Consider the following 57,671-nt stretch of genomic DNA (forward strand, 5'->3'; position numbering starts at 1 on the left):
TTCGGCGGTGTAGAGAAGGTGTGGTGCGGCGCCGGTGAAGCCACAGTCCACTCCAGCCCTTCTGCACCGTCCCACGGCTTGGCCGACGCCTTCTCACCACCACGGACACACTTGATGACCACGGCCAGGAAGATCAGCTGAGAAAAGCCGAACAGGAAACCGCCGATACTGACAACCGCGTTAATATCGGCAAACTGCAGCGCATAATCCGGTATCCGGCGCGGCATCCCGGCCAGACCAAGGAAGTGCATCGGGAAGAACAGAATATTGACCGAGACAATCGAGCACCAGAAGTGCCATTTCGCCAGCCTTTCATCGAACATGTAGCCGGTCCACTTGGGCAGCCAGTAATAGGCCGCCGCCATAATCGAGAAGATCGCCCCCGACACCAGGACATAGTGGAAGTGCGCGACCACAAAGTAGGTATCATGATATTGGAAATCAGCCGGGGTAATGGCCAGCATCAGGCCCGAGAAACCACCGATGGTAAACAGCACGATAAAGGCGATGGCAAACATCATAGGTATCTCGAAGGTCAGCGACCCTCGCCACATGGTGGCCACCCAGTTAAAGACCTTGACCCCAGTCGGCACCGAGATCAGCATGGTGCAGTACATAAAGAACAACTCGGCCGCCACCGGCATCCCGGTGGTGAACATATGGTGTGCCCATACTAAAAAGCTCAGACCGGCTATCGAGGCCGTGGCATACACCATCGAACTGTAACCAAAAAGCTTCTTACGTGAAAATGCCGGGATAATAGCTGAAATGATACCGAAACTCGGCAAAATCATGATATAAACCTCGGGGTGGCCGAAGAACCAGAAGATGTGCTGGAACATCACAGGATCGCCGCCCCCGGCCGCATCAAAAAAGCTGGTACCGAAATACTTATCGGTCAGTACCATGGTCACCGCCCCGGCCAGCACCGGCATCACCGCAATCAGCAGGAAGGCCGTGATCAGCCAGGTCCAGACAAACAGCGGCATCTTCATATAGGTCATCCCCGGTGCCCGGAGGTTGACTATGGTGACGATGACGTTGATGGCCCCCATAATGGAGCTGATCCCCATGATGTGAATAGCAAACACGAACAAGCCGGTACTTTCCGGACTATACATCGTCGACAGCGGCGCATAGAAGGTCCAGCCGAAGTTAGGTCCGCCCCCTTCCATAAACAGCGAAGCCAGCAGCAACGAAAAGGCAAAGGGCAGAATCCAGAAGCTCCAGTTGTTCATTCGCGGCAATGCCATATCCGGCGCCCCAATCATCATCGGGATCATCCAATTGGCCAACCCGGTAAAGGCAGGCATAACCGCACCAAATACCATGATCAAGCCGTGAACTGTCGTCATCTGGTTAAAAAAGTTCGGATCGACCAACTGCAGCCCAGGCTGGAACAGCTCTGCGCGGATCACCATGGCCATCGCCCCGCCGATCAGAAACATCGCAAAGCTAAAGATCAGGTACAGCGAGCCAATATCTTTATGGTTGGTGGTGAACAGCCAGCGTTTCAGCCCACTCTGATGATGTTCGTGATGGATCTGTGTCTCTTCGACCTCGGTCTGTTCACGCAGCATATCCGTCATTCTCTCAATCTCCCTTAAAGCTCTTCACCATTGAGGACAGCCTGCACTTCTGCCGCCTGAACCGTCTCACCCGTATTGTTGTCCCAGGCATTACGCTCATAGGTAATGACTGCCGCCAGTTGCTTCAGGCTCAGCTGCGGCCCGAAGGCCTGCATGGCCGTGCCGCTCTTGCCATGGACAACAACACTGATATGCTCGAGCTTTTTCGCCGGATCGACAGATACGCCCTGACCGGCAAGGCCAGGGAAGGCACCGGGGATCCCGTTGCCGTTAACCTGGTGACACATCGCACAGCGGGTACCGTAGACTTGTTCACCCAGCTCCATCAGCTCGTCCATCGACATTTCCATTGCCAGCAACCGCTGCTCTTCTTCATACGCCTCCTGCTGGGCAACCTTGGTAGCCTGCAACCACTGGTCATACTCGTCCTGCGGCTTGGCAATCACCACAATCGGCATAAAACCATGGTCCTTGCCGCACAGCTCGGCACACTGGCCCCGATAGATGCCCGGTTTGTCTATCCGGGTCCAGGCCTCGTTGATAAAGCCCGGGTTGGCATCTTTCTTCACCGCAAAATCTGGCACCCACCAGGAGTGGATCACGTCCTGCGAGGTGATCAAAAAGCGCACTTTCTTGCCAATCGGCACCACCAACGGCCTGTCGACCTCGAGCAGGTAATTTTCCCGCTTTTCACGCTGATTCTCGATCTGTGCTGTTGTTGTTGCTAACAGCGAATAAAAATCAACATCTTCGCCAAAATAGCTATAGTGCCATTTCCACTGCGAACCGGTGACCTGAATGGTGAGATCGGATTCCGAGGTATCCTCCATCGCCAGCAGCGTACTGGTAGCCGGTACCGCCATCACAATCAGGATCGCGAAGGGAATGATGGTCCAGAGGATTTCAACCTTGGTACTTTCATGGAAGGAGGCGGCCACAGCCCCTTTGGATTTGCGGTGGTGAATAATGGCCCAGAACATCACACCAAATACCACCACACCAATGACAATGCAGATATAGAGAATGGTCATATGGAGATCAAACACACGCTGGCTCACCTCAGTGACACCCTGCGTCATGTTCAAGCGCATTGTTTCGGTTTCGGCTACCACGGGCAGCGACAGTGCCGCAACCAGTGATCCCCAAATCAAATGGCGATTCTTCACCCGGATCCCTCCTTTCCATCGTCCTGATTTACTTCAAGAGCAGGTCAATAAATGCACTGGTCCCTCTTCTGATGAGCAAAATAGTGCGAACCAAGTAACACTTTGTTTACATTTAACTTAGGACAAGATCGAAAAAAGGAGCAATAAATTACCCGGAAAAAAATCAAGTGCGCAAAAGAGGTATCACAGCCAAAAGACAGGCGTAGAGAGGGTGTTCGTAGGACAAAGCACGAATCTACAAGCGGAAATGCACCAATACCGGTGTCAGGCGATATTTTAAGCTAGGTATTTTTGCGATCCACCGCTGCCAGGACCGCCAACGAGTACAGTCGTGGTCTAGCGGACTGTGGCTGCTGATCAGTTCCGCCCAAGGCAGCCAGTTCAAGACCTGACGGACCGGATCCTTATAGCCATGACGATAGTCGCCAGCGCCCATCTTAGTCGCGATGGCCGAGCCACAACGATCGCCGGCAACCACCAGACAGACCTCAATCTGACTAAAGTGGCAACCTATACGTTGGACAAAGTGAACCAGCTCACTGCTATTGCACTGCAGCAAAGCCTGATCGCAGAGCAACATAACCGGCGCATTATTCATCGCAGGCAGTGACTTAAGCCAAGAGAGATCGGTCACCGAGCCGAGACGCATCGTGTAGCGTTCACTGCGGTGAAACAAGCGTTCACGCCATAACAGGTTTTCGTCGGTATCCAGCTCGAACCAGCGACAGCGGCCATTGTCGAGGCGATAAAAGCGGGTATCGAGGCCTGCCCCGACATTGATGATCCAGCCGTTGGGGTGGCGACGCAAAAACTGCTGCACCTGGCGATCACACTGAAGAGTCAAGGTGGCATGAAGCAACTGGCGCTCGGTGACATTGCCCGACAAACAATCAGGCTTGAGGTAGCACTGGCTACACGCAGCGGCAGCAACAGGATCATAGATCAGGCCGTCATCCTCCAGGCTCTCGCGGCTACGCAGCCAAAGAGGTTGAAGCAAGGCGGTAGGTATATGGTAACGGGAAGAGTTGGTCATTATCACCTCCATCTGATCATGTGGAGATGATAATGACTATCATTAACTATTGCAAAACATTCTACACAAATAATGAGCAGTTTTTCACATAGTGCAATAATCGTGAATATTATGCTATTGGCATAGATTGTGACCGGACAAAAAACTACATCCAGTCCGCATTGCGGATCACGCCAACAGCAATGCCTTCAATCGATAGCTGCTGATGGTTTAGGTCAACGACAATCGGGGCAAACTCTTCGTTTTCCGCATGCAGCAGTACCTGGGCACCCTTTTTCTCAAGACGCTTCACAGTCACGTCGTCCTCGACACGGGCGACAACAACCTGACCATTATGGACATCCTGGGTCTTATGCACGGCCAGCAGATCGCCATCCATAATACCGATATCTTTCATACTCATGCCATTCACTCGAAGCAGGAAGTCGGCGCGGGGCTTAAACAGCGCCGGATCCACCTCGTAATGTGTTTCGACATGCTCCTGAGCCAGAATAGGCTCACCGGCTGCCACCTGACCGATCAGCGGCAGGCCCTGCTCTGACACATCGTCATTATTGACTAGCAGGCGGATCCCGCGGGATGCCCCCGGAATAATCTCAATTACTTCTTTGCGTGCCAGTGCTTTAAGGTGCTCCTCGGCAGCATTGGCAGAACGGAAGCCAAGTTCACGGGCTATTTCAGCGCGTGTAGGCGGCATTCCAGAATCTTCAATTTTTGCTTTGATCAAATCAAAGACTTCTTGTTGGCGCGGCGTTAACGGCTTCATGACTCACCCTGTCTTTTTATACAGTTCACTGTGAGTATATCCAGTGTTAACAAAGTTGAAAAGACAATTGTTTACGAAAAGAGCAATTTTCCTTGATTCCGCTCCCTGCCCAGATAGCCAGACCATAGGTTAAAAGGGGCGGATAGCATCATTGTTTGCCGTCAAAACAGGTTGCCCGACAAATAGGCAAAAACTAACCCGTCGAGCTAGTATAAAATGTCATTCACAGTGATATTTAACTGCAAGTATGTGGTATATCGCTGCAAAACGACACGCATTTTCTGCTATCCTTGCGTCGCATTAAGAATTCGAGGCTAGTAAAAGATATGTCAAGTTGGCAGAAAATCTATCGAAAATTATTGAATTTGCCGCTTTCTCTGCTGGTTAAAACCCATTCAATACCTTCTGATCCGGTCGCTGATCTGGAACTCGATTTAGAACGACCGATTATCTATATTCTACCGTTTCGCTCAAATACCGATCTGATGACGCTGCGCAGCAGCACCGAAGAGCTGGGACTGCCCGATCCACTGTCACCGCTGGAAATCGACGGCAAGCCATACCGACGCTATGTCTACATTTCCGATGGCCCGAGCGTATTCGGCTCAGACGGCGAGCTCCCGCAAGAGTCCATCGATCTGTTTACCGCCCTGCTTGAGCAGCACAAGCAGGATACCGAGCTCGATCTTCAGGTCATTCCGGCGGCCATTCTCTGGGGCCGCAAGCCCGGCAAGGAAGAAAACCAGAAGCCGGTTCTGCGCCCGCTCAATGGCCCGGAAAAATTCTTCACCATTCTGGGTCGCGGCCGCGACTGTATGGTACGCCTGAGCACCCCGGTTTCGCTGCGCTACATGGCCGATCACCACGGAACCGATGACTCTATTGCCCACAAACTGGCACGGGTGGCCAAAATCCACTTTTCGCGCCAGCAGCTGGCTGCAGCCGGTCCGAAACTGCCGGATCGCCATGCGCTATTCAAACGTCTGCTGGCCTCCAAGGCCATTGAAAAAGTTGTGGCCGAAGAGGCCCAGAGCCGCGATGTCCCGGTAGAGAAGGTGCGCAAAGAAGCCATCGATATGATGGAAGAAATTGCGGCAGATTTCTCCTACTCACTGATCAAACGCGGTGATCGCTTCCTCGGCTGGCTGTGGAACAAGCTCTACCAGGGCCTGAATATCCACAATGCCCAGCGCGTCAGGAAGCTGGCCCAGGACGGCCACGAAATTGTCTATGTGCCCTGTCACCGCAGCCACATGGACTACCTGCTACTGTCCTACGTGCTGTACCGCGAAGGCCTGGTACCACCGCACATTGCAGCCGGTATCAACCTGAACTTCTTCCCGGCCGGACCGATCTTCCGCCGTGGCGGCGCCTTCTTTATTCGCCGCAGCTTCAAGGGTAACCGCCTGTATTCAACCGTGTTCCGCGAATACCTGGCTGAGCTGTTTGCCAAGGGCTATTCCGTTGAATACTTCAGTGAAGGCGGCCGCTCTCGCACCGGGCGTCTGCTACCGGCCAAAACCGGTATGCTGTCAATGACCATCCAGGCAATGCTGCGCGGCCTGAACCGTCCGGTTACTCTGGTTCCCGTCTATATCGGCTACGAACATGTAATGGAAGTGGCCACCTATGCCAAAGAACTGCGTGGCAAGCGCAAGGAAAAAGAGAATGTCGGACAGGTACTGCGTACTCTGCGCAAACTGCGCAACCTCGGCCAGGGCTATGTTAACTTCGGTGAGCCGATTTCTCTGAACCATTACCTCAACGAGAACGCACCTGAATGGCACCAGGACATCGATCCGATTGAGCCGCAGCGTCCACAATGGCTCAACCCGGTGGTCAACGACCTGGCCAACAAGATGATGACCCATATCAATGATGCCGCGGCAACCAATGCCCTGACCCTGTGTGCACTGGCGCTACTGGCAGCCCGCCAACGCGCCCTGAGCCGCGAGGAGCTGGAGCAGCAAATTGACTGCTACCTGCAGCTGCTGCGCAATGTGCCGTACTCCAAGCAATGCACCATGCCGGAGTCAGACGCAGCGACCCTGGTTGCGCATGCCGTCGAAATGGACAAGTTTATTGTCGAGCGTGACAGCCTTGGGGATATTATCTCCCTTGACCGTCAGCAATCGATTTTGATGACTTACTATCGCAACAATATTATTCATCTGTTCGCCCTGCCGTCACTGATCGCCCATATCGTTGTTCAGCATCAGCGCCTGAGCCTGCAAGCGCTCCGCCAGCAGGTCGAGCTGCTGTATCCGTTCCTCAAGGCCGAGCTCTTCCTGCGTCACGATAAGGAATCGCTGGGTGAAATCATCGACAGTCAGATAGCCGAACTAGTACGCCAGCGACTGGTACTGAGTGACGGTGAGTATATTGAGCTGAACAGTGCCCGTATCGGTCCGCTGCAGTTGCTGGCTCGTACCATCTCGGAAACCCTTCAGCGTTATGCTATCGCCCTTACGCTATTGCGTTCTGAGCCTCAGTTGATGAAAAGCGATTTGGAACAGCAAAGCCAGATGATGGCCCAGCGCCTGAGCCGACTTCACGGCATCAATGCACCGGAGTTCTTCGACAAAGGGGTATTCGCCACATTGGTCAAGACGCTGCGTAGCGAAGGCTATCTCAACGATGAATGCCATGCGGTGTCCCGTCCGGTTGAAACCCTGGCCGAGCTGCTTGCCGCCCTGGTTTCTCCGGAAGTCAAACTGACCATTCAGGCCGTAATGAACCGGGAAGACAAAGTGGAAGAGGTCGAGCCGAGCGCCTAACCCGCACCGGCCCCAACTTATCCCACAGACACAAAGCTGGCCTTGAAGGCCAGCTTTTTTTAGCTTTGCAGGCAACGGCCCAAGCCATCAACATTGTGCAGCCATTTTACCCGTCCAAAAGCCCGCCAACTTGTATGGCAGGGACAAATGTGCAGCTTGTACAGCTTTTTACCTACCATAGCACAATTGCTCGAAAAGCTGCCCAGCAGCCAAATCTCATAATAAGCGGCTGTTTTAAAAGAATATAAAACCAACCCATCAATCTAATGAATTGGGGGCCAGATAGCTTGTACAGCTTTTGGGTCATCTAAGGTCAGAAACCTTCTCACAAAATGCTCCCCTCAAAACCACCGGTGGTCCTCCAGGCACAAAAAAAGCGCCATCGGCGCTTTTTTCTTTATCATTAGCAAGGTTTATCAGCTAAAGCCAACACCGGCACCAATACCGATGCACACCAGCATGCCGACATAGTTATTGTTGAGGAAAGCCTTGAAGCACGGATCGCGTTCACGCTCGCGGATCAGCATCTGCTGATAGACAAACAAGCCCGCGGCCAATAACAAAAACCAATAATACAGCTGATGAAGCGCCATCACGGCACCAACCGCGATAAGCAAGACCAAGGCCCCGAGCTGCAGCAGCCCGACAATGATTTTATCAGAGCGGCCAAACAAAATAGCCGTCGACTTAATGCCCACCTTCAGGTCATCATCACGATCCACCATTGCATACTGGGTATCATAGGCAATGGTCCACAAAATATTGGCAGCAAACAACAGCCAGGCAACAGCAGGCAACTCACCGGCCTGTGCCGCGTAGGCCATCGGAATAGACCAGCCAAACGCCATCCCCAGTACCAACTGCGGCAAATGGGTATAGCGCTTCATAAACGGGTAGGCAGCAGCCAGCAGTAAACCGACCACCGATAACATAATGGTCAGCTTGTTCATGGTCAGCACCAGCAAAAAAGACACCAGAACCAGCAAACCAAACAGTCCGAGCGCTTCCCGCTCAGTGATCTTGCCAGAAGGCATCGGACGCTGGGCCGTCCGCTTAACGTGGCCATCAAAATTCCGATCCGCAAAGTCATTAATCACGCAGCCTGCCGCTCGCATAAAAATCACGCCGAGAACGAATACGATCAAAACCTGCGGGTTGGGAAACCCGTCAGCGGCCAGAAACAATGCCCATAGCGTCGGCCAAAGCAGTAGCAGGCTGCCGATTGGGCGGTCAAACCGTGCCAGTTGCCAATACGCTTTTGCTTTGCTCAGTTCCAACTCTGACTCTCCTTTGCATAAACCGGGGCCGCTTCCAGAAACAGCTCCGCGACCAGTAGCGGTTTTTCGTTAATCCACAGCCTCGAGCGCCGGGCCCACAGAGGGTCAGTGCAAGTACCGACGTTGGCAACAACCAGTGCATCCCGGCGGGCACTGCGATCAGTGAACACCCGAAGCCCTAACGGCATTTCGCCAAGCTGTTCCAAATCACTCTCCTGTCCGGTCAGCGTCGACGCCGGGATCAGCGTGCGGGCAAACACCCAGGGGATCCCGTCCCCCATCAGCACCACTTTACGCAGCAGGCAGTCAACATCACCGATCAATGCCCTTTCATCATCCGATAACTGTGACTTATGAATTCTTGTCTGTTCAATCAAAGACACCGTGAAATGCTCACAATGACGCTGAAAACGTCGTGACAATGAATCCGGTTCTAGCAACCAATGCCCAAACCCCGTCCCTTCCAAGGCTGTCTCTTCCGGTGCCTGCCACTGGGCACGATCCAGCAAGGGCTTATACAACTGCTTGAATTTCGACATCTTTCTAATATAAACCCCACCAAACTGTTATCTAACACTTGGTAGAATCAGGTTAATTTATTACCATAAGGAAACACTATTGTAGCAAGCTGTAACGGGTACGAATATCGTTACGATCGAAAGAAAGTAATTCATTGCCTGAAAAGGCTGTAAATCCATGAGTAAAATAATGAAACCGACAATCTTTGGCTTTACCCTATTTATTGCAGCCCTGCTGGCCCCATTTTATGCCTCGGCTGAAGATGCCGAAACGGCAACCCCTCAATATACATATTTTACTCTTGAGCCTGACATCACCACCAACTATGTCACCCAAGGGAAGAAAATCGGCTACCTGAGGCTGCAGGTTGACCTAATGGTGTCCGATCCGGACTTGATCGCCAAGCTGGAACACCATGCACCGCTGATCCGCGATGCCATTATCAACATTATCGGCCAGCAGCCCGAAGCCAGGATCAAATCCCTGGCCGGCAGAGAGGAAATTCGCCTGGCGTGCCTGAACAAAGTCAATGAATTACTGATCATGGAAACAAAACAACGGATCCTCACCGAATTGCTGTTTACCAAGTACCTGTACCAGTGATCTGTTAACCCGAATCCCAACCAAAAAAGGCGCTCATCGAGCGCCTTTCTGCTATTCGGATTAGTGGGTTATGCCGCGGCAACCGCATGCGATGGCCGCTTTGCCTGAATATAATCCGCCACGGCCAACTGCTGCTCGGTGCTCAGATACAAACCTAGCTTGCTGCGGCGCCACAATGCATCCTCGGCGACCTGGACAAATTCATGCTCCATCAGATAATCCAGCTCGCGGGCATACAGGCCTTCACCAAAGTGCTGCCCCATGTCGGCTTCTGAGGTTACCCCTTCAAGGAGCTTAGCTGCATTGCTACCATAGTTGGTCGCCAGTCGCTCCACGGTAAAGCGCGACAGCCACGGACACTGCATTTTCAGACGGGTTGCCAACTGCCCACCGTCAAAATCAGCCTCACCACCCGGCAAATAGGACTCCGCCGTCCAGCTCTCACCCATACGCGGGAAGAAAGGTGCCAGCTTGGTCATTGCCGCCTCAGCCAGCTTGCGGTATGTCGTCAGCTTACCACCGAAGATCGACAGCAGCGGCGGCTGGTTGCCTTCCTGCTCCAACTCCAGTGTGTAATCACGGGTAATGGCCTGCGGTGAGTCAGACTCATCATCGCAAAGCGGTCTTACTCCACTGTAGGTCCAGACCACATCCTCGCGCTTGAGCTTACTGACGAAGTGATGGTTGTAAACCTCAAGCAGGTAGTTGATCTCATTATCATCTATTGCCACTTCACGCGGATCACCTTGATACTCGACATCAGTGGTGCCGATAATTGAGAATCGGTCCAGATACGGGATCACAAAGACAATACGGCTGTCTTCGTTTTGCAAAATGTAAGCCTGAGGTTCGTCGTGAACACGGGGAACGACAATATGCGAACCCTTGATCAGGCGGATATTGCGCGGAGACGGCGCCTCCAGACTGTGATCGTAAAATGCCTTCACCCACGGGCCTGCGGCATTAACCAGTGCATGCGCCTTACGCTCGAATGTCTCGCCAGTCAGCATATCGCGAATGGTGACCTGCCAAAGATCATCATGCTTCTCTGCCTTCTCCACCTTGCAACGGTTACGCACCTCGCCGCCACGGGCAGCCACTTCCATCGCATTGAGTACCACCAGGCGGGCATCATCAACCCAGCAGTCAGAATATTCGAATCCCTTGGTAATTTCAGGCACCAATACTGACTCCGGACCAAACTTCAGCCCCTGGCTCGCCGGAAGTGTCGTTCGTTTGCCAAGATGATCATAAAGAAACAGACCGGCACGGATCATCCAGGCCGGGCGCAGGTGGGGACGATGGGGCAGGCGGAATCGCATCGGACGGGCAATATGCGGAATTTTGCGCAGCAACACCTCGCGCTCTGCCAGTGCCTCACCCACCAAACGAAACTCATAATGCTCGAGGTAGCGCAAGCCGCCATGGATCAGCTTGGAGCTGGCAGATGACGTTGCCGACGCAAAGTCACTGGCCTCAAACAGCCCGACCCGCAAGCCACGTCCAGCCGCATCGGCTGCAATACCAGCGCCGTTAATTCCACCGCCAACGACAATCAGATCCAATACTTCAGTTGCTGCTACCCTCATACCACCACCTCAATCGAAAATAAAAAGTTCACAAACACTCATCAATGTTCGTTATCGAGCATAATAGACGAGATTTTGCGGAAGATCATCATTTTTATTTTCGAGTTGTTACATCAAAGCGATGTAAGTAACAATTTTGATACAAAAAAAACGAGCTGCCATAATGGCAGCCCGCAGCTATGATATTGATTTAATTAGCTGTCAGCGGCTAGGCTGAACCCGCACTAATTGATAATTTCAATGTGAATTTCATTTTCAACCAGACGCTTAGCCAGCTCTTCTGGTGGATTCTGATCCGTAAACAGCATATCAATCTGGCTGATATCACCAAGGTTGACCATCGCATTACGGCCAAACTTGGTATGGTCGACACCCAGCATGACACAACGACTGTTTTCGATAATAGCCTGCTTTACCCGCACTTCATGGTAGTCGAAATCCAGCAGGGAACCGTCCAGGTCAATCCCGCTGATCCCCATGATGCCGAAGTCCAGCCTGAACTGCGAAATAAAGTCGAGCGTCGCCTCGCCAACAATACCACCGTCCCGGTTACGGACCTCTCCGCCCGCCAAGATAACGCGGAAGTCATCTTTGCCGGTCAGGATACTGGCAACATTCAGGTTGTTGGTTACGATGCGCAGGTCGTTATGCTCAAGCAAAGCACGGGCAACGGCTTCAGGTGTGGTCCCGATATCGATAAACAGGGTGGCACCATCCGGAATATGCTCCACCATAGCCTTGGCGATACAGTCTTTCTCGGCCAACTGCATCACTTTACGGGTGCTGTACGAGGTGTTTACCGAGCTTGACGGAATGGTGGCGCCTCCATGATGACGGCGAATTTTGTTATCTGCTGCCAATTCATTGAGATCACGACGAATAGTTTGCGGGCTGACATTAAAACGCTCTACCAGATCGTCAGTGCTGACGTAGCCCTGGGTTTTAACGAGATCGATGATTTCCTGGTGACGTTTGCTTTGCTTCACGACTAACGCTGCTCCTAGTTGCAACAAGGCTCCGCGAATGCGAAGCCTTGTCATATTACCTAGAGCGTTACCAAGATGCCAATGATGGCGATCTCAATCACGCATTTTGCTCTACTTGTCCTGCGATAGCTTCTTTGTGAAGCTTGCTTTCACCGATCAATGCCAGTGTCAGGAAGAAGATAGACAGGCCACAGGCCGAGGTCAGTACCAGGAAGCCGCCGTCCCAACCGAAGTGGTCCACGGTATAACCCAGAATCGCATTCGCCGCGACCGCACCGCCAAGGTAACCAAACAGGCCGGTCAGACCTGCTGCAGTACCCGCCGCTTTCTTAGGAGCCAGTTCCAGCGCGTACAGACCAATCAGCATTACCGGACCGTAAATCAGGAAGCCGATAGCAACCAGTGCCATCATATCAATCATCGGGTTACCGGCCGGATTGAACCAGTAGACCAGAACAGCCACGGTAACCAGCGCCATGAACAGGATCCCGGCAGGAGCACGGCGTCCCTTGAAGAACTTATCCGACATCCAGCCACACAGTAGCGTACCCGGAATACCAGCCCACTCGTACAGGAAGTAAGCCCAAGAAGACTTATCTACGGTGAAGTCTTTAACTTCGCTTAGGTATACCGGTGCCCAGTCAAGCACACCGTAGCGGATCAGGTAAACGAAGGCATTGGCAATCGCAATGAACCACAACAACTTGTTGTTAAATACATACTTGAAAAAGATTTCCTTCGCGGTCATCTCTTTCTCATGAGATTCATCGTAGTTGTCAGGATAGTCATTCTTGTGCTCTTCAATGGAAGGCAGACCACAAGACTGCGGGGTATCACGCATCACCAACAGGGTGAAGGCTGCTACCAACAAGGCAAAGAAAGCCGGTACGTAGAAGGCCGTACGCCAGTCATCATTGAATGCCCACAAACCAAGCAGGAACATAGGACCAATCAGACCGCCACCCACGTTGTGGGCAACGTTCCACACTGACACCACCTCACCACGCTCTTTGCGTGACCACCAGTGTACCATTGTCCGTCCACAGGCCGGCCAGCCCATGCCCTGGAACCAACCGTTAAGGAACAGCAGGATAAACATGGCTGCAATACTGCCGGTCGCCCATGGCATAAAGCCGAAGCACAGCATTACCATGGCCGACATCGTCAAACCGGCAGCAAGGAAATACCTTGGGTTAGAGCGATCAGAGACACTCCCCATCAAGAACTTAGACAAACCGTAGGCGATAGAGACAGCGGCAAGCGCCACACCCAAATCACCGCGGCTATAGCCGTATTCCTCAATCAGGAAAGGCATTGCCAGGCTAAAGTTTTTACGGACGAGGTAGTAACCGGCATAACCAAAGAAAATACCGGCGAAAAGTTGCCAACGGAGTCGCTTGTAGACGGGATCGACCTGGCCATCAGCCAGACGCTCCGTATGCAAGGCGGGTTTAAAAATGCCAAACATAAGATGTTCCTTAAAAATGTTGTTGTTGTTTTAGCGATGGTTTGCGTAAACGCAATATAGGGCGAGCGAAAATAAGCAATATCGCTCAAGGTATGCAAATTATTGCGCGAATGAAGATAAATAAATGTGAAAAGAATCAAAAACGAAGATTTAATTTCCAGCTTTGGTGCTTTTACTCTAAAATTTTCAAAAAAAAATTGATATAGAAAGGTCAATCAACAGATTAAGTTAACTATGGCAGACGAGCCTAATCTTAAATGTGGCTAATTATTCGCCTTTTTATGCAGCTTGGCATCGACAAGCGCCAAACCACAACCACTGAACAAGCCAAACAAGTGTGCCATATTGGCGACTGACATCCCAAACGGCTGGGCAAAGCCCAATACCAGCCAAACCAACATGAAGACGACGTATGAATTGGGGAGCATCAATCCCCGTTGCGGCGCCAGCCAGCCCATCCACCAGATGTAACCCATCAATGCATAGACCACACCTGACAGACCGCCAAAATTCGGCCCATGGAGCCAAAACTGGGCAAAACCGGAGATCAGAGCAGAAACGAGAAATACCTGAACCAGCTTTGAGCTCCCGCTGTGACGTTCGAGTTGCCCGCCCAGAAGCCACCACCACAGGCAATTAAATATGATATGCAGTGTCGAAAAATGGATAAGAGCATGGGAGAAGAAGCGCCATACCTGCCACTGATCGCCATTCATAACCGGAAAATGAAGCAGCTCGAACACCGGTTGCTGCAGCCCGAACAGCCAAAGCCCGTAGATAACAATGGCAACGACCATGACCATCAGGCCAAAAGGACCGGCCCCGGACTTGACCAGAGCCAACAGGCCCGGGCTATTGTAGTAAAACTTCGCAGTCCGCGACTCGGCTACTTTCCACGAAGCGGCCTGGTATTTCCTGTCGTGCGGATTGGCCAAAAACATATTGAGCTCAGCCTGTGCTTCCACCAGATGCTCGGATTCCTTCAGCCAGATAGCAACCATTCCCTCCGGCTCCGGCGCCAATACCAAGGCGATTCCGCGGGACGCCATATAGTCGATAAAGGCCTGGGCCTGACGGGCATTGTTTAATCCGGCTAACCGATGCATCTATTACTCCGTTCTGAGAGACTACGCCTGCTGAATACAAGGATACGCCTGGCGTCGCCAGGCCTCGAAACCACCATCAAGACTATACACTGTTTCGTAGCCTTGATTAATCAAGTATTGTGCCGCCCCCTGGCTACTAATACCGTGATAACACATGACAATTACTGGTTGCTCGAAATCGACCTCATTCATGAACTCGACCACGGTATCGTTGGTCAGGTGAAAAGCAGGCTCCGGGTGTGACAAGGCAAATGACTGCGGATCGCGGATATCGACCAGTACAGCCTCTGAATCGGCGTGTTGTAATAATGTATATGCCTGCTCTACCGAAATATGCTCAAACTGTTCCATCGACTGCCTCACTCTGTCTGGCACAAACTACCTGTAGCGATAGCCTGCTTTGTTATTCTGTTGATCCAAATAGCCGGATCTTCCCGACAAGTCCGAAAACGTGACGATCGTCCGATTTAGGATCCTGTCAAAAAATACCAGCCGTATTTTCGCTGTCGTTTATTGTACCGCACAAAGTTACTCACAACCTCGCACAGAAAGTAGGGCTTTCCCAGCACCGCGCCATACCAACCAACATCAGGCACCACAAGGCGTCAGATCAACAGTCCACAACCCCGCCCCTAGCAACTGATCAATTTACCACCAGCTGTGGAAAAATCTGTGAATAGCGTTGATAATGTGTTTCCCGCTATTTGGATCCACTACATGTAGATCGGATCCGATCGAAAGCTGTGGATAAATTGCCGGTTAGTACACAGCTCTACCCACAAATGTGAGGTATCTCTCAGAAATCAGGCACAAAAAAACCGGCACTAGGCCGGTTTTCAAAAATTCATCTTTGTGGATAGTTTGCGAGGATCTTTAGATCGCTTCTCCAACCGCTTCTTTCAGCTTCTTCATCGCATTTTTCTCCAGCTGGCGGATCCTTTCGGCAGAAACCCCATAATGATCAGCAAGCTCCTGTAAGGTGGTCTTCTGCTCATCTAACCAACGAGAGCGGACAATATGCTGGCTACGCTCATCCAAGCTACCCAAAGCAAGGGACAAACGGTTGTTTGCGTGCGCTTCCCAATTGTTCTCTTCATAGCTCAGGGCAACATCGGACGACTTGTCCTCGAGGTAATATACCGGTGCCGTGTAACCGCTATCGCGATCATCATCTTCAGACGGCATTTCGAAGGTCGGATCCTGCGCCGCCAGTCGCGACTCCATCTCACGGACCTCGCTTGCCTCAACACCCAGCTGCTCGGCAACCATCTCAACTTCATCATTGTTGAACCAGCCGAGGCGCTTTTTGGACTTACGCAGGTTAAAGAACAATTTACGCTGGGCCTTGGTGGTCGCGACTTTCACGATACGCCAGTTACGCAGCACGTACTCATGAATTTCAGCCTTGATCCAGTGGACAGCAAACGACACCAGGCGAACCCCGACTTCAGGATTAAAGCGCTTTACCGCCTTCATCAAACCGATATTGCCTTCCTGGACCAAATCTGCCATTGGTAGGCCGTAGCCTGAATAGCCACGTGCAACATGCACAACGAAGCGCAGGTGGGACATAACCAGCTTTTTCGCCGAGTTAATATCACCATCATAATGCAGACGCTCAGCTAACTCGCGTTCCTGCTCGGCCGACAGCATCGGATAGCTGTTAACACTCTGGATATACCCATCCAGACTATCGGCAGAAACTAAAGCCATTGAAGTCATCTCTTGTGCCATTCAACAAACCTCGTGTGTTTTTTAAACCAATGGGAAATTACCTGAACCTGTAATGATGCCCAGAAAGCAGCCACCTTTGCAAGTCGGTCGCGTAATTTACATCATTTATAGATTCAAAAACGTCAGATAGGTTCAATTTCTTTCAAATGGCGTCCGGCAGATAAACGTGCTGCAAGCAGACCGAGGAACGAGGCAATCATCAGTAAAATCAGGGTTTCGTCCCAACGTAATCCTACCAGGCGGAAACTGCTGTCATACAGCGCCGCCAGTTTTGCCACCGCGCCATCCAGCAGTATAGTGACAATAGCCGTCAATATCCAAGCCACAGTCCCGCTGATCAGGCCGTACCAGGCCCCGGTATAGAGATAAGGCCGAAGAATGAAACTGTCGGTCGCACCGACCAGCTTCATCACCTGAATTTCGTCTTTCTGGTTTTGCACCTGCAATCGCAATGTGTTGCCGACAATCAGGAAAACGGCGAAGAGCATCAGTCCCGACATCAGCAATGCCATGGTGATTGCCAGATCTTTAATGGCCGCCAGCCGCTGCAGCCAGTCGCTGTCCAGCCTCACTTCATCGACCTGCGGCTCGGTACGGATCTTGGCTGCCAGCTCCACCGCCTTGTCATTGCTTTGCCATGACGTCACCGGGCGAACCACAACCACCGACGGCAGCGGGTTCTCGTCCAGCAGGGTTAGTGCCTGATCAAAACCGGCATGCTCGCGAAAATCTTCCAGCCCCTGCTGGGGAGAAATATAATTTACCGAATCAACCTCCGGCCAGCCCTGCAACTGCTCACTGAACTGAGCAGCAGCCGATGTCGGGGTGCCCTGCTCGAGATACAGGGTCAGCTGAGTCGGATTTTGCCATGCCTGTGCCACCAGGGTGACATTTTTGGCAAGCAGGTAAAAACTGGCAGGCAACGTCAGCGCAAAAGCCAGTACTGCCAGGGTCAGAAAGTTGCCAAGCGGACGTCGCATCAACTCGACCAATGCGCCCTTGCATTGCTGTTTGTGCACCGTAAAGAAACCCGTTTGCTTACGCGCCACGTCGTGCTACCTCCCTCAAATGCCCCTGCTGAAGATCAAAGCGGCGATAGTTATGGGTTGTGAGCAAGGAGGTATCATGGGTTGCCATCAACACACACACCCCTACCCGGTTGAACTCTTCAAACAGCTGCATCACCTGATGAGACAGCGCAGCATCGAGGTTGCCCGTCGGTTCGTCGGCCAGCAACAGCCGCGGCTTGTTTACCACCGCACGGGCAATGCCCACCCGCTGTTGCTCACCGCCGGACAGCTGCATCGGCAGGCAGCGCGCCTTGTCGAGCAAGCCCACTTTGTCCAGCGCGGCCGAAACCCGCCGCTTGACCTCATTTTCCGATGCCAGCTCAATCCGCAACGGCATCGCAACGTTGTCATAGACACTGCGGTCCATCAGCAGCTTGTGATCCTGAAAAATAATCCCGATATTACGGCGCAGAAAAGGGATCTGCTTATTATCAATCCGGGTAATTTCATGACCGTTGAAAAAGATTTGGCCATCACTCGGCCGTTCAATCGCACAGATCAGTTTCAGCAGGGTACTCTTACCGGCACCGGAGTGGCCGGTCAAGAACGCCATATCTGCCTGTTGCAGATGAAAATCCACTTTTTGCAGGGCCTGGCGCCCGCCACGATAAGCCTTACTAACCTGCTGAAACCGAATCACGACTTATTCCTCGTCACTAAACAGTGCTTCAATAAACTCATTGGCAGCAAACGGACGCAGATCATCGATCCCTTCGCCAATACCTATGTAGCGAATTGGGATATTGAACTGATCTGCCACGGCAAAGATCACCCCACCTTTCGCCGTACCGTCCAGTTTGGTGATCGTTATCCCCGATACCGGAGCAACCTCGCTGAACAATTTGGCCTGGCTGATCGCATTCTGGCCGGTACCGGCATCGACGGTCAGCATGATTTCATGCGGAGCCTGCGGATCAACCTTCTTCATCACGCGCACAATCTTGCGCAGCTCTTCCATCAGGTTGCCCTTGTTCTGCAGACGGCCTGCCGTATCGGCAATCACAACATCCACATTGCGGGCCCTGGCCGACTCAATCGCATCAAAAATAACTGACGCACTATCGGCTCCGGTGTGCTGGGCCACGACAGGCACATTGTTTCGCTCTCCCCATACCTGCAACTGCTCAACCGCGGCTGCACGGAAGGTATCACCGGCCGCCAGCATGACAGACTTGCCTTCAGCCTGGAATTGCTTGGCCAGCTTGCCAATTGTGGTAGTTTTGCCCACCCCGTTGACCCCGACCATCAGGATCACGTAAGGCTTCTTGCTGGTATCAACGACCAGTGGCTGCTCGACTTTCTCCAGCATCTCACCCAGCTCGTCTTTGAGCAATCCATAGAGCGCCTCACCGTCTTTAAGATCTTTGCGATCTGCTTTTTCAGTCAGGTTTTCAATGATTTTCAGCGTGGTGTCCATACCGACATCGGCCACCAGCAGCTGTTCTTCTAGCTCCTCGAACAGATCGTCATCAATCTTCTTGCCACGGAACAGACTTATGAAGCCGGTGCCAAAGTTTGTCTTGGTCTTCTTGAGGCCGCGCATAAGGCGGGCGAAGAAGCCTTCACTTTTCGGCTTTTCCTGCTCATGAACTATGGTTTCATCAACCACTGGCTCTTGTGCCGTTTGCTCAACCGCCTCTGCTTCCGCTTCTTCTGCTTCTTCTGCTTCTGCAACTTTCGCCGCAGCTTGGGCTTCAGCTTCTTCTGCCGCTTTCGCTGCAGCCTGAGCCTCGGCCTCTTCTGCCGCTTTCGCTGCAGCCTGAGCCTCGGCCTCTTCTGCCGCTTTCGCTGCCGCCTGAGCCTGAGCCTCTTCTGCCGCTTTCGCTGCAGCCTGAGCTTCGGCCTCTTCCACCGCTTTCGCCGCAGCTTGGGCTTCAGCTTCTTCTGCCGCTTTCGCCGCCGCTACATCATCCTGAGTCGGTTCAGCTTGGGTCTCCACCTCTTGGTGGTCTTTATTTTGTTCAACTTGCTCGGTCTGTTCTTCAGAACCAAAACCCAGCCACGAAAATAATCCGCGTTTCTTTTTTTCTGCCATTGGCAAATCCTAGAGCTTGATTGGTACAATTTGCAGCCTAAAAACAGGTGTATACTATCATTTTCTAAACGGTCGAAGAAATCTATGACGAGACGCAGGCAACAATCAGGGCGAAATATGCCAAATAACCGCCGGGAAGGGTTCGTTAGAATCATCAGTGGTCGCTGGCGCGGACGGAAACTTCCGGTCCATGATGTTGAAGGCCTCAGACCCACGACAGATCGTGTAAAAGAGACAGTTTTCAACTGGTTAGCACAAGATCTCTATGAGGCAAACTGCCTGGATTTATTCACCGGCAGCGGCAGCCTGAGCTTTGAGGCCCTGTCGCGCGGGGCACAAAGTGTGACCATGCTCGAACTGGACAAAAAAGCTGCCGAGCAACTGGAAAAAAATCGTCAAACCGTGGGTGCCGACAATGCGCATATCCACAATACCGACAGCCTGGCCTATCTCAGCAAGCCGGGAACTCCCTACGATATCGTTTTTATCGACCCGCCATTTCGTAAGAATTTGCTACAGGAGGTGATAGCCCTGCTGGAAAACAATGGCTGGCTGGCACCCCGTGCCATCATTTATATTGAAGCCGAGAAAGAGCTGGGTGATCCCGACACGCCACCCCACTGGCATTTGCACAGAGAAAAAACCGCCGGACAGGTTAGCTACCGGCTATATGAGAGAGAGGAAGCATGAAAACGCTAATTTTGTTGGCGAAAGCCGCCATCGGATTTGTCTGGCTGGTCCTGCTGGTCAATATTTTCCACCCCTTCCCGGGTGTAGCTGCCATGGCACTGTACATTATGACGGGCTTCCTGCTGATGATGCACGGCCTGCAGATGCTGATTTTCATCGGCGCCTTCGGCGACAAGATCAAGATGAGCCGCTGGGAGAAGTGGTCAATACTGATTTTCGGCATCTTTTCCCTGCTCGACATCCGCCGCAAACACATGATGTAAGCCGGCACAGAGCCAGAAACGAAAAAGCGAGAGCCCCAGCTCTCGCTTTTTCTATGTCTCTTTCAGCAATCCCGCCCGTTACGCGCCTATCTGGAAGAACTTGCGTATTCCGTCGAGGAACATCTGGGTCGACATCATGATCAACAGCAACCCCATCAAACGTTCGACGGCCTTGAGCCCTTTTTCTCCCAACAAGCGGTTGAAGACCTCATAGAACATCAGAATTACAAATGAGGCTCCCCACGCCAACAACACAGCCAGAACCCAATCCCCGGTTCTGCCTGGCTCCTGATTAGACAGCAACAGCAAGGATGCCAGTACCGACGGCCCGGCAATCATTGGGATCGCCATAGGTACAATAAACGGTTCCTCACCGGCTGCCAGCCCCGTCACGCCACCCGGCTGAGGGAAAATCATCCGGATTGCAATCAAGAACAGGATAATACCGCCTGAAATACTGACCGTCTCCGCCGAAACATGGAGGAAGTTCAGCAGGCTCTGACCGCCAAATAAAAAGGCCAATAAAATAACCAAGGCAATCAGCAGCTCACGAACCATAATGATTCGCCGCCTTTTCGGCTCAATATGCCGCAGGATCGATAACATTACCGGCAGATTGCCGAGCGGATCCATGATCAAAAATAGCATGACCGCTGCAGAGATTATTTCCACAAAGCAGACCTCAGACAGAGATTAATCGTAAGAAGATTAAGAAAAATAACGGTGTCAGCCAGAAAGCTGACTAGAAGCGGGAAAGTATAACAAACGAACAAAAAGGTGGCGATAAATTTACCACCTTTAACGCAATCTATTTTTTGGGTAGGCGCTTAGTGGCTACACATCCGTTCACGATTGGCCGTGATAGTATCGCCATCTTGAATCACCTTGCGACGATCAAGCAAAAACGTTAACAGGGCATCAAAAGTCAAATCCTGCTGACTACAAGTATGAAAACGCACCTCTTCACCGTATTCGGCAATAACGGCTTGTTTTAGAGACTCAACCGTATAGGGGGTCTCTGCGGCCAGCAGCATATTTAAGACATTGTGAGCATGGGTCTGGGTCATAGGATCTCTCGCAGCCGTTGGGGTATATGCCAGTATTAAACCACAAGCACAACGCGCGAAGTTGACTCAGGACAACTAAGAGCATTTAAAATATATGTTTAGGGCCTATCACATCCGCACTGCCAGCAAATTTCAAACTGGCCTTCGTTATGCTCGGCACAGTGTGGGCAGTTCCAGCTGCTGGCAACAGTGTGTTCATATTGCGCCAGCTGCTGCCTTGCCAGCGGCACCTGATCTTCCCTTACCCAGACACCAACCTGCAGCACATCTGTCGGCAACTCTCCTGTCGCCGAAGACAGGCACTCACCGCTGAGCTGCACCTCGATATGCTCGCTCTCCAGCATACCCTTGAGGCTATATGCCTCCAGATTATTGGCAGCATCATATACCTTGATCCATGGTCCGCCCATCACACACTCCTTATGGCTGGTTTCGGCCCCGACAACACCACAGACAAAGACCTTCCTACCAATGGTTTTCTTTCATACCGCCCGGGTTGCTAGCCTTGAACCAATAGCGTTGCCACAAAGAGTGACTGCGCCAGATAATAGCTGGGCATAATGATCGCTGTCGAAGGCTTGAAAGGCCCCCGGAAACGATCAACGGCCAGGACCGTGTCGGAGACAATAAAGACCAGGGCACCAATAAACGCCAGCAACCCAGCTGTTGAGCCCACGGTTAACCAGAACTCCCCCGCCGCCCAGGTCATCTGAACAATAACCGCAATATAAACGGCAACCGGCACGATCATCTTTCCTAATGACGGTAGCAACAGCAAAAATACGATAACGCCGCCACCGACCAGCATCGCCGGCAACCACCACACCATATCGCCATTGAGCTGGCTCCAAAATGCCAATGAATAGGCAATATGGGCGAGAAGAAAGCTAACCAGACCAGGAATAAACCGGTCTTTAGGTAACATCAGGAAAACATCACCGACAACAGACAGCCCGAGCCCGACAAAAATGGCCTGGTGATAAACACTTTCCAGCCCTGTTTGCCAGGCCAGGAGCAACAACAACACCATGGTAAATGGCTTGAAAAAGTAATACTGCCACTTAGGGCCATGGTACGCAGCTGTAACATGTAATAAAGCAGATAAAGATATGGCTAACCAAACCCACATAACATCACCAGTATCATTATAGTTATAAGCAGGGACAGTTTAGAAACCCAAACAGGATTGTCTAGCAGGGATCCCCGAGAACTAGACCCCGCTTATAAAAACACTAAGACATCAGTCGCTAAACTGTTCAGTATTGGAAATTCACTAAAGCTTTGTTGCGAAATACTTCACGCCATGAGCGATAAGCCTCAGGATAGCAAAACAAAAATAGCAAACGGTTGCCTTATATCAAGGTAATGAATAATCCCCTCACTCAAATTACTCAAATCCATCACAGCCTGTTAGGCCGTAATACCAACGTCACCACACAGTCGACCCCATAAAAATAAACAATCCATATCAATAACTTACATTGAGATATTTCAATAAAATACAGAATATATAGCGCAGGACTTTTACACTGCCAATTTCATTAAAAACCAAACATAAACAATATAAGCAGCTGAGCAAACAGCATAATTATCTAATTACCACTTCGCCTTATCGATCACAACATCATCACCATTTACCAAGACCACACAAAAGCAATCACAGACGGCGCATGACGACATATGATCGACAAATTATAAAAAACTCAAAAAAAGACAATGAAAATCACGATCACACACATTAAAATGACTAAAAAACAATAACTTAAAAACATAAAAAGCAAAAATAAGACAATGCGCACATTATTTAATCCACGCAAAAAACACAGTTTATTTAGCCAATAAGCACCATTAAAAGCACCTTAAACTTAACTTATCCTGACAATTTTGCAGTTGAGCTTGCCTAAAGGCCAAAAACAATGCTATTGTATTTATCAACACATAATCAGCAGCAACACGAGGATCTTACCTATGTTCACAACATCTCAAAAACAAGGGCTTATGATGATCGCAGTGGTTGTCGGTTTAATGACGCTGCCTGTTATCTACTAAGCAAAATACAAAATTCAAAAAAAGGTGCCTATTGGCACCTTTTTTCGTTTTAGCAGGTAACGGCAGGAATAGTCTGCCGCAACATAGGGCAAACAGCGGAAAGGGGTAAGCAATTAACCGTTGGTGGTGTTCACTATTCGCGTCAGGGAGTAAGGTTGATACGGTGCCAATGCTCTGAATAGAACCAGACAGCCAATGCGGTAAACCCCAACACAACCAAGGCAGCAACCGTCCAGACAAAGCGGCCGCTGCGGGGTGTCAGTTCATCTTCACAATCCCGGCAAGCAGCCAGAAAGCCCGGCTTGTCATCCAGCTTATACCCTTCTTCATGTACAGTTTTATTCCGCACCGATGCCACAAAACGGAGTTTGGGGATAATTTCATGAGGCAGGCGCTCCTCACAGCTGGTAATAAGCTGGTGCAGGCCCTTGCCTTCAGCATGATAATGCTCACGCAGTAAGTGCTCTATCCGCCTTGAGCGCGTAACAACTAATTCAATATTGGCCATACGCCGATCTCCTTTCTGCTCTTTCTACTTACCTTATCGTGACTTAAAGTCCTTGCAAAGCCTGCTGACACTGATTTACAGCGATAACTAACTAATTGTATTGCCTCAGGGAATAACCGTTTCTTTCCCTGCAGAGAAAATCCTGTAGCAGTCACGATTTATCACTTCGGATGTACTACCAGGCACGGCATTCAATAATAATACTCTCACCCGGATTGTACGGCTAACCAAGGAGTACATTGATGCCAATAGGGATTGTGCTGGCTGTTGCCATCCTGTTCGTGATTTCATTAGTTTATTTCATTCGCTTCTATCGCCGCCACGTACAAGGAGAAAACGCCCCCGAAAAGAAAGTTGAGGTCGAGATCCTCGCCAAACAAAGCGTGCCAGTTATCGGTGCCCAGCCCGGTGATGACAACGAAGAGTACTGGATTTATGTTCAGCCGACCAAAGGCGGCCCCAAACGCGAATTTTTGGTCGGTATACATTACTACCATGCACTCAACCCAGGCGATCGCGGTATCATGACCTATAAAGGGCTGTCATTTATACACTTCGCCCTGACCCGAGATTAGTTCTGCTACCACCTGGCAGGAGGCTCTAGGGCACCAGCCAGGCTGTTTTAGTGCTCTTTGCCAGCATCCAGCTGGCCGTCAATGCCAATCCGGTACAAATCAGGGTCCAGAACGGGATCATGATCAGCGGATGGGCAAAATACAGGTCGTACTCACGTACCGGCCACAGAAAAATCGGATGCAACAGATAAATGCCAAGGCTATAACGACTCATGAATGCAATGCGCGTGAGCCAAGCCTGACTTAAGCGGTCACAATAATGACGGCACAAGGCAAAAATCATCGCCGCGATACAGGCAGTATTGAGTGTCTTGTAAGACATCCAGCGGCCAACGGTATACTCCCCGGCCGAGAAGCTGTTACTCACCACCATATAGTCGGTCAGCAGCAGTCCAGCTCCCCCCAGGACAACCAACCATTTCAATGCCGGCCACTGAAGCTGGAACAGGCAATAACCGAGAAGTAAGTACCCGCTATATAAAATCAGCTGATGGCTCCAAAAGCCATCGATCTTGAACAGGAACAAGGAGGTCAACACTAGCCAAACAAGGGTAAGTGCAATTGTGCCCGTTCGATCAGTTTGCCGGACATAGTATTGAAGGAACGGCACCACAAAATACAGCGGGATAAAATAGTAAAAGAAACCAAGGTGATAGTAGGTTTCATGCTCGGGCAGGGCTTTGAGTGTCTCCAGCGCGGTAGCGCCATCATAGCCAGCGGCGGTCAGGCCCGATAAGAACGCGTAAAAAACGGACCATATCAAGAAAGGGAGCAACACCTTGCCAAGGCGCCGTTTGACATAGTATTTCGCATCAAATTCACGGGTATCGCTCAGCATTAGCGCACCGGTGATCATGATAAAGACAGGGACAGCCCAGCGGCTAAAACTATTGAAACTTGTCGCAGTGATCCAGGCGCTGTCGGAGATCACACCCAGCTGATCACGGTAGGGGCCGAGAACATGGATAACGACAACGGCTATCGCCGCTATACAGCGAAGTAAATCAAAAAAGACAACCTTCTGCCTCACCCGTTGGTCTCCTGTAAGTAATAAGCCTGCTTCTCATCCGGTATTGACAGTGAGCCTAATGGCTTGCCAATACTGTCTAATATAGCAGTCAGCCGGAGTAAGTACCTGAACTGACTCCGGCTTTCATCAATTACTCACAGAATACTGACATTATGGCTGCTGACGGGTTGCAGCCAGAACGATCTCGCGAATACACAAGTTCTGTGGCTGCTGGTAGGCAAAACTGATGGCATTGGCGATATCTTGCGGTGCAATCACCCCACCCATGCCGTCTTTCCACTCTTCGTAGCCCGCCTTGATCTCATCATTGGTCGTGTGGCTTAGCAGTTCAGTTTCTACCGCACCCGGTGCAATCGTGATAAAGCGTACGTTGTCATCGGCCACTTCTTCACGGATATTCTCAGTGATGGCATGAACAGCAAACTTGGTGCCACAGTAGGCAGCGTGGCTCGGGAAAGTCTTGCGACCGGCAACCGAACTGATATTGATCACGGTACCGTGCTGGCGCGCCTTCATATCGGCCAGTACAACGTGAATGCCGTTAAGCAGCCCCATCACATTCACATCGAACATGGTTTTCCATTCAGCCGGATCCTGCTCATGGGCCAGGCCAAGCAACATCACACCTGCGTTATTGATCAGGCAGTCAACCGGCCCGAACTGTGCTTCAGCTTCTTTGATCGCTGTAGCGAAGGCGTCAGCATCTGTGACATCCACCTGACGACACAATGTATTCGGCAGCTGCAACGCTTCCAGTCGTTCAATACGACGAGCCAGTAACAATAGAGGGTGGCCTTCTGCAGACAGTTTACGTGCGGTTGCTTCGCCGATACCTGAACTTGCACCTGTGATCACAATTAGAGACTTAGACATAATGAAACCCTTTGCTAATAGATAGTAGAGATGTCATCAACGGCCGGCATTCAGTTGATGGCGCTACTATATCGGGCTGCACTGTTCAGGAAAAATATCCTTTTTTTCTGCTTATCATAAATTTTAGCTATGGATAGATAGCAAGATATATACGCGTCTCCTTGTCAAGATATGTAAAGCAAGTGTTACCAAAGCGGCGCATTGCTTCTCGACAATCAAGATCTGTGATTAACCGCACGCAAATATCACTATACGGTCGCTAATTCACTGATTCATGTCATCTGAGCTTCCAACATAGAACGCCCAATAATCAACCTGTAACATAACAACAACAAACAAACGCCAGTCGACACATAACCACAACGAACAATTAGCCCAAAATATTTACACTTTACAGACAATAGCTTCACGATAGACACATTTTGACACAATTATATTTTGTTTCAGATCTTAACAATGACGTAACCTCCTCCCCCGACAAGAGACGTACCCATTGATGGGATTAAACGATAAATGGAGGTCGTGATGCACTCATCTGCTTCACCACAAACACAACAACCACCAAAGAAAACCTTATTCACCCGTTTTCTTGATACTGTTGAATGGCTCGGCAACCTGCTGCCCCATCCAATTACCCTGTTTGCTATTTTCTGTCTTGCCATCCTCGTCGCATCCGGTATTGCCGGTTACTTTGAAGTGGCGGTCGCTGATCCCCGCCCAGAAGGCGCAGCCGGACGTGCCGCCGATGGCATGATCCAGGTTGTCAGCCTGCTCAACGCCGAAGGCCTGCAAAAAATCGTGGCCAATTTAGTAACCAACTTCACCGGGTTTGCGCCGTTGGGTACCGTACTGGTTGCTATGCTGGGCGTTGCCATTGCCGAACACTCAGGCATGCTTTCCTCTGCCATGCGCGGACTGGTGATGGGCGCCTCGCGCCGTATGGTGACACTGGTTGTCGTCTTCGCCGGTATCATTTCCAATACCGCCTCTGAGCTGGGCTATGTAGTACTGGTACCGCTGGCTGCCATGCTGTTCCATTCCCTGGGCCGTCACCCGTTAGCCGGTCTGGCTGCAGCCTTTGCCGGTGTCTCCGGCGGCTACAGCGCCAACCTGCTGTTGGGTACCGTCGATCCACTGCTGTCGGGCATTACCCAGACTGCCGCCCAGATGATTGATCCGAACTACTCGGTCGGGCCGGAAGTTAACTGGTACTTTATGTTTGCCTCGACGTTTGCCATCACCATTATGGGTGCCTTCGTGACCGAGAAAATTGTTGAGCCTAAGCTGGGCAAATACAATGCGGAAGAGGCCAGCGAAGATCTGGGCAAGGACAAGATGGGCAAGCTGACCGAGCTTGAGAAAAAAGGCCTGAAGGCTGCCGGCCTCGCCGCTCTGGTTGTATCGGCGCTGCTGGCACTGACCATCGTGCCGGAAAACGGGATCCTGCGCCATCCTGACACCGGCCTGGTTGCTGGCTCACCATTCCTTAAAGGGATCGTCGCCTTCATCTTCGTCTTTTTCGCCATTCCGGGCTTTGTCTACGGCAAGGTTGTCGGCACCATGAAAAATGACCGCGACGTAATTGATGCCATGTCAAAATCAATGTCCTCGATGGGCATGTACATCGTGCTGGTATTCTTCGCTGCCCAGTTTGTCGCTTTCTTCAAGTGGACGAACTTCGGCCAGGTCTTTGCCGTTGCCGGGGCTGATTTCCTCCAGTCCATCGGCCTGACCGGCCCGATGCTGTTCTTCGCCTTTATCCTGATGTGTGGCTTCATCAACCTGATGATTGGCTCGGCGTCGGCGCAATGGGCGGTTACCGCACCGATCTTTGTTCCTATGCTGATGCTGGTTGGTTACGCTCCGGAGACCATTCAGGCGGCTTACCGTATCGGTGATTCGGTCACAAACATCATCACTCCGATGATGAGCTACTTCGGGATGATCCTGGCCGTTGCTACCCGTTACCAGAAGAACCTTGGCCTGGGAACACTGATCTCGACCATGCTGCCTTACTCAATAGTATTCATCTTCGGCTGGAGCATCATGTTCTATGTCTGGGTATTTGTGCTTGGTATCCCGGTAGGTCCGGGAGCTGCCACCTACTACAGTATTGGCGGCTAAACACGACACTCAACCAACAAGCCGGGATTATTCCCGGCTTTTGTTTTTATCCGGCCAGCCGCTATTCTGTTTGGTATCATGACCGTCTGATCCCCAACGAGTTTTCCCTTATGGACTTACGCCTGCTGCGCTTTTTTGTTGCCGTCTACGAAGAGAAGAACATCACGCTTGCAGCCGAACGCTGCTTTGTCTCGCAGCCTTCTATCTCCAATGCCATCAAACAACTGGAAGCCGAGCTCAACACCCCGCTATTTGTTCGCCATAAGAAAGGGGTCGATCTGACTGACGAAGCCCACTACCTCTACCCGCTGGCGATCAGGCTGCTGGGCGATATAAACCGCCTGCCGCAGCTGTTTCAGCAGCGAACCGAGTGCCTGCCGCTCAAGCTAGCCAACTTTCCCGATCTGAGCCAGTCTCAGCTGGCCCGGGTACTGGCCCAGCTTAAACAGCAGATCCCTAACTTATTGCTGGAGCTGGTTGATCACGATGCCCCTGCCGATGCACGCCTGACGCTGGATATGTTCAAGGCCGAAGACGAGATCTTCCTGCCGCTGTGGGATGAAGACTATGTACTGTGCATGCCGCCCGACCATCCGCTGGCGAGTATGGAAAAGGTACCGCCGGAGCAGCTCCACCAGCATGATTTCATCGAATGTCCGCCTTGCGAAGCCCACCAGCAGACCATCGGCCTGCTGGCCTGTGACGGCCTTGCCGTAAATCTGGTTGCCAAGGCCGAGCACAAAACCCAGGTGATGCATCTGGTACAGGCCGGACTAGGGATCTCTTTTCTGCCGACCGGAGTGCTGGAAACGGCCAACCAGCTGGTCACCGTCCCGCTGGACGGGCCGCGAATGTTCCGCCGACTTGGGTTATGCTATCCGTCAAACAAAACCCTCAACCCAGCACTGACGGCTGCCGTCAAGGTGCTGAGCCAATATGCCGTAGAAAAGCGCTAGCCTCCCAAGTTAGCAAAGACTAACTAACGCAGCGACACCGCGACCAGCCCCAGGCACACCAATCCGGCACCGACCAACCGCGGCCGGTGTGCCGGCTCGCGCAATAGCCAGATCCCCAGCCCGACGCCAACCGGGATGCTGAGCTGACGCAGGGCAACAACGTAGCTGACATTCTCTGTCAGCGTCATCGCCAGCAATACCAGCCCGTAGGTTCCGCCCATCATGAGCCCGGTCAGCAAGGCAATCTTTCTGTCCTGCCAGCCTTGTTTCAACTGCCGACGCCCTGCCCTGTTGCAACACCACAGCAACAACCACAGGCCCGTTACAATAAACTGCATTCCCAGATAACCAAACGCTATCCACATTGGCGACACTGCGTGCTGATAATGCGCCGTCATCGCTGCCAGTGCATGGTTATCCAGGACCGAATAGCCTGCCGTGCCAATCGCCGCCAGCAGAGCCCACAGACACCCGCCGTGCCAATAGGCCCGCCAGTGCCAGCGACGAAAACTGACTACCGGCACCATCAGGCAACCGAGGGTCACCAGTACCATCCCGGCCCAGGCCAATATAGGCATCGACTGCCCGAGCAAGGTGCTGGCCGCCGCCACCATCAATACCGGCAGCGCCCGCGCTATCGGGTATACCACGCCGACATCCGCCTGCTGATAAGCGCGCGCCAGGCTGGCCATGTACACCATCTGACAAAAGCCGCTGACCGTCAGCAGTAGCCAATACGAAAAAGAAAGCGGTGAGGCCGAGGTCAGGACCACCCATATCACCGGTACCAAAAGCATGCCGGCACCAAGGCTGGCAACACAGAAGAAGGCCGGTGTCGGCGTTCGGGATTTTCCCAGCAGATTCCAGCTGGCATGAATCACGGCAGAAAGCACGACCAGCACAAAGGCAAACACAGACACTGTCGATTTATCTCCTGCGGGGTTGGTAAGGTTGGTCTAGTCCAAAAACAACCAGTGTAAACAAAAAGGCGGGAACACATAAGCAATGCTCCCGCCTTTTCAAAAAAGATTCATCAAACAGCCACAATCAAGCAGTTGAGTCCGGGTTGGGAGATGTATCAAGGTACAGGGAAGACCACTGCAGGGCATGCTGATAGCTTTTCGCCACCAGCTCCTCACCTATCCCCAGCGCCTGGCAATGAACACTGATCTTCTCCCAGTCAGCCTGCTCGTAGGCATCAAGCAAGGCCAGTATCCGACCTAGCGCTCCCTGATGATTTAGCAAGGCCTCCCGCACATCCGGCTCAAGCGGCAACAGGGTCAGCAGCTGCTCCAGCGAGTTATCCAGCAAGGCATCGAGCAGTGAAAACAGACCGGTCAGAAACGCCTTGTCCTTTTCAACAGCCAGTCGGCTACTCGCCGCCAGCATCTCGCACATTCTGGCTCGCTGCAGTGACAGCGAATACAGCTCTTTAGGCTTATCGATCGCCGCATGCGCCGTTGCCACGGCACTGACGAAGATTTTGATTTTATCCTCACCAAGATAAACCAACGCCTGCTTAAACGAGCTGATAGGTTCAATGGTGCGATGAGTGGCCGCGTTCACGTAGCGCAGCAGCAGGTAGGACAGCGAAACATCACTGATGATGATCCTCTCGACCCGGCCAAAGTCCACCGGCTCACGGCAGATCTCCTGCAGCAGGCGCACAGTGGTCAGCTTTTCCGGTTCGACCTGACGATTTTTGAGCATCTCCGGCTTGCTGAAGTAATAACCCTGGAAAAACTGAAAACCGGCCTCATAGGCGGCGGCATAATCTTGATGGGTTTCTACTTTTTCGGCCAGAAACTTAAGCTTGCGGTCACGGTGCTGGTTGACGAACTCGCACGCCTGCTCGATGCCGATTTTCATTAAGTCCAGTTTGATAATGTGCACATAGGGCAAGAATCGCTGCCATTGCGGTGCCATCTCGAAGTCATCCAGGGCGATGACATAGCCCTGGCGATAGAGATATTTGATCGCCACAAACAGCTCTTCATCCGGCGCACAGCTCTCGAGTACCTCAATAATCACTTTCCGCTTCGGCAGAAGCATAGGGAGCAGGCGGATCAGGCTCTCATAGGGAAAGTTGATAAAGGTGCGCTGACCGGCTGTCGCCGGGTTATCGCCAACCGCCATGTAATTTTCCACCAGCAGCCGACACGTCGCCTTGTTCGCCTCGATAACCGGAAAAGCATTACTCTCCCCGTCGCGAAACAGCAGCTCGTACCCGACGGTCCGTTGCTGACGATTAAAAATTGGCTGGCGTGCGACATAGGAATACATGATGCCTGCGTGGTTCCTTAATAGTTTGAAATATAATTAAAATATCTAATCTAATTATAACAGCCCCTGCGACAAGGGCTGAACAGTCAAGCTTTGGCCGTTGCGAGCAGGGCACCACAGCCAATAAACATCGAACCAAACAGACGATTTAATCCGCCCATCACTTTGGCCGAGCGAATATACGTAGTGAGCTTTGACGCCAAGGTGACGTAAAACAACATCACAACGGTATCAATGACCAACGTCGTGATCCCCAGCACCGTCAATTGCAGCAATTGCGGCTCAGCCGGATTCAGGAATTGAGGAAACAAGGCCACCAGAAATACGATCGTTTTGGGATTGGTCAAATTCACCATCACAGCCTGACGAAACAACTGCCAGGCCGAGACCTGGACAACATTCGCCTCGACGTTCAGCGACGCCCTCTCACGCCATTTCTGAATGCCGAGCCAGATCAGGTAAACCACACCTACCCATTTAATAAGGGTAAATGCCGTCGCAGACTTGGCTACAATAGCACCCAGCCCCACACCGACCAGCAAAAGATGAAACGCCAAACCGGCCTGCAGCCCCAAGATAGAAGCCAGTGACTTGCGCCAGCCGTAAACCATCCCGTTGCTGATCGAGTTGACCGTACCTGAGCCCGGCGCCAAACTAAATACAATCGCTGTCGCCAGATAAGCCAACCAAACTTCGATACTCACTCTTGCTCTCCCTACCCTGTGAAACGCCTATTATGCAAAATAATTGCCCAGCTAATCAGGCATTATTCTTCTCTAATGCATAAAACGGCTACAAGTTAACAGTAGTTCAATCACTAAAGCAACTCGCACTCGCTTATAGAAAGCGACCACTTTACGTTATACTGAACTTAGATTTGCCATAAGCCTTAGCGCCTGACCGCACGCAACGCCTTATTTTTATTTTCATTACGCTGAGAAAAGCCATGACTGTTCAACCACCGCACTACTTTAATTTTTCACAGGAATCTCAGTTTAGCGATACCATGGCAGGTCCCGTTGCCGAGCTCTGGCAGCACCGGCTAGAGGGCATGTTTGAGGGCATTGATCAACTTAATGTCGGCTGGGTCAGCCTCACTGGGTTTAACCATGACAAAGCCATTATCGTGGTCAACGGCCGGATAGAAAGCTACTGGAAATACCAGGAGCTTTTTTATGATCTGGTGCAACAAGGCTATGATGTTTTTGCCCTGGATCATCGCGGCCAGGGCGTCTCAGACCGCTTGGCCGAAGACACCGAGCTTGGGCATATCGAGGAATTTGACCACTACGTCAGCGATCTCAAAACCTTCTTTGATACCGTTATCGCCCCCAAAGGCTACCAGCAACACTTTATGCTGGCCCACTCAATGGGCGGCACCATCGGCAGCCTGTTCATGGCCAAATACCCCTCTCTGATAGACAGCGCGGTACTCAGTGCCCCGATGCACGGGATCAATATCAACAATTGGATGAAGCCCATCGCCTCACCGCTGGCCCGTGTTGTCGAGCAACTTCAGCGCCAGCCTGACTACGCTCCCGGCCAGGTGCCGTATTATCCCAAACCATTTGCCGACAACCCGCTTTGCCAAAGCCAGATCCGCTATCAGTGGTTTCGCGATCTGTATGAGCAAAAACCCGAGCTCAAAATCGGCGGACCGAGTGCCCGCTGGGTCTGGCAGGGGATCGCAGCTGCCAAGCAGTGCATCGAGCAGGCCCCAAACATCACCGCCCCTATCCTGCTGTTGCAGGGAAGCGACGATAATATTGTCGATAACCAGGCGCACAACCTGTTTTGCCAGGCGATGCAGCAAGCCAACCGCTCCTGCCAGCTAACAGTCATCGAAGGGGCTCGCCACGAACTCCTGTTCGAGGTAGACAAATACCGTCACCCCGTTCTTGCGGCAATTATCAATCATTTTTGGAAGGCGGAAGAAATTGTAGGATAAATTAACCCCTTTTTTCGCAGGCGATCTGGTTTAATATGAATCTTATTACTCCCTATCCCCAGGGGTGGTGAGAGTCCTATTCATTGTTCCGAGAGTTTCCATGTATAAGATAGTTGCTTCAGATCTAGACGGTACCTTACTCACCCCCGAGCACAAAATTGCCCCTTTTACCAAAGATGTCCTAAACCAGCTTCACCATCAGGATAAAGCCTTCATCTTTGCCACAGGCCGCCATCACATCGATGTCGCCGATATGCGCGAACAGCTGGGGATCCCGGCATATATGATCACCTCCAATGGTGCCCGGGTGCATAACTGCCAAGGTGAAGTCATTTACAAACAGGATCTGGAGCCGAGTGTAGTCCGCGATATTGTTGCCATGGCGAAGCAGGATCCCGAGCTGAACATCCATATCTACCGCAACGATGACTGGCTTCTAAATACCGACTGCGAATACCTGAAAGATTTTCACGAGACATTCCAGTACCAGCTATTTGACGTCGACAACCCGCCGCTAGAAGGCGTCGCCAAGGTCTTCTTTATCCGCGACGACCAGGATCACGACAAAATGGTGAAGTGGGAGGAGCGCTTCAACGCCGCTTTCGGCCAGCAGACCAACGTCGTCTTTTCGACGCCATGGTGCCTGGAAGTGATGGATGCCAATGTATCGAAAGGGCATGCTCTTGAAGCGGTGGCGAAAGAGAAAGGCTACGAGCTAAAAGACTGCCTCGCCTTTGGTGACGGGATGAACGATGTCGAAATGCTCAGCATGGCCGGCAAAGGGGTAATCATGGAAACGGCGCATGACAGGGTCAAGCAGGCCCTGCCGGACCATGAAATTATCGGCCCTTGCAGCGAAGAGGCTGTCGCCCACTACCTGGCCAACAACCTGCTGTAACCCAGGCAGCAATCCAACAGGCTGCCTATAACAGTCAGCCTGTTGTTATGACACCCTTACTCTTACCACCCGCTCTAAAACTGCCCCGTCATCTGCAGAATTTCCTGCCACTGCGCGTCAGTCACCGGCATAATACTCAGGCGGTTACCGCGTTTGACCAGCGGCATCTCAGCCAGTAACGGATTGGCCTTCATCCGCTTGAGCGACACCAGGCGCAGGTGGCGCTGGTATTCTATATCAACCATAACCCAGCGCGGGTTATCAGGATCAGACTTGGGATCGTAATACGGCCCCTCCGGATCAAACTGGAAATGATCCGGGTAGGCCTCCCTGACCACGGTCGCAATACCGACGACCCCGACATCCTTGCACGATGAATGGTAGATAAACACCTGATCGCCGATTTTAATCTCGTCCCGCATCATATTACGGGCCTGATAGTTACGAACACCTTCCCAGCAGGAAACTTTTTGCTGCTTCAGGGTGTCTATCGAAAATGTATCCGGCTCTGTTTTGAATAACCAATTGGCCATAATCGTTCTCGTTATAGTTATAGTGCTGCGCTGGCACCCAAATCCAATACGGATAAGTCGGGTGTCCCTGCGGCGATATAATGACTTTACGACTGCTCAGCCTAACATACCGAGGGAATCGAATGACACACTTGAGACAGGCTTTACCTGCGACAGCACTATTGGCAGCACTCGCTGGCTGCACCACCTCATCGCCCTCATCAACCTCCGGGCCGGTAGAAATAACACCTGACACCAGTCCTACGGCAGCCGGCACCGAGCAAGGAAAGGTGCAGGCCTTTATGCTCAGGGGCAATGTGGTACTGGGCCATGAGTCTAACAGCATCCAGCCTTGTGATAGCAGCCAGCAATACTGGCTCAATACACCAATAGCCGATCGCCAGGCGATAGCCCAAATCACCCGCCCTGGCTACGAGCCTATGTACGGGGAATTTATCGGCTATCTGGAGCCTGCTCCCGAAGAAGGCTTTGCCGCCGCCTATGACGGCCGCTTTCAGGTCAAGCAAGTAAATCTGCTCTCGGCCGAAATGCGCAGCGGCTGCCAGCGTCCCCCGCATGCAACTCGGGCCTTCGGTAACGAGCCGGGCTGGGTGGTCGAACTAGACGGCGACAAGGCCAACCTGATCCGCCCCGGCCAGCAGCGCCAGCAACAAGTTATTACCAGTAAGGAAATTGTTGCCGGCAGGCAGCATTATCAGGGCAAGGGCTTCTCGCTGACCATAACGAAGGGCCAGTGCAACGACACTATGAGCGACTCGTTGTTTGGCTGGCAGGCCACGCTAAACTGGCAAGGCAGCAACTACAAAGGCTGCGCTACACTAGGGGCAACCGATATAACCCAGCACTGGTCCGGTCGCTATCAGGGAACATCATACATCGACAAGACGCCGATTCTGACCACCACCGTCACCCTCAACCCTGATCACTCGGCGACCACCCGCTATGACTACCCGTCTGGTGAGCCTAGCCTCAATGAAAGCGGATTCTGGCAACAAGCCAGTGACAATACCGTACAAGTGGTCATGACCCAGCACCAGGGACGCCGCCTGATCAGCGAGCGTGTCTTTACCCTTGACGACAACCGGATCACGGTCAAGGAAGAGACCGTCAACGGCCAGACCTATAGCCTGGGCGGTGACGGGTTAAGCCTGGAGAGGCAATAGCTGGTTCAGGTATAAAGGATGCACGAATAGTTGTTTTGGCTGGCGGAGATATGTCACACTCCCGCCAGCCAAAACAACCACGAGTACTCTCTATGTCCTGTTCCCGCTGCGGCTTTCAGCATAACTGTATCTGCCATACAGAACCCCGACTAAGCAGCAAGGCCCGCTTTATACTGCTGACCCACCCCAAGGAGCTTGGCAAGGATACCAATACCGGCGAGCTTATGCTCCGTACTCTGCCTGACAGTCAGCGCTACACCTGGGACAGGGTTAACCCGCCCGCCGCACTGCTTGATGAGATCCGTGCATCAGGCAACCAGCCGTGGTTGCTATTTCCCTGTGACGAAAAACACCCGGCTACAGTCTACCAATCCGAACCAGACAAACAGCCCCTGTTCATCCTGCTTGATGCCACCTGGCAGGAAGCAAGAAAGATGGTAAGGAAAAGCCCGTGGCTGGCTCAGCTACCGCGCCTGAGCCTCAACCCGTCATCGGCTTCCGCCTACCAGCTCCGCCGTAACCAGCAGGCAGGTAACCTCTGTACCTGCGAAGCCGGCATCGCCTTGCTAGAAATGCTTGGCGAAGCGGAACAGGCCGTACAGTTAAACGACTATTTTCAAGCTTTTATCGACACTTTTCATGCCGATAAAAGCGGCCATACCAAACAATCCTAATCAAATTGCCAGTCTCCCAAACACCGGCAAACGACAATTATGCCCAGTTATGCGCGGTTCAGATTCTTCGACTATACTAAAACCGACTGACTAGTCGGTTTTAGTAAGAATCGAGATTTCGACCAGCCAAAGCAAAGGGAGAGGGGCAATGACAGCAATCGAAGAGATCAACACGCACCATATTGATAGTGCCGTAATGGAAAAAACCTTACAGTCTCAGCGAGACAAATTCCTGGCCGATCCCATGCCGTCTCTCCAGCAGCGCCTCGATAAACTTAACGCACTGAAAAGTGCCCTGCTTAACGCAAAAACACCGCTGTGCGAGGCGCTCAGCCAGGACTACGGCCAGCGCAGTACTCACGACAGCCTGATGGCCGATATCCTGCCGTGCGTGACCAATATCAACTACACAATCAAGCACCTGAAGAAATGGATGAAGCCCTCCCGCCGTCATAGCGGCCTGATGCTGGCCCCGGCCAAGGTCGAGGTCATTTATCAGCCCCTGGGTGTCGTCGGAATAGTGGTGCCGTGGAACTTTCCGGTCATGCTGAGCCTCGGTCCGCTGATCACCGCGTTGGCGGCCGGCAACCGAGCTATGCTCAAATTGAGTGAGTTCACCCCGAACACCAACAAGGTCTTGCGAGACCTGCTGTCAGAAACCTTCAGCCACGATGAAGTCGCCGTCTTCGAAGGCGAGGCCGATACCGCTGCCGCCTTTACCGCTCTACCGTTTGATCACCTGCTCTTTACCGGCTCCACCACAGTCGGACGCCATGTCATGCACGCTGCAGCCGATAATCTGACTCCGGTAACCCTGGAGCTGGGCGGTAAGACACCGGCCCTGATCGCCCCGGATATGCCGCTGGAACTGGCTGTCGAGCGAATGATTTACGGCAAAAGCCTCAACGCCGGACAGATCTGCGTTGCCCCTGACTATGTGCTGGTCCCTGAGGAAAAAGTGGATAACTTTGTTGCCGAGTACCTAAAACAGTTTGGCAAAATGTACCCGCAGGGCGTGGCCAGCCAGGACTTCACCTCGGTGGTAAACACCCGGCAGTATGAGCGCCTCAGCCAATGGCTGGACGAGGCCAAGGCGCAGGGAGCTAAGGTGATCCCCTGCCATAACCAGGTCCGAGATGATCAGCAGCACCGGATGATCACCCATTTGCTGCTCAACACCACAGACGACATGACCTTAATGCAGGAAGAAATCTTTGGTCCCCTGCTACCGGTGATCCCGTACCAGAAAGTCAGCCAGGCACTGGACTACATTCGCCAGCGCCCTCGCCCGCTGGCACTGTATCTGATGAGTTTCGATGCCGAGCTGCAAAACGAGGTCAAAACCACCACCCACTCCGGCGGTATGTGTATCAATGACTCAGTGCTGCATGTCGGCGCGGATGATGCGCCCTTCGGCGGTATCGGCCCGTCAGGCATGGGGCATTATCACGGCAAGGAAGGGTTCCTGACCTTCTCCAAGGCCAAGACAGTACTTAGCCGCGGCAAGTTCACCACCACCAAGCTCGCCACTCCTCCCTACGGCGGCTGGATTCAAAAGCTGATGCTGGCCTTCTTCCTGCGCTAACCCTCTTCCTTCCGGCCACCTCAGGTGGGTGGTCGGGTCTATCCTTGATACAGTGACAGACAATAATTAGCTAAACGCTGAATTTAGAAGCCAAACCCAGTATGACCAAAACCAAACAGCAGAACATTCTCGACGCCGCCCTGAGTCTATTTGTCCGCAACGGCATCCAGGCAACCTCGACCGCCAGTATTGCCAAGCAGGCCAATGTGGCTACCGGTACCTTGTTTCACCACTTTGCCAGTAAGCAGGCCCTAATCATTACCCTCTATAGCAACATCAAAACTGAGCTCGGCCAGGCCATGCAGCCCCAGCACCACCATGATGATATTCAGGCGCAGGCCCGGCATTTCTGGCAACAAGCCCAGCAATGGGCACAGGACAACCCCGACAAACTGCAATTCATGCAGCAAGTCGCCCATGACCCGGCGTTTGAGATCAGCCTGCATCAGGAACTCATGGCCGTATCCATGGGCTTTTTGATTGAACAGGTTAAGCAAGCACAAGCCCTACAACAACTGGCACCACTGCCGCTGGAGCTGGTACTCAATTTCTGCCACAGCCACTTTCTGGCAACCGCCAACCTGTTTGCCGAACGCCCGGACTTCGCCAGCCAACCCGACTACCAGGAAGGCGCATTTCAGATTTTATGGCGAGGACTGGCACCGACAGCGCAATGAACAATTACCGGTAACGAAAAATACCAACATAAAAAACGGCGCAAGTGCGCCGTTGATAAGAAAAGCAATATCCCTTAATCAGGCATACTGGCCGGCAACAAAGCCCGAGCTCCATGCCCATTGGAAGTTATAACCGCCGAGCCAGCCGCTGACGTCCATCACCTCGCCGACAAAATACAGCCCGGGTACCTGCTTGGCCTCCATGGTCTTTGACGACAGCTCATCGGTATCGACCCCGCCGAGCGTCACTTCGGCAGTACGGTAGCCTTCGGTGCCGTTCGGTGCGATTTGCCACTGGTGGAAATAGGCGGCCATCGTAGCAATTTCTTTCGGGTTGAACTGCTTGAGCGGCTTGTCCTGAATATCCCCGCGTTCAATCAGCACCTCAATCAGGCGCTTTGGCATCAGGCGGGACAGTGAATTCTTCAGGCTCTGGTTCGGGTGCTTCTCGCGCATCGCAGCCAGGGTATCAGCCAGGTCCAGATCCGGCAGTAAGTCGACCGTCACCTTTTGTCCCGGTGTCCAGTATGAGGAAATTTGCAGGATCACCGGACCAGACAAGCCGCGGTGAGTAAACAGCAGGTTTTCTTTGAAGGTGGTTCCGTCTTCGGCCTCGACCACCGCCGGGAGCGCAATTCCCGACAGCTCTGCGTAGGCTTCCTTTTCTTCCTTATGCAGAGTGAACGGCACCAACCCGGCGGTTGTCGGCACCATCTTAAGACCAAACTGTTCGGCCACCTGGTAGCCGAACGGCGTCGCACCTAATTTGGGCATCGACAAGCCGCCGGTGGCAATCACCAGCGACTCGCACTCTACCAATGTCGTATTTAGCTTAAGGCTGAAGCCCGTATCTGTCCTGGCAATATCATGGACATCGCAACGGTAACGCTGTTCAATTGTCGGTTGGTCACACTCTGCCAGAAGCATGTTGACGATATCCTTGGCGGAGTCTTCGCAGAATAACTGGCCGTGATCGCGCTCTTCATAGGCAATCTCGTGTTTGGCCACCATAGCGATAAAGTCCCACTGGGTATATTGCGACAACGCCGACTTCACAAAGTGGGGGTTACGGCAAACATAGTTGTTGGCAGCAACATCGTAGTTGGTAAAGTTACAGCGGCCACCGCCGGAGATCAGGATCTTCCGTCCCGGCTTCTTGCCATGATCTACCACCAGCACCGAGCGACCGCGCTTTCCGGCCTCCGCTGCGCACATCAGTCCTGCAGCGCCAGCCCCTATCACCACCACATCAAACTTGTCTGCCATTTCAGTACCGCTCTTTACTCACCTGTTATTCCGCTTTGCTGTTTCTGCAGAGCAATGAAAAAGGGATGCCGGAGCCAAGCAGCCTGCATCCCTCAAAACCGGGGGCTATTCTACCTACCCCGGTACTGAATACCAAATTGAATATATGTCGTACAGCTCCCCCCCTCCGCGTCATCAGGACTGCAGAGTGGTGTCATGGGCTTACGCGGCGGCTAGATCCCCAGGTAGGCCACCACGAAAATGGCAATAAAAAATACCATCAGATAGGTACTTGCCAGAATAAACAGCTTGCGGACTTTGACGCATTTTTCCATAAATACCGGATCATGATGATTCTGATATTGCTGGCTGCGTATATAGTGAAACAGGCGAATTTGCTTGGTGACATTGCCTTGGGATGAGAAAAAACCCCGGCCGTCTACCTGTTGGTAGAGAAGAGGATCACACTCGCGCATCACTGCCAGCAAAGTACGTAGCGTACTGATATAGCGAGATACATTGACGACTGCGACCAAAAAGAGAGCGAATAAAAGTGCATCACCACTGATAATCATAACAACCCCCGAACAACTTTACTCAGATGCCGGCCGGGCGATTAAAGGGCGTGTCAGGCACGCCCTCGGCCATTGTTAGCCAGCCTGAGTATCCATTACCGATGTAGACTCAGCTTTTGCCATCGCGGCAAGATCTTTATCGATGAAGAACAATGCCTTACCGTCTTCACCCACCAGCTCAATCTTATCCAGAATACCTTTAAACAGTTTCTCTTCTTCGTGTTGTTCTGCAACATACCACTGCAAGAAGTTAAAGGTAGAGTAGTCCTGGGTCGTAAACGCGACATGAGCGAGTTTGTTAATTTTGTCAGTGATTAGCTGCTCGTGCTCATAGGTTTCGCGGAATACATCTCCCAGCGATGAGAACTCGTGCTTAGGCGCTTCAATCGCACCCAGGATTGGCATGGCACCCGTTTCACTCACGTAAGTGAATAGACGCTGCATATGTTCCATTTCTTCGACAGCATGGGCGCGCAGAAACTCAGCCGCACCTTCAAAGCCCTTATCCTCACACCAGGCACTCATCTGCAGGTAGAGGTTAGAGGAAAAGAACTCCAAGTTGATTTGCTCATTAAGTTTTTCAACCATAGCGTGAGCTAACATCGCACTACTCCTATCTATTCTAGTGTATACCAATCTCATCGATCGGTTTGAAATCGCCGATAACCCATTGTCACAATGCATAATTGAGAATGCAACTCAAAGGAATCCATTTATCGCGCTCACCTTGCTTCCAGGCCTATCAGGATGGGATCTGGCCGATATTTTTCCGTTATACTCAGTGCTAGCATGGAAAAAAACATATGATAAGGAGTTCACTGTATGGCGTACAAACATATTCTGGTCGCAATCGACCTCTCAGATGACAGCTACACACTGATAAGCAAGGCTGCCCAGTTAGCCAAGTCACTTGATGCCAAACTATCCCTTATCCACATTGATGTGAACTATGCCGAGCTCTATACCGGGCTGATTGATATCAACCTGTCCGAGGCCCAGCACCGCATGGCCGACGACGCCCAGAAACAACTGCAGTCCCTGGCAACCAAGGCCAATTATCCGGTCTCCCATACTCTGGTCGGCAGCGGCGATCTGAGCGACGAAATTTGCCACGCCATCAATGATATCGACGTAGAGTTGGTGGTGTGCGGCCACCATCAGGATTTCTGGAGCAAGATACTGTCTTCTGCCAAGCAGCTGATCAACCACACCCCGGTCGATTTGCTGATGGTACCGCTAAAATAATCGCCATCGTTCCCTCTCTTTTACCCGAGTGCTCACGACGTGTGGGCACTCCGGACCTAATCCCACACAAATTGGCGATATTTCATTCCGCGGCAATCAGTTACACTACCGGCATTATTCAATGAAACTTCGTTACTTATTCATATGGGATATCTATCTGCTATCACCCTGCTGTGGGCATTTTCCTTTAGCCTGATCGGCGTTTACCTAGCTGGCCAGGTTGATGCCTGGTTTTCCGTGTTGACCCGAGTGGCCTTTGCGGCACTGGTCTTTTTACCTTTTCTGCGCAAGAAGCACCTCCACCCTAAACTGGCCGTCAAGCTGATGGTTGTCGGAGCCTTCCAGCTCGGATTGATGTACTGCTTCTACTACCAGTCCTTCCTGTACCTCAGCGTGCCAGAAGTCCTGCTGTTTACCATCTTTACCCCTATTTATGTCACCCTGATCTACGATCTGCTGCACCGACAATTCTCAGCCTGGTACCTGATCACCGCCGCTATTGCCGTTTTGGGCGCAGCAGTCATCAAGTTTGAAGGGATTAATGAGAACTTCATTATCGGCTTTTTCATCGTACAGGGCGCCAATCTGTGTTTTGCCATCGGTCAGGTCGGCTACAAGCGCACCATGGAGCAGGAAAAGGCCGAACTGCCGCAACATACCGTATTCGGGCAGTTCTACCTCGGGGCAATTTGCGTTGCCCTACCGATGTTCCTGTTGTTTGGCAACCTCGACAAGCTGCCGACCACCAACACCCAGTGGGGCATTCTTGTCTACCTGGGTATCATCGCGTCCGGTCTGGGCTATTTCATCTGGAACAAGGGCGCCACCCTGGTCAATGCCGGTGCCCTGGCGATTATGAACAATGCGCTAGTTCCGGCCGGGCTTATCGTCAATATCGTCATCTGGAACCGCGATGTCGACTACCCGCGCCTGATCATCGGCGGGCTCATTATCATGGCCTCATTGTGGGTCAACGAGACCTGGGTAAAACGTAAGGTTGAACTGGCGAGGATCTAGCGCCCGTATTCAGCGCCTCGATTTAAGTAACACCCACTAAAAAGGCGAGACACCTGTCTCGCCTTTCTTGTGACGGGATTTTGCCCTGGCGTTAGATAAAGGCAAACGCGTCGGCAAACATACGATCGCGCTCGGCGCCTTTCTCTGCCGTAAACTGCTCTCGCGCAGCTCCGGCCATCTCAAAGCGACCACACAGGTAGATGTCGTAAGCCGACAGGCTGATAAAGTCATTGTCGACCGCTTCCAGCACATTGCCTACCTTGCCCTGCCAGTTCTCCGGGGCAGTTTCGACCACAGGCACATACGTCAGGTTGCTGTGTTCCTTAGCCAGCGCCTCAAGCTCATCATGTGCATACAGCTGACAGGCATCACGGCCGCCCCAGTAGACGAAAATTGGCTGACTCACACCGCGGCTCAGGCAGTTATCCAGAATACTGCGCACGTAAGAGAATCCGGTACCACCGGCAATCATCAACAACGGCTTGTCGCTGTCTTCGCGTACCCAGGCCTCGCCATGCGGGGCTTCAATCTCGAAGGATTGGCCATTTTCAAGCGCAGCCTTCATCGCATCAACCACTTCAATCGCATACGGGTTATGCTCGGCAGCGCCAATATGCAGTTCCAGTTCGCCCTCACGGCACGGGCTGCTGGCAATAGAAAACGGACGCTTGTCTTTCTCGCCCATCACGGCCAACAGGTACTGACCCGCTTTGAATTCAAGTTTTTGCTCTGGCTGAAGCAGAATACGGTAGGTATTGCACGCGAGCGATTCAACTGACTTTACTTCACATTTAATAGACATTGTTTTCCTCTAGTCTAACTCTAATACCAAGTCACTTTTGGCTGTGGCCTGACAGGTAAAGATCCAACCTTCGGCTTGCTCTTTCTCAGTAAGCATAGGCTCAAGCTGGTAACTTATCTCGCCAGATAGCTTGCGACACAGACACATGGCACATGCCCCGACCTGACACCGGTTAGGAAAAGCGACACCTGCGTTGAGCGCAGCCTGCAAGACAGTTTCCCGCTCATCGGCAGTAAACGTAATATCATGAGGCAACAGGCGTACTTGGTGCATATTATTACTCTCAAAGCGGCTAACTCCCGCTAGCCACTCATTTTCTTGGGTTATTTCAGAATACCCAGCTCATCCCAGATAGCATCGACTCTGGCAACGATTTCCGGGTCTTTGCTGATAGAGGTCCCCCACTCGCGATCCGTCTCGTCCGGCAGCTTATTGGTGGCATCCATCCCCATTCTCGAGCCTGAAGGCACGCTGTCGATAAGCAAAGTATCACGGCTTGGATCCATCCGGGTCGTGACCGCCCAGATGACATCATTCCAATCACGAACATTGACATCATCATCGCAGGCTATCACGAAGCGGGGATCGGTAAACTTTTCCAACAATGCCCAGACACCATCCATAACTCGCAGGGCCTGACCGGCCGTCTCTTTGCGAAGACTCACGATAGCCATTTTGCTGACATCGGCTTCCGGCGGCAGATAGACATCGACGATCTCAGGATACTCCTGCATTAAAGCGGTGATACCCGCTTCGATATCGAAACTGCCATCAAACGGACGCTGTTCTGCAGACGAGTTAGCCGCTTCGGCCTCCCATTTGATGGTGGCATCCAGTCCCATTTTCGAGCCGAGACCGACTACCGGCGAGGCAAAGTCCAGCGAGTCGATCGGAGTATGCTCGATCATCACCGTATCACGCGCCGGCTCCATACGGGTCGTCATCGCCTGAATCACACTGCTCCAATCCCGGGCGTTGACATCCTCGTCGCAGACAATCACAAACTTGGTATACATGAACTGGCGCAGGAACGACCACACACCCATCATCACCCGTTTGGCATGCCCCGGGTACTGCTTCTTCATGGTAACGACCGCCATCCGGTATGAACACCCTTCCGGTGGCAGGTAGAAATCAACAATTTCCGGGAACTGCTTTTGCAAGATAGGCACAAACACTTCGTTCAGTGCCACCCCCAGTACCGCGGGCTCGTCGGGCGGACGACCGGTATAGGTACTGTGGTAAATAGGGTCATTACGCATTGTAACGTGCGTGATCGTGAACACGTGGTGACGCTCGACCTCGTTGTAGTAACCGGTGTGATCGCCATACGGCCCCTCATCGGCAAATTCATCAGGATCGATGTAGCCTTCCAGCACAATCTCGGCACTGGCCGGCACTTCCAGATCATTGCTGATGCTTTTCACCACTTCTGTTTTGCTGCCCCGCAGCAAGCCGGCAAAGGCGTACTCAGACAAGGTATCAGGTACCGGGGTCACCGCGCCCAGAATGGTAGCCGGATCAGCCCCGAAGGCCACGGATACCGGGAAAGGCTTACCGGGGTGCGCTTCCATCCAGTCACGCAGATCCAGCGCCCCGCCACGATGGGCCAGCCAGCGCATGATGATCTTGTTCTTGCCCAGCTTTTGCTGGCGGTAAATCCCCAGGTTCTGGCGTTTCTTGTTCGGCCCCCGGGTCACCGTCAGCCCCCAGGTCAGTAACGGGGCAACGTCACCCGGCCAGCAGCTCATCACAGGAATTTTATCCAGATCCACTGCATCGCCTTCCCAAACCACCTGCTGGCAAGGCGCTTTGCGTAGCCGTTTGGCCGGCATATTCAACACTTGCCTGAACACAGGAAGCTTATCGATGGCATCACGAAATCCGCGTGGCGGCTCAGGCTCTTTCAGGTAGGCCAGCAACTTGCCGACTTCACGCAGCTCTTTGACATCCTGCCGGCCCATTCCCATCGCCACCCGCCCGGGGGTGCCGAACAGGTTGCCCAATACCGGCATGCTATAGCCAACCGGGTTTTCAAACAGCAAGGCCGGACCGCCGGCACGTAGCGTACGGTCACAAATTTCTGTGATTTCCTGATCCGGATCGACAGGCTGCTTAATTCGCTTCAGCTGGCCGATTTGCTCCAGATACGCAATATAGTCTCGCAGATCTTTGAATTTCATAGGCTCAATGCTATCCACTATCCAAAAGGCATCAAATCCCGATCTGGTCACCTTACCAGCCGGGATCTGCAATTAAAGTGGCAACATTATAACGAGTTGTTAACTTGAACACACTGGAAAATCAGTGAACTGGGGTATCAGGGCAATTTCGCCATCGCTGCCTTGAAGTTGTTTTTGACCACTTGGTTGCGGCTGTCAGAAGCCAGTTTTTCCAGCCACTGCACGTAACCTTGCTGAGCCAGCTCATAAGCCACCATCTCGCCGTCATCCACTTCATCCAGCTTCTCTCGCAGAAACTCCCTGGCCTCAACCGGCAGAGGTTTGAGAGTCACGAGGGCTTTGTAGGCGACAGGCTTCAGGGAAGGGTTCATCGTTGCGGCCATCAATTGCTTAACCGCGGCCGGTGCAGGAGCCAAATCGGCCAGCCGGTTCACCTCTGCCAGGCTATATCGGTCCGTTCGGCGAAGCCATAACAGGTGATACATTTGCTCGTCACCGGAAACCGCCGCCAACCGGGCGATAACCCCATTATCCGGCAGCCACATCAGCTTGCTGTCAGAGGTAAACTGACTCACCAACTGCGCGACCGCTTGCTCGGAAAGCTCCGGAAGGTGTTTCAGAAAGAGATCCCGGCGTTTCTTCTGGCTGCGCAAATCCCCGGTCAGCCAGTTAGACAATACCAAGTCGCCAGACTCGGCATCACGAACCATCTCCTGCGCCAGTAAGATCTGCTGCCACTCCATCACCAGGCTACGAGCCTGGGCACCATAATGAAAGGCTGACTGGGTAACAAGGTAGCCATCACCCTGCTCAACCACGGTAAAGGCAGGCTTTCGCTCAGCCTGCGCCTGGAGCCAGGTGGCCTTTGCCTGATCCAGCTCGCCGCTATCGAGCGCATGCTGCACCAGCTGGGCACGCACCGCCTCCTGCTGCAGCAGGGCCAGTTGGGAAAGATTAAACTCCAGAGCGCGAAAGTCACTCCGGTCATAGAGGGTTGTCAGGGCCGCTACCCGGGTTTGTACCTGGGGCGAAGCAGCCACCTGTTTCACTTCCTGCTTCGAAACTTCAACGGCGGCGGCAGGTTTCAGGCCGCTCGCCAGAAGTAACAACAGCATGCACCATCCTTGTCGCATGTCACCTCCTCACGGTGAAGAACGCATTCCTTGCTAGGCGCTGCAGCCTGCTCACCTTCCTGGTGCACAATCAGCTGCGAAGCCAGCGCCTACAGTACCTCAATACAGTGATCAGCATCCACAATGAAATGTAATCGAATACTGTTTGATAGGATTATGCAGGATCTCTGCCCAATAAAAAACGCCACACAAGGTGGCGTTTCAGAAAACTGTGAGTTAGGCAGCTAAATTATTACTTCTGACGGCGCATCGCGTCAAAGAACTCGTCGTTGGTCTTGGTCATCGACAGTTTGTCGATCAAGAATTCCATGCTGTCTGTTTCACTCATCGGGTGAACAATCTTACGCAGGATCCACATCTTCTGTAGCTCATCCGCTTTCGCCAGTAGCTCTTCACGACGGGTGCCAGAGCGGTTGAAGTCAATCGCAGGGAAGACACGCTTCTCGGCAATCTTACGTGACAGGTGCAATTCCATGTTACCTGTACCCTTGAACTCTTCGTAGATAACTTCATCCATCTTAGAACCGGTATCAACCAGCGCGGTTGCGATGATAGTCAGGCTGCCGCCTTCCTCAACGTTACGTGCTGCACCGAAGAAGCGCTTAGGACGATGCAGGGCGTTTGCATCAACACCACCTGTCAGTACCTTACCAGATGAAGGCACCACTGTGTTGTAGGCACGCGCCAGACGGGTAATCGAGTCAAGTAGGATAACCACGTCTTTCTTGTGTTCAACCAGACGCTTCGCCTTCTCGATAACCATTTCTGCCACTTGTACGTGGCGAGATGCCGGCTCATCGAACGTAGAGGCAACCACTTCACCCTTAACCAGACGCTGCATCTCGGTCACTTCTTCCGGACGTTCGTCGATTAGCAGTACCATCAGCTCACACTCAGGGTGGTTGTAGGCAATGCTCTGGGCAATGTTCTGCAACAACATGGTTTTACCCGCTTTAGGCGGTGCCACGATGAGACCACGCTGACCTTTACCGATTGGTGACGCCAGATCAAGAACACGGGCCGTAATATCTTCCGTCGAACCGTTACCACGTTCCATACGCATACGATCATTGGCATGCAGCGGAGTCAGGTTTTCAAACAGGATCTTGTTACGGGCATTGTCAGGCTTGTCGTGGTTAACTTCGTTGACTTTCAGCAGGGCAAAATAACGCTCGCCATCTTTCGGAGGACGGATCTTCCCGGCAATGGTATCACCAGTACGTAGGTTGAATCGGCGGATTTGGCTAGGAGATACGTAGATGTCGTCAGGGCCGGCAAGGTAAGAGCTGTCTGCAGAGCGAAGGAAGCCGAAGCCATCTTGAAGGATCTCTAGAACACCATCGCCAAAAATGTCCTCACCACTTTTTGCGTGCTGCTTGAGAATAGAAAAGATGATGTCTTGTTTTCTCAAACGCGCCAGGTTTTCTAACCCTAAGCTTTCGCCAAGCGCAACCAACTTCGAAATAGGTTGGTTTTTCAGTTCTGTAAGATTCATAGTGGTGGGTTTCTTGTCAGTCAAAATCGGGGTTCTATGTTAGTTGAGATAGTGTTGACCAATGGGGCTGGTCAAGGAATGAACAAATATACAATTTACGTGCAATAAGTTAGCACTAAACACGCCATCCGTCTAGCATAGTCGGAAGTCAAACCATGCACAACCGAGAAATTGCGCACGGTTCGGGCAAGAAGCTGCTTACAGATTCGCGTCCAGGAACTCTTTAAGCTGGCTCTTCGATAGCGCACCTACCTTGGTAGCTGCCACACCGCCGTCTTTAAACAGCAGCAGTGTCGGAATACCGCGGATACCAAATTTAGGCGGCGTACCAGCATTCTGATCGATATTCAGTTTACCGATCGTCAGCTTGCCTTCGTATTCGTCCGCGATTTCGTCAAGAATTGGGGCAATCATTTTACAAGGGCCACACCATTCTGCCCAAAAATCGACTAATACAGGGCCCGCAGCGTTAATCACGTCGTTATCAAAACTTGCGTCTGTCAGCTGCACAATCTTGTCGCTCATCTTCCACTCCAATGGTTGATTTTGTTGGCTGATTTCATTTTAACCAGCAAATCGATGCTCTATTTGAATGGAATCCGTTTCGTATTGCAACCCTAAGCTGATATTCTATACGAATGAAGACGACTCACATCACAGAGCAGAAATTTGCCGACCTGGGGTTAGCCCCTCAGGTTTTACAAGGATTGGAAGCCAAAGGTTTCCATAATTGTACGCCGATCCAGGCGCTGGCATTGCCGGTAGTGCTCACCGGCCGAGACATTGCAGGTCAGGCTCAGACTGGTACAGGGAAAACCCTGGCCTTCCTGACTGCGACTTTTAACTACTTGCTGCTAAACCCGGCAGCGGAGGATCGCAAAACCAACCATCCCCGTGCCATCATTATGGCACCTACACGCGAACTGGCAATCCAGATTTACAACGATGCCAAACCGTTGCTTGAAAGCACTGGCCTGAAAGCCGGTCTTGCCTATGGCGGTGAAGCGTACGAAAAGCAGCAAAAAACACTGGAAGCCGGTGTGGATATCCTGATCGGTACCTGTGGCCGTATCATCGATTTCTACAAACAGCGCGTGATTGATCTGCGCTCGATTCAGGTTGTTGTACTTGACGAAGCCGACCGTATGTTCGATCTGGGCTTTATCAAAGACATTCGCTTCTTGTTCCGTCGTATGCCGGCACCAAAGGCACGCCTGAACATGCTGTTCTCGGCTACCTTGTCATACCGGGTAAAAGAGCTGGCGTTTGAGCATATGAACAATCCTGAAAGCGTGATTGTCGAGCCAGAGCAAAAGACAGGACACCGAATTCAGGAAGAACTGTTCTATCCGTCAAATCAGGACAAAATGTGTCTGCTACAGACCCTGATTGAAGAAGAGTGGCCAGATCGTGCCATCATTTTTGCCAACACCAAACACCGCTGTGAAGATATCTGGGCGCATCTGGCAGCCGACAAGCACCGCGTAGGCCTGCTGACCGGCGATGTACCGCAGAAAAAACGTGTCCGTATTCTGGAGCAGTTCACCCAGGGTGAAGTGGATATCCTGGTTGCAACCGATGTCGCCGCCCGAGGCCTTCATATCCCTCAGGTAACGCACGTATTCAACTACGATCTGCCTGACGATGCAGAAGATTATGTCCACCGTATTGGCCGTACAGGCCGTGCCGGTGCCAGCGGTCACTCAATCAGCTTTGCCTGTGAGCAATATGCGATTAACCTGCCGGCTATCGAGACCTATATCGAGCATGCGATCCCGCTATCCAAATACGATGGCGATGCCCTGCTGGACGATTTGCCAGCGCCGGTAAGCATCCCGCGTTCACCACGCCAGGGCGGAAACCGTCGCAATAATTCATCTCGTCAGGGCCAGTCGCGCCAACGTAACCGTCGCCGCCCGCAGCACCAAAAACAACAGTAAGATATGTCTATGGAAAGAACAGTATCACCTCTGTACGCCGCGATAGATTTGGGGTCGAACAGTTTTCATATGTGGATTGTGCGGGAAGTCACCGGCAGTGTGCAGACACTGGCCAAGATCAAGCGCAAGGTCCGCCTCGCTGCAGGTCTCAACAGCCAGAACGAGCTGAGTGAAGAAGCCATGCAGCGCGGATGGGACTGCCTGAGCCTGTTTGCAGAAAGACTGCAGGACATCCCCGACGACAACATCCGCATCGTCGGCACAGCTGCGCTGCGTACGGCCATAAACTCAGATACTTTTCTTTCTCAGGCCAAAGATATTCTTGGCCATAGCATCGAAATCATTCCCGGTGAGGAAGAAGCCAGGATTATCTACCAGGGGGTCGCCCACACCTCAGGCGGGTGCGGCAAACGCCTGGTAGTTGATATCGGCGGTGCCAGCACCGAGGTTATTATCGGTGAAGGTTTTGACGCCAGTGCCCTAACCAGCCTGAAGATCGGCTGTGTTACCTGGCTAGAGCGCTACTTCAAAGATCGTTACCTGACGGCAGAAAACTTCGACGCGGCAATCAACGCGGCAAAACAGGCGATTGAGCCAATCGTCGAGTCCTACCACGAGCTAGGCTGGGACACCTGTGTCGGGGCCAGCGGTACCGTTCAGGCACTGCAGGAAATCATGCTGGCCCAGGGGATGGATGAAATCATCACCCTGCAGAAACTCAAGCGTATGCAGCGTCAGGCCATGCAATACGAACGCCTGGAAGATCTAGATATCGAAGGACTGACCCTGGAGCGCGCCCTGGTGTTCCCTAGCGGTCTGTCAATCCTGATAGCGATTTTCGAGTCACTGAATATCCAGTCGATGACCCTGGCCGGCGGTGCCCTGCGTGAAGGTATGGTTTACGAGATGATGAGCCAGATGCGCCATCATGATGTTCGTGAACGCACCTTATTGAGCCTTCAGTCACGCTTCCAGCTCGATAGCCAGCATGCCGATGCCGTTGCTCATATAGCCCTATCGCTCCTTGGCAGCTGCGAGCAGGCATGGCAGCTAGAGCCACAGGCCAAATACCTGCTCAATGCCAGTGCCACCCTGCACGAGATTGGTACCAGTATCGAGTTCAAGAAAAGTGGTGACCACGCCGCCTACCTCATCAACAACATCGATCTACCCGGTTTTACCCGCGCCCAGAAGCACCTGATCGCCGAGCTGCTACGCCGCTTCCGTGAACAACTTACCAGTTTACCGGAACAGCATGCCCTCTCGGCCCAAAGTGCTGCACGGATCCTGCGCCTGCTACGTCTGGCCGTGATCCTGTGTCACCGTCGCGACCATAACCACCAGCCACCGTTTACCCTGGCCGTCGATGACAACACATTGACCCTGACTCTGCCTGCACGTTGGCTCGGCACCAACCCGCTGACCAAGGCAGAGTTACAGCAAGAAGCGGTTCGCCAGACAGACATGGGCTGGCCGCTGGTTATTGACGAAAGCGAGTAAAACCACACAGCAACAAACCGTTCGATCAAAAAAGGCTCCCCAGGGAGCCTTTTTTATTTATTATCCGGTGATGCCAGAATGACGGAGTAAAGCATCAATCTTCGGCTCCCGACCACGGAAGCGCTTGAACAATGCCATTGGCTCCTCGCTGCCGCCACGCTCGAGAATACAGTCAAGGAAATCGGCACCGGTCTCGGTGTTGAAAATCCCCTCTTCCTCGAAGCGCGAGTAGGCATCAGACGACAACACCTCAGCCCATAGGTAGCTGTAGTACCCGGCGCTGTAGCCACCGGCAAAGATATGGCTAAAGCTGTTCGGGAAGCGGCCCCATTCCGGACTTGGCACAACCGATACCCGTGATTTGATATCTGCAAGAGTATCCAGCACCTGAGCACCGACTTCCGGATCGTAGTTGGTATACAGGGTAAAATCGAACAGGCCGAACTCCAGCTGGCGCAGGATGCCCATTGCCGACTGGAAGTTTTTAGCTTCCAGCATCTTGTCCAGCAGCTCTTTCGGCAGAGGCTCGCCGCTCTCATAATGACCGGAGATAAAGGCCAGCGCTTCTTCTTCCCAGCACCAGTTTTCCAGGAACTGACTTGGCAGCTCAACCGCATCCCACGGCACGCCGTTGATACCGGATACAGCAGGCGCATCGACCTGGGTCAGCATATGGTGAATACCATGGCCCGTCTCGTGGAACAGGGTGACTACCTCGTCATGGGTAAACAAGGCTGGCTTGTCGCCAATCGGCTTGTTGAAGTTACAGGTCAGGTAGGCCACCGGCTTTTGCAGGCTGCCGTCGGTACAGGTACGGCGGACAATGCACTCGTCCATCCACGCTCCGCCACGTTTGTGCTCGCGGGCATAGAGATCCAGATAGAAGCTGCCACGCAGCTCGCCCGACCCATCGAAGATATCGTAGAAGGCCACGCTATCATCCCAGACATCCACGCCGTCACGCGGTTTTACATCCATGCCGAAGACACGCTTCAGGACCTCGAACAGGCCCGAGACCACCTTGTGCTCAGGGAAATACGGACGTAGCTGCTCATCTGAAATGCTGTAGCGATGCTGTTTCAGCTGCTCGGCATAATAGGCGAAATCCCAAGGTTCCAGCGTTTCGGCACCAAACTCAGCGGCGGCGTAGTCACGCAGCTCGGCGACTTCACGCTCACCCTGCGGCTTGGCGCGGGTTGCCAGGTCATTCAAGAAACCCAGGACCTGATCCGGTGTTTCCGCCATCTTGGTCGCAAGTGATTTCTCGCTATAGGTGCTAAAGCCCAGCAGTCGCGCCAACTCATGGCTCAGCTTCAGCTTCTCCGCAATGATCTCGCTATTATCCCACTTGCCGGCATTCGGGCCACGATCAGAAGCGCGGGTCACAAACGCCTCATACATTTCCTGACGCAGCTCGCGGTTCTCACAGTAGGTCATCACCGGCAGGTAAGACGGAATTTCCAGGGTAAACAAATAGCCTTTCTGATCTTTCGCCTCGGCTGCCGCCTGGGCTGCCTGCAGTGCAGACTCCGGCAGCCCGCCGAGCTCGTCGACATCAGTCACCAGTTTGCTCCAGCCCATTGTGGCATCAAGCACATTGTTGCTGAAGGTCGAGGCCAGTTCCGACAGGCGCTTGCTGATCTCGCCATAGCGGTGCTGGTCGGCCGCCGGCAGGCCGATACCCGACAGTTCGAACTCTCTTAAGGCATCTGTGATGGATTTTTGCTGCGCCTGCGTCAGCTGGTCAAAGCTCTCATCGGCTTTGATGGCCTTATACGCTTCATACAGACCTTTGTGCTGACCCACCCAGGTACCGTAGTCGGACAGAATCGGCAGGCAACTCTCATACGCCTCGCGCAGTTCGTTGCTATTTTTCACGGCATTCAGATGGCCAATTGGCGACCAGATCCGGCTCAGACGATCATCGGTTTCGGCCAGCGGGGCGCAAATCGTCTCCCAGCTTGGCGCTGCTTCATTTGCCAGTACCGACTCGACATGGGCACGGCAGTCGGCGATAGCCTGCTCAACAGCGGGCTTGATATGTTCAGGCTTGATCTGGGAGAACGGAGGCAGGTCCGTCATGGTTAATAATGGGTTCGACATGCGCTAATCCTTAATTCTTCTATCCCTTATTAGATGTGTCTTCGGGCTTGTAAATTCAATCCCTTAATCGCGGTTTGTGATCGCGCTTATCCTTTCATTTTAACGTGTAATTAACAGCCTGTACGACTAAAGATCTCACCGCTTTCTGGATATTCGCCAACAATCCGCCATAATATGCCCCCTATCCCAACACTGACTACCTGTAGAGATCTCATTCATGCTGAGCTATCGCCACAGTTTCCATGCCGGCAACCATGCCGACGTGGTCAAACACATCGTACAAAGTCTGATCCTCGATGCCCTGAAGCAAAAGGATAAGCCATTTGTCTATCACGATACCCACTCGGGCGTCGGCCGCTATGATCTGCAGGATGAACGCAGCGAGAAAACTGGTGAGTTCAGACAAGGCATTGCCCGTCTTTGGTCACGTGATGATATCCCGGCAGAAATCCAATCCTACCTTGACGCGATCAAGGTGTTGAATGACAGCGATGACCTGCGCTACTACCCGGGCTCGCCGCGCGTTGCCCGTGCGCAGCTCCGCCAGCAGGACCGCATGGTACTGACCGAGCTGCACCCGACAGACTTCCCGCTGCTGTTGCAGGAGTTTCGCAGCGATCGCCAGGTCAAAATCTACAAGGAAGACGGCTTCCAGCGACTCAAGGCCAGCCTACCGCCAAAAGAGCGCCGCGGTGTCGTGCTGATTGACCCACCTTACGAGCTCAAGCACGAGTACATGGATGTCGTCAACGCAATAGCTGAAAGCTACAAGCGCTGGGCGACCGGTACCTATGCCATCTGGTACCCGGTTGTCTATCGCGAAAATATCGATAAGATGCTGCAAGGCCTTGAAAAACTAGGTATACGCAAGATCCTGCAAATCGAGCTGGGCGTCGAGCCGGATACCACCGAACGCGGCATGACCGCCTCCGGGATGATTGTCATCAACCCGCCGTGGAAACTGGAAAGCCAGATGCAAGCCATTCTGCCCTGGCTACAGCAGGCTATTGCGCCAAGCCGTGGCCACCACACCGTGCAGTGGGTCGTACCGGAATAACCGGCTCCGGAAACGGTGATAACAGGCGGGGATCAGCCCGCCTTTATTCTTTCCCGCCATCAGTTATTACTATCCAGCCCGACTTTCTCGAACCTCCCCTCTCGTAACTCCCTGCGTTCTTGATTACACTAGGTTTAGCTAATAAATCGTAGAATTAAGCGGAGAAAGTCATGGCAAAGCATTTTGATTACATTTGTATCGGTGGCGGCAGCGGCGGTATTGCATCAGCAAACCGCGCAGCAATGCATGGCGCCAAGGTCGCGCTGATCGAAGCCAAAGCGTTGGGCGGTACCTGTGTAAACGTCGGCTGTGTACCGAAGAAAGTCATGTGGCATGGCGCGCAAATTGCCGAAGCCATGCACCTGTACGCCAAAGATTACGGCTTCGATGTCGATGTCAAAAAATTCGACTGGAGCAAACTGGTAGAAAGCCGCGAGGCGTATATCAGCCGCATTCATACCGCATACGATAATGTGCTTGGCAACAACAAGATTGAAGTGATCAATGGTTTTGCCCGCTTTGTTGATCAGAAGACCATCGAGGTAAACGGTGAGCACTATACGGCCGATCACATCCTGATTGCCGTCGGCGGCGAACCAACCATTCCTAACGTACCGGGTGCCGAGCACGGCATCGACTCCAACGGCTTCTTTGAGCTGAACGAGCAACCAAAGCGTAGTGCCGTGATCGGCGCAGGCTACATCGCCGTTGAAATCGCCGGCGTACTGAGCGCACTAGGCACCGACACCCACCTGTTCGTCCGTAAGGAGTCTCCGCTACGCAGCTTTGACCCGATGATCATCAATACGCTGGTTGAAGTGATGGATGCGGAAGGTCCGACCCTGCACACCCACTCAATTCCGAAAGAAGTGGTGAAAGAAGCAGACGGCTCTGTCACGCTACACTTCGAAAACGGCGAATCTCACAATACTGATATCCTGATCTGGGCTATCGGCCGCAACCCGACTACGGACAAAATCAACCTGGCCGCGACCGGTGTCGAGACCAATAGCCGCGGCTACATCAAGGTTGATGAGTACCAGCAGACCAATATCGACGGTATCTACTGTGTCGGCGATATCATGGAAGGCGGTATCGAGCTGACCCCGGTAGCGGTTAAAGCCGGTCGCCAGCTGTCCGAACGCCTGTTCAACGGCAAGACCAACGCCAAGATGGACTACAAGCTTGTACCGACAGTGGTCTTCAGCCACCCGCCAATCGGCACCATCGGCCTGACGGAGCCTGAAGCTATTGCCGAGTACGGTGAGGACAATATCAAAGTCTACCAGTCCGGTTTCACCGCCATGTATACAGCTGTAACCTCACACCGCCAGCCATGTAAGATGAAACTGGTATGTGCCGGTCCTGACGAGAAAGTTGTTGGCCTTCACGGCATCGGCTATACCGTTGACGAGATGATCCAGGGCTTTGGTGTGGCGATGAAGATGGGTGCAACCAAAGCAGACTTCGACAGCGTCGTGGCTATCCACCCAACAGGGTCGGAAGAGTTCGTTACCATGCGCTAAGTAACTACAGGCTAGTAGCAACTTCTGCTGGTCTATAGAAAAGTCCTCAGCGGACTAACCTACCAAGCTGGTTAGATGCCTCATCGGTGGCGCATCTAACCAGTTTTTTGTACCCGGCGGCTATCTCTGTTATCAGCTGCTGCCATACCTAGGTTCCATTAACCTAGGATGAATATCTCCCTCACCACCCATTCAACCAGCCAATGAGATCCTGTAGACACATTAATTCGCGACAG

55 protein-coding genes are annotated in these 57,671 nt (G+C 52.5%); 19 read left to right on the forward strand and 36 right to left on the reverse strand.

All coding sequences use genetic code 11. The features are described from left to right. The 4 genes from ctaD to lexA form a co-directional block, all read right to left on the reverse strand. Positions 1–1,589: cytochrome c oxidase subunit I (gene ctaD, locus MHN01_RS00685; protein ID WP_239409583.1), on the reverse strand; the 1,589-nt coding region annotated here is incomplete at its 3' end. Between the two features lie 14 nt (positions 1,590–1,603). Beyond that, positions 1,604–2,725 carry a cytochrome c oxidase subunit II gene (coxB, locus tag MHN01_RS00690; RefSeq protein WP_239409623.1) on the reverse strand — a complete coding sequence of 374 codons (1,122 nt, stop codon included), beginning with the start codon at positions 2,723–2,725 and terminating at the stop codon, positions 1,604–1,606. A 265-nt stretch (positions 2,726–2,990) separates the two neighbouring features. Continuing rightward, positions 2,991–3,788, reverse strand: coding sequence for a class I SAM-dependent methyltransferase (locus MHN01_RS00695; protein WP_239409584.1), 798 nt, complete (start codon positions 3,786–3,788; stop codon positions 2,991–2,993). Between the two features lie 145 nt (positions 3,789–3,933). Then, the gene (gene lexA / locus MHN01_RS00700; RefSeq protein WP_075766283.1) at positions 3,934–4,554 is read right to left on the reverse strand and encodes a transcriptional repressor LexA; all 621 of its coding nucleotides are present in this window, start codon (positions 4,552–4,554) and stop codon (positions 3,934–3,936) included. A 326-nt stretch (positions 4,555–4,880) separates the two neighbouring features. Here lexA and plsB point away from each other — a divergent pair, with 326 nt between their 5' ends. Continuing rightward, positions 4,881–7,331: a glycerol-3-phosphate 1-O-acyltransferase PlsB gene (plsB, locus tag MHN01_RS00705; protein WP_239409585.1), complete on the forward strand. Its 2,451-nt coding sequence runs from the start codon at positions 4,881–4,883 to the stop codon at positions 7,329–7,331. A gap of 416 nt (positions 7,332–7,747) precedes the next feature. Here plsB and ubiA read toward each other — a convergent pair whose 3' ends face one another. Beyond that, positions 7,748–8,608, reverse strand: a complete 861-nt coding sequence (ubiA, locus tag MHN01_RS00710) for a 4-hydroxybenzoate octaprenyltransferase (protein ID WP_239409586.1) — start codon at positions 8,606–8,608, stop codon at positions 7,748–7,750. Then, positions 8,599–9,147 (reverse strand): chorismate lyase, encoded by a 549-nt coding sequence (locus tag MHN01_RS00715; RefSeq protein WP_239409587.1) that lies wholly within the window; start codon positions 9,145–9,147, stop codon positions 8,599–8,601. Before MHN01_RS00715 ends, ubiA begins: the two co-directional genes overlap by 10 nt. Before the next feature lie 157 nt (positions 9,148–9,304). Here MHN01_RS00715 and MHN01_RS00720 point away from each other — a divergent pair, with 157 nt between their 5' ends. Next, entirely contained in the window at positions 9,305–9,730 is a 426-nt protein-coding gene (locus MHN01_RS00720; protein ID WP_370646384.1) for a flagellar basal body-associated protein FliL, read from the forward strand. Positions 9,731–9,798: 68 nt separating this feature from the next. Here the strand turns inward: MHN01_RS00720 and glpD are convergent, their stop codons facing one another. From glpD to ftsY, 9 genes are all read right to left on the reverse strand, one after another. Beyond that, complete coding sequence (gene glpD, locus MHN01_RS00725) at positions 9,799–11,319, reverse strand: glycerol-3-phosphate dehydrogenase (protein WP_239409588.1); 1,521 nt, start codon at positions 11,317–11,319, stop codon at positions 9,799–9,801. 224 nt (positions 11,320–11,543) lie between these two features. Beyond that, positions 11,544–12,305, reverse strand: a complete 762-nt coding sequence (locus tag MHN01_RS00730; protein WP_075766273.1) for a DeoR/GlpR family transcriptional regulator — start codon at positions 12,303–12,305, stop codon at positions 11,544–11,546. A 97-nt stretch (positions 12,306–12,402) separates the two neighbouring features. After that, the gene (gene glpT / locus MHN01_RS00735) at positions 12,403–13,773 is read right to left on the reverse strand and encodes a glycerol-3-phosphate transporter (RefSeq protein WP_239409589.1); all 1,371 of its coding nucleotides are present in this window, start codon (positions 13,771–13,773) and stop codon (positions 12,403–12,405) included. Between the two features lie 263 nt (positions 13,774–14,036). Further along, positions 14,037–14,879: a rhomboid family intramembrane serine protease GlpG gene (gene glpG / locus MHN01_RS00740; RefSeq protein ID WP_239409590.1), complete on the reverse strand. Its 843-nt coding sequence runs from the start codon at positions 14,877–14,879 to the stop codon at positions 14,037–14,039. Between the two features lie 21 nt (positions 14,880–14,900). Continuing rightward, positions 14,901–15,230 (reverse strand): thiosulfate sulfurtransferase GlpE, encoded by a 330-nt coding sequence (glpE, locus tag MHN01_RS00745; protein WP_075766267.1) that lies wholly within the window; start codon positions 15,228–15,230, stop codon positions 14,901–14,903. Positions 15,231–15,752: 522 nt separating this feature from the next. Further along, positions 15,753–16,613, reverse strand: coding sequence for an RNA polymerase sigma factor RpoH (gene rpoH / locus MHN01_RS00750; protein WP_239409591.1), 861 nt, complete (start codon positions 16,611–16,613; stop codon positions 15,753–15,755). A gap of 122 nt (positions 16,614–16,735) precedes the next feature. After that, positions 16,736–17,662 (reverse strand): permease-like cell division protein FtsX, encoded by a 927-nt coding sequence (gene ftsX / locus MHN01_RS00755; RefSeq protein ID WP_239409592.1) that lies wholly within the window; start codon positions 17,660–17,662, stop codon positions 16,736–16,738. Next, positions 17,652–18,323, reverse strand: a complete 672-nt coding sequence (gene ftsE, locus MHN01_RS00760; RefSeq protein WP_075766261.1) for a cell division ATP-binding protein FtsE — start codon at positions 18,321–18,323, stop codon at positions 17,652–17,654. Before ftsE ends, ftsX begins: the two co-directional genes overlap by 11 nt. Before the next feature lie 3 nt (positions 18,324–18,326). Continuing rightward, the gene (ftsY, locus tag MHN01_RS00765) at positions 18,327–19,718 is read right to left on the reverse strand and encodes a signal recognition particle-docking protein FtsY (RefSeq protein ID WP_239409593.1); all 1,392 of its coding nucleotides are present in this window, start codon (positions 19,716–19,718) and stop codon (positions 18,327–18,329) included. A gap of 84 nt (positions 19,719–19,802) precedes the next feature. Here ftsY and rsmD point away from each other — a divergent pair, with 84 nt between their 5' ends. Both rsmD and MHN01_RS00775 read left to right on the forward strand, forming a co-directional pair. After that, positions 19,803–20,408: a 16S rRNA (guanine(966)-N(2))-methyltransferase RsmD gene (rsmD, locus tag MHN01_RS00770; protein ID WP_160652456.1), complete on the forward strand. Its 606-nt coding sequence runs from the start codon at positions 19,803–19,805 to the stop codon at positions 20,406–20,408. Beyond that, positions 20,405–20,671 (forward strand): DUF1145 domain-containing protein, encoded by a 267-nt coding sequence (locus MHN01_RS00775; protein ID WP_075766257.1) that lies wholly within the window; start codon positions 20,405–20,407, stop codon positions 20,669–20,671. The genes rsmD and MHN01_RS00775 overlap by 4 nt, the downstream gene beginning before the upstream one ends. A 78-nt stretch (positions 20,672–20,749) precedes the next feature. On the opposite strand, the gene MHN01_RS00780 is transcribed toward MHN01_RS00775, so the two are convergent. From MHN01_RS00780 to MHN01_RS00800, 5 genes are all read right to left on the reverse strand, one after another. Beyond that, positions 20,750–21,343: a YhgN family NAAT transporter gene (locus tag MHN01_RS00780; protein WP_370646386.1), complete on the reverse strand. Its 594-nt coding sequence runs from the start codon at positions 21,341–21,343 to the stop codon at positions 20,750–20,752. Between the two features lie 155 nt (positions 21,344–21,498). After that, positions 21,499–21,738 carry a YecH family metal-binding protein gene (locus tag MHN01_RS00785; RefSeq protein WP_239409594.1) on the reverse strand — a complete coding sequence of 80 codons (240 nt, stop codon included), beginning with the start codon at positions 21,736–21,738 and terminating at the stop codon, positions 21,499–21,501. Between the two features lie 98 nt (positions 21,739–21,836). Further along, positions 21,837–22,148: a DUF2007 domain-containing protein gene (locus MHN01_RS00790; protein WP_239409595.1), complete on the reverse strand. Its 312-nt coding sequence runs from the start codon at positions 22,146–22,148 to the stop codon at positions 21,837–21,839. Between the two features lie 89 nt (positions 22,149–22,237). After that, positions 22,238–22,867, reverse strand: coding sequence for a lysoplasmalogenase (locus MHN01_RS00795; RefSeq protein ID WP_239409596.1), 630 nt, complete (start codon positions 22,865–22,867; stop codon positions 22,238–22,240). Positions 22,868–23,929: 1,062 nt separating this feature from the next. After that, positions 23,930–24,295 carry a DUF4145 domain-containing protein gene (locus tag MHN01_RS00800; RefSeq protein WP_239409597.1) on the reverse strand — a complete coding sequence of 122 codons (366 nt, stop codon included), beginning with the start codon at positions 24,293–24,295 and terminating at the stop codon, positions 23,930–23,932. A gap of 242 nt (positions 24,296–24,537) precedes the next feature. On the opposite strand from MHN01_RS00800, the gene MHN01_RS00805 reads away from it, so the two are divergent. Then, positions 24,538–24,870 carry a DUF2500 domain-containing protein gene (locus tag MHN01_RS00805; RefSeq protein ID WP_239409598.1) on the forward strand — a complete coding sequence of 111 codons (333 nt, stop codon included), beginning with the start codon at positions 24,538–24,540 and terminating at the stop codon, positions 24,868–24,870. 25 nt (positions 24,871–24,895) lie between these two features. Here MHN01_RS00805 and MHN01_RS00810 read toward each other — a convergent pair whose 3' ends face one another. Both MHN01_RS00810 and MHN01_RS00815 read right to left on the reverse strand, forming a co-directional pair. Continuing rightward, positions 24,896–25,900 (reverse strand): acyltransferase, encoded by a 1,005-nt coding sequence (locus MHN01_RS00810; protein WP_239409599.1) that lies wholly within the window; start codon positions 25,898–25,900, stop codon positions 24,896–24,898. Between the two features lie 150 nt (positions 25,901–26,050). After that, a complete protein-coding gene (locus tag MHN01_RS00815) occupies positions 26,051–26,773 on the reverse strand; it encodes an SDR family oxidoreductase (RefSeq protein ID WP_239409600.1) in 723 nt (240 codons plus the stop codon). Between the two features lie 525 nt (positions 26,774–27,298). Between MHN01_RS00815 and MHN01_RS00820 the strand changes: the two genes are divergently transcribed. Both MHN01_RS00820 and MHN01_RS00825 read left to right on the forward strand, forming a co-directional pair. Beyond that, entirely contained in the window at positions 27,299–28,897 is a 1,599-nt protein-coding gene (locus MHN01_RS00820; RefSeq protein ID WP_239409601.1) for an AbgT family transporter, read from the forward strand. A 110-nt stretch (positions 28,898–29,007) separates the two neighbouring features. Next, the gene (locus tag MHN01_RS00825; RefSeq protein WP_239409602.1) at positions 29,008–29,853 is read left to right on the forward strand and encodes a LysR family transcriptional regulator; all 846 of its coding nucleotides are present in this window, start codon (positions 29,008–29,010) and stop codon (positions 29,851–29,853) included. 23 nt (positions 29,854–29,876) lie between these two features. On the opposite strand, the gene MHN01_RS00830 is transcribed toward MHN01_RS00825, so the two are convergent. From MHN01_RS00830 to rhtB, 3 genes are all read right to left on the reverse strand, one after another. Then, positions 29,877–30,773 carry an EamA family transporter gene (locus tag MHN01_RS00830; RefSeq protein ID WP_239409603.1) on the reverse strand — a complete coding sequence of 299 codons (897 nt, stop codon included), beginning with the start codon at positions 30,771–30,773 and terminating at the stop codon, positions 29,877–29,879. 127 nt (positions 30,774–30,900) lie between these two features. Then, the gene (locus MHN01_RS00835; protein WP_239409604.1) at positions 30,901–32,136 is read right to left on the reverse strand and encodes an EAL and HDOD domain-containing protein; all 1,236 of its coding nucleotides are present in this window, start codon (positions 32,134–32,136) and stop codon (positions 30,901–30,903) included. 86 nt (positions 32,137–32,222) lie between these two features. After that, positions 32,223–32,840, reverse strand: a complete 618-nt coding sequence (rhtB, locus tag MHN01_RS00840) for a homoserine/homoserine lactone efflux protein (protein ID WP_239409605.1) — start codon at positions 32,838–32,840, stop codon at positions 32,223–32,225. Positions 32,841–33,082: 242 nt separating this feature from the next. Between rhtB and MHN01_RS00845 the strand changes: the two genes are divergently transcribed. After that, the gene (locus MHN01_RS00845; RefSeq protein WP_239409606.1) at positions 33,083–34,084 is read left to right on the forward strand and encodes an alpha/beta fold hydrolase; all 1,002 of its coding nucleotides are present in this window, start codon (positions 33,083–33,085) and stop codon (positions 34,082–34,084) included. 100 nt (positions 34,085–34,184) lie between these two features. Then, positions 34,185–34,982: a Cof-type HAD-IIB family hydrolase gene (locus MHN01_RS00850; protein WP_239409607.1), complete on the forward strand. Its 798-nt coding sequence runs from the start codon at positions 34,185–34,187 to the stop codon at positions 34,980–34,982. 74 nt (positions 34,983–35,056) lie between these two features. Here MHN01_RS00850 and MHN01_RS00855 read toward each other — a convergent pair whose 3' ends face one another. Continuing rightward, positions 35,057–35,515: an EVE domain-containing protein gene (locus MHN01_RS00855; protein WP_239409608.1), complete on the reverse strand. Its 459-nt coding sequence runs from the start codon at positions 35,513–35,515 to the stop codon at positions 35,057–35,059. Between the two features lie 122 nt (positions 35,516–35,637). Here MHN01_RS00855 and MHN01_RS00860 point away from each other — a divergent pair, with 122 nt between their 5' ends. The 4 genes from MHN01_RS00860 (at position 35,638) to MHN01_RS00875 (ending at position 39,614) form a co-directional block, all read left to right on the forward strand. Beyond that, positions 35,638–36,678 carry a COG3650 family protein gene (locus tag MHN01_RS00860; RefSeq protein WP_239409609.1) on the forward strand — a complete coding sequence of 347 codons (1,041 nt, stop codon included), beginning with the start codon at positions 35,638–35,640 and terminating at the stop codon, positions 36,676–36,678. Positions 36,679–36,770: 92 nt separating this feature from the next. After that, a complete protein-coding gene (locus MHN01_RS00865; protein ID WP_239409610.1) occupies positions 36,771–37,352 on the forward strand; it encodes a tRNA-uridine aminocarboxypropyltransferase in 582 nt (193 codons plus the stop codon). A 148-nt stretch (positions 37,353–37,500) separates the two neighbouring features. Beyond that, positions 37,501–38,937 carry a coniferyl aldehyde dehydrogenase gene (locus MHN01_RS00870; protein ID WP_255724918.1) on the forward strand — a complete coding sequence of 479 codons (1,437 nt, stop codon included), beginning with the start codon at positions 37,501–37,503 and terminating at the stop codon, positions 38,935–38,937. Positions 38,938–39,038: 101 nt separating this feature from the next. Beyond that, the gene (locus tag MHN01_RS00875; RefSeq protein WP_239409611.1) at positions 39,039–39,614 is read left to right on the forward strand and encodes a TetR/AcrR family transcriptional regulator; all 576 of its coding nucleotides are present in this window, start codon (positions 39,039–39,041) and stop codon (positions 39,612–39,614) included. A gap of 78 nt (positions 39,615–39,692) precedes the next feature. Here MHN01_RS00875 and MHN01_RS00880 read toward each other — a convergent pair whose 3' ends face one another. From MHN01_RS00880 to ftnA, 3 genes are all read right to left on the reverse strand, one after another. Beyond that, complete coding sequence (locus MHN01_RS00880; protein ID WP_239409612.1) at positions 39,693–40,880, reverse strand: NAD(P)/FAD-dependent oxidoreductase; 1,188 nt, start codon at positions 40,878–40,880, stop codon at positions 39,693–39,695. A 212-nt stretch (positions 40,881–41,092) separates the two neighbouring features. Next, positions 41,093–41,431 (reverse strand): universal stress protein UspB, encoded by a 339-nt coding sequence (uspB, locus tag MHN01_RS00885; RefSeq protein ID WP_239409627.1) that lies wholly within the window; start codon positions 41,429–41,431, stop codon positions 41,093–41,095. Between the two features lie 78 nt (positions 41,432–41,509). Further along, entirely contained in the window at positions 41,510–42,037 is a 528-nt protein-coding gene (gene ftnA / locus MHN01_RS00890; protein ID WP_075763272.1) for a non-heme ferritin, read from the reverse strand. A gap of 219 nt (positions 42,038–42,256) precedes the next feature. Here ftnA and MHN01_RS00895 point away from each other — a divergent pair, with 219 nt between their 5' ends. Next, positions 42,257–42,679, forward strand: a complete 423-nt coding sequence (locus MHN01_RS00895; RefSeq protein ID WP_239409613.1) for a universal stress protein — start codon at positions 42,257–42,259, stop codon at positions 42,677–42,679. A gap of 144 nt (positions 42,680–42,823) precedes the next feature. Further along, a complete protein-coding gene (locus MHN01_RS00900; RefSeq protein WP_239409614.1) occupies positions 42,824–43,696 on the forward strand; it encodes a carboxylate/amino acid/amine transporter in 873 nt (290 codons plus the stop codon). Between the two features lie 91 nt (positions 43,697–43,787). Here MHN01_RS00900 and fre read toward each other — a convergent pair whose 3' ends face one another. From fre to trxA, 6 genes are all read right to left on the reverse strand, one after another. Next, the gene (gene fre / locus MHN01_RS00905; RefSeq protein WP_239409615.1) at positions 43,788–44,498 is read right to left on the reverse strand and encodes an NAD(P)H-flavin reductase; all 711 of its coding nucleotides are present in this window, start codon (positions 44,496–44,498) and stop codon (positions 43,788–43,790) included. Positions 44,499–44,507: 9 nt separating this feature from the next. Further along, entirely contained in the window at positions 44,508–44,771 is a 264-nt protein-coding gene (locus tag MHN01_RS00910; RefSeq protein ID WP_075763276.1) for a 2Fe-2S iron-sulfur cluster-binding protein, read from the reverse strand. A gap of 50 nt (positions 44,772–44,821) precedes the next feature. Then, positions 44,822–46,681, reverse strand: a complete 1,860-nt coding sequence (gene ubiD, locus MHN01_RS00915; protein ID WP_239409616.1) for a 4-hydroxy-3-polyprenylbenzoate decarboxylase — start codon at positions 46,679–46,681, stop codon at positions 44,822–44,824. A 137-nt stretch (positions 46,682–46,818) separates the two neighbouring features. Further along, positions 46,819–47,814 carry a hypothetical protein gene (locus tag MHN01_RS00920; protein WP_239409617.1) on the reverse strand — a complete coding sequence of 332 codons (996 nt, stop codon included), beginning with the start codon at positions 47,812–47,814 and terminating at the stop codon, positions 46,819–46,821. A gap of 232 nt (positions 47,815–48,046) precedes the next feature. Beyond that, entirely contained in the window at positions 48,047–49,309 is a 1,263-nt protein-coding gene (rho, locus tag MHN01_RS00925) for a transcription termination factor Rho (protein ID WP_075763278.1), read from the reverse strand. A 198-nt stretch (positions 49,310–49,507) separates the two neighbouring features. Then, positions 49,508–49,834, reverse strand: a complete 327-nt coding sequence (gene trxA, locus MHN01_RS00930; protein ID WP_075763279.1) for a thioredoxin TrxA — start codon at positions 49,832–49,834, stop codon at positions 49,508–49,510. A 113-nt stretch (positions 49,835–49,947) separates the two neighbouring features. Here trxA and rhlB point away from each other — a divergent pair, with 113 nt between their 5' ends. Continuing rightward, positions 49,948–51,249 (forward strand): ATP-dependent RNA helicase RhlB, encoded by a 1,302-nt coding sequence (gene rhlB, locus MHN01_RS00935; RefSeq protein WP_239409618.1) that lies wholly within the window; start codon positions 49,948–49,950, stop codon positions 51,247–51,249. A gap of 9 nt (positions 51,250–51,258) precedes the next feature. Further along, positions 51,259–52,749 carry a guanosine-5'-triphosphate,3'-diphosphate diphosphatase gene (gene gppA, locus MHN01_RS00940; RefSeq protein WP_239409619.1) on the forward strand — a complete coding sequence of 497 codons (1,491 nt, stop codon included), beginning with the start codon at positions 51,259–51,261 and terminating at the stop codon, positions 52,747–52,749. Positions 52,750–52,809: 60 nt separating this feature from the next. Here the strand turns inward: gppA and prlC are convergent, their stop codons facing one another. Further along, positions 52,810–54,852, reverse strand: a complete 2,043-nt coding sequence (gene prlC / locus MHN01_RS00945) for an oligopeptidase A (RefSeq protein ID WP_239409620.1) — start codon at positions 54,850–54,852, stop codon at positions 52,810–52,812. 217 nt (positions 54,853–55,069) lie between these two features. Between prlC and MHN01_RS00950 the strand changes: the two genes are divergently transcribed. Beyond that, positions 55,070–55,909 (forward strand): 23S rRNA (adenine(2030)-N(6))-methyltransferase RlmJ, encoded by an 840-nt coding sequence (locus MHN01_RS00950; RefSeq protein ID WP_239409621.1) that lies wholly within the window; start codon positions 55,070–55,072, stop codon positions 55,907–55,909. Positions 55,910–56,079: 170 nt separating this feature from the next. After that, positions 56,080–57,435, forward strand: coding sequence for a glutathione-disulfide reductase (gene gorA / locus MHN01_RS00955; protein WP_239409622.1), 1,356 nt, complete (start codon positions 56,080–56,082; stop codon positions 57,433–57,435). Positions 57,436–57,671 lie beyond the last annotated feature (236 nt).

It is taken from the genome of Photobacterium sp. OFAV2-7, from assembly GCF_022347985.1.
GTDB lineage: Bacteria > Pseudomonadota > Gammaproteobacteria > Enterobacterales > Vibrionaceae > Photobacterium.

What these genes read in the sequence shown, in the direction of transcription:
- MHN01_RS00695 (WP_239409584.1), bottom strand. Translation starts at nt 3,788, where the DNA reads ATGACCAACTCTTCCCGTTACCATATACCTACCGCCTTGCTTCAACCT.
- lexA (WP_075766283.1), bottom strand. Translation starts at nt 4,554, where the DNA reads ATGAAGCCGTTAACGCCGCGCCAACAAGAAGTCTTTGATTTGATCAAA.
- plsB (WP_239409585.1), top strand. Translation starts at nt 4,881, where the DNA reads ATGTCAAGTTGGCAGAAAATCTATCGAAAATTATTGAATTTGCCGCTT.
- MHN01_RS00715 (WP_239409587.1), bottom strand. Translation starts at nt 9,147, where the DNA reads ATGTCGAAATTCAAGCAGTTGTATAAGCCCTTGCTGGATCGTGCCCAG.
- MHN01_RS00720 (WP_370646384.1), top strand. Translation starts at nt 9,305, where the DNA reads ATGAGTAAAATAATGAAACCGACAATCTTTGGCTTTACCCTATTTATT.
- glpD (WP_239409588.1), bottom strand. Translation starts at nt 11,319, where the DNA reads ATGAGGGTAGCAGCAACTGAAGTATTGGATCTGATTGTCGTTGGCGGT.
- glpT (WP_239409589.1), bottom strand. Translation starts at nt 13,773, where the DNA reads ATGTTTGGCATTTTTAAACCCGCCTTGCATACGGAGCGTCTGGCTGAT.
- glpG (WP_239409590.1), bottom strand. Translation starts at nt 14,879, where the DNA reads ATGCATCGGTTAGCCGGATTAAACAATGCCCGTCAGGCCCAGGCCTTT.
- glpE (WP_075766267.1), bottom strand. Translation starts at nt 15,230, where the DNA reads ATGGAACAGTTTGAGCATATTTCGGTAGAGCAGGCATATACATTATTA.
- rpoH (WP_239409591.1), bottom strand. Translation starts at nt 16,613, where the DNA reads ATGGCACAAGAGATGACTTCAATGGCTTTAGTTTCTGCCGATAGTCTG.
- ftsY (WP_239409593.1), bottom strand. Translation starts at nt 19,718, where the DNA reads ATGGCAGAAAAAAAGAAACGCGGATTATTTTCGTGGCTGGGTTTTGGT.
- rsmD (WP_160652456.1), top strand. Translation starts at nt 19,803, where the DNA reads ATGACGAGACGCAGGCAACAATCAGGGCGAAATATGCCAAATAACCGC.
- MHN01_RS00775 (WP_075766257.1), top strand. Translation starts at nt 20,405, where the DNA reads ATGAAAACGCTAATTTTGTTGGCGAAAGCCGCCATCGGATTTGTCTGG.
- MHN01_RS00785 (WP_239409594.1), bottom strand. Translation starts at nt 21,738, where the DNA reads ATGACCCAGACCCATGCTCACAATGTCTTAAATATGCTGCTGGCCGCA.
- MHN01_RS00790 (WP_239409595.1), bottom strand. Translation starts at nt 22,148, where the DNA reads ATGGGCGGACCATGGATCAAGGTATATGATGCTGCCAATAATCTGGAG.
- MHN01_RS00795 (WP_239409596.1), bottom strand. Translation starts at nt 22,867, where the DNA reads ATGTGGGTTTGGTTAGCCATATCTTTATCTGCTTTATTACATGTTACA.
- MHN01_RS00800 (WP_239409597.1), bottom strand. Translation starts at nt 24,295, where the DNA reads ATGGCCAATATTGAATTAGTTGTTACGCGCTCAAGGCGGATAGAGCAC.
- MHN01_RS00805 (WP_239409598.1), top strand. Translation starts at nt 24,538, where the DNA reads ATGCCAATAGGGATTGTGCTGGCTGTTGCCATCCTGTTCGTGATTTCA.
- MHN01_RS00815 (WP_239409600.1), bottom strand. Translation starts at nt 26,773, where the DNA reads ATGTCTAAGTCTCTAATTGTGATCACAGGTGCAAGTTCAGGTATCGGC.
- MHN01_RS00820 (WP_239409601.1), top strand. Translation starts at nt 27,299, where the DNA reads ATGCACTCATCTGCTTCACCACAAACACAACAACCACCAAAGAAAACC.
- MHN01_RS00825 (WP_239409602.1), top strand. Translation starts at nt 29,008, where the DNA reads ATGGACTTACGCCTGCTGCGCTTTTTTGTTGCCGTCTACGAAGAGAAG.
- MHN01_RS00835 (WP_239409604.1), bottom strand. Translation starts at nt 32,136, where the DNA reads ATGTATTCCTATGTCGCACGCCAGCCAATTTTTAATCGTCAGCAACGG.
- MHN01_RS00845 (WP_239409606.1), top strand. Translation starts at nt 33,083, where the DNA reads ATGACTGTTCAACCACCGCACTACTTTAATTTTTCACAGGAATCTCAG.
- MHN01_RS00850 (WP_239409607.1), top strand. Translation starts at nt 34,185, where the DNA reads ATGTATAAGATAGTTGCTTCAGATCTAGACGGTACCTTACTCACCCCC.
- MHN01_RS00855 (WP_239409608.1), bottom strand. Translation starts at nt 35,515, where the DNA reads ATGGCCAATTGGTTATTCAAAACAGAGCCGGATACATTTTCGATAGAC.
- MHN01_RS00860 (WP_239409609.1), top strand. Translation starts at nt 35,638, where the DNA reads ATGACACACTTGAGACAGGCTTTACCTGCGACAGCACTATTGGCAGCA.
- MHN01_RS00865 (WP_239409610.1), top strand. Translation starts at nt 36,771, where the DNA reads ATGTCCTGTTCCCGCTGCGGCTTTCAGCATAACTGTATCTGCCATACA.
- MHN01_RS00870 (WP_255724918.1), top strand. Translation starts at nt 37,501, where the DNA reads ATGACAGCAATCGAAGAGATCAACACGCACCATATTGATAGTGCCGTA.
- MHN01_RS00875 (WP_239409611.1), top strand. Translation starts at nt 39,039, where the DNA reads ATGACCAAAACCAAACAGCAGAACATTCTCGACGCCGCCCTGAGTCTA.
- MHN01_RS00880 (WP_239409612.1), bottom strand. Translation starts at nt 40,880, where the DNA reads ATGGCAGACAAGTTTGATGTGGTGGTGATAGGGGCTGGCGCTGCAGGA.
- ftnA (WP_075763272.1), bottom strand. Translation starts at nt 42,037, where the DNA reads ATGTTAGCTCACGCTATGGTTGAAAAACTTAATGAGCAAATCAACTTG.
- MHN01_RS00895 (WP_239409613.1), top strand. Translation starts at nt 42,257, where the DNA reads ATGGCGTACAAACATATTCTGGTCGCAATCGACCTCTCAGATGACAGC.
- MHN01_RS00900 (WP_239409614.1), top strand. Translation starts at nt 42,824, where the DNA reads ATGGGATATCTATCTGCTATCACCCTGCTGTGGGCATTTTCCTTTAGC.
- fre (WP_239409615.1), bottom strand. Translation starts at nt 44,498, where the DNA reads ATGTCTATTAAATGTGAAGTAAAGTCAGTTGAATCGCTCGCGTGCAAT.
- MHN01_RS00910 (WP_075763276.1), bottom strand. Translation starts at nt 44,771, where the DNA reads ATGCACCAAGTACGCCTGTTGCCTCATGATATTACGTTTACTGCCGAT.
- ubiD (WP_239409616.1), bottom strand. Translation starts at nt 46,681, where the DNA reads ATGAAATTCAAAGATCTGCGAGACTATATTGCGTATCTGGAGCAAATC.
- MHN01_RS00920 (WP_239409617.1), bottom strand. Translation starts at nt 47,814, where the DNA reads ATGCGACAAGGATGGTGCATGCTGTTGTTACTTCTGGCGAGCGGCCTG.
- rho (WP_075763278.1), bottom strand. Translation starts at nt 49,309, where the DNA reads ATGAATCTTACAGAACTGAAAAACCAACCTATTTCGAAGTTGGTTGCG.
- trxA (WP_075763279.1), bottom strand. Translation starts at nt 49,834, where the DNA reads ATGAGCGACAAGATTGTGCAGCTGACAGACGCAAGTTTTGATAACGAC.
- rhlB (WP_239409618.1), top strand. Translation starts at nt 49,948, where the DNA reads ATGAAGACGACTCACATCACAGAGCAGAAATTTGCCGACCTGGGGTTA.
- gppA (WP_239409619.1), top strand. Translation starts at nt 51,259, where the DNA reads ATGGAAAGAACAGTATCACCTCTGTACGCCGCGATAGATTTGGGGTCG.
- prlC (WP_239409620.1), bottom strand. Translation starts at nt 54,852, where the DNA reads ATGTCGAACCCATTATTAACCATGACGGACCTGCCTCCGTTCTCCCAG.
- MHN01_RS00950 (WP_239409621.1), top strand. Translation starts at nt 55,070, where the DNA reads ATGCTGAGCTATCGCCACAGTTTCCATGCCGGCAACCATGCCGACGTG.
- gorA (WP_239409622.1), top strand. Translation starts at nt 56,080, where the DNA reads ATGGCAAAGCATTTTGATTACATTTGTATCGGTGGCGGCAGCGGCGGT.